Source organism: Paenibacillus sp. KACC 21273, assembly GCF_028736095.1.
Classification (GTDB): Bacteria; Bacillota; Bacilli; order Paenibacillales; family Paenibacillaceae; genus Saccharibacillus; species Saccharibacillus kyungheensis.
Map to the genome: position 1 here is coordinate 5,287,501 of NZ_CP117876.1, position 55,000 is coordinate 5,342,500.

Annotated in this window: 53 protein-coding genes, 2 rRNA genes and 1 riboswitch (2 of these 56 running past the window's edge); of the genes, 3 read left to right on the plus strand and 52 right to left on the minus strand. The window is 40.1% G+C overall.

Annotation, left to right across the window (positions count from 1 at the left end; genetic code table 11):
- The 29 genes from lysS to pth all read right to left on the minus strand — a co-directional run.
- A protein-coding gene (gene lysS / locus PQ460_RS23180) for a lysine--tRNA ligase (protein ID WP_273614341.1) crosses the window boundary here: on the minus strand, positions 1 to 86 show its beginning. The gene continues 1,447 nt to the left of window position 1, outside the view; the window shows 86 of its 1,533 coding nt (coding positions 1-86); its start codon is at positions 84 to 86; the stop codon falls past the left edge of the window.
- Positions 87 to 367: 281 nt separating this feature from the next.
- The gene (gene greA / locus PQ460_RS23185) at positions 368 to 847 is read right to left on the minus strand and encodes a transcription elongation factor GreA (protein WP_204827326.1); all 480 of its coding nucleotides are present in this window, start codon (positions 845 to 847) and stop codon (positions 368 to 370) included.
- A 239-nt stretch (positions 848 to 1,086) separates the two neighbouring features.
- Positions 1,087 to 2,118, minus strand: coding sequence for a tRNA dihydrouridine synthase DusB (gene dusB, locus PQ460_RS23190; RefSeq protein ID WP_204827325.1), 1,032 nt, complete (start codon positions 2,116 to 2,118; stop codon positions 1,087 to 1,089).
- 108 nt (positions 2,119 to 2,226) lie between these two features.
- Complete coding sequence (gene folK, locus PQ460_RS23195) at positions 2,227 to 2,757, minus strand: 2-amino-4-hydroxy-6-hydroxymethyldihydropteridine diphosphokinase (protein WP_273614340.1); 531 nt, start codon at positions 2,755 to 2,757, stop codon at positions 2,227 to 2,229.
- Positions 2,758 to 2,766: 9 nt separating this feature from the next.
- On the minus strand, positions 2,767 to 3,129 hold the full coding sequence (folB, locus tag PQ460_RS23200) for a dihydroneopterin aldolase (protein ID WP_274171313.1): 363 nt from the start codon (positions 3,127 to 3,129) through the stop codon (positions 2,767 to 2,769).
- A 38-nt stretch (positions 3,130 to 3,167) separates the two neighbouring features.
- Positions 3,168 to 4,025, minus strand: a complete 858-nt coding sequence (gene folP / locus PQ460_RS23205) for a dihydropteroate synthase (RefSeq protein ID WP_443147183.1) — start codon at positions 4,023 to 4,025, stop codon at positions 3,168 to 3,170.
- Positions 4,022 to 4,924, minus strand: a complete 903-nt coding sequence (pabC, locus tag PQ460_RS23210; RefSeq protein WP_274171314.1) for an aminodeoxychorismate lyase — start codon at positions 4,922 to 4,924, stop codon at positions 4,022 to 4,024. The genes folP and pabC overlap by 4 nt, the downstream gene beginning before the upstream one ends.
- Positions 4,921 to 5,508 (minus strand): aminodeoxychorismate/anthranilate synthase component II, encoded by a 588-nt coding sequence (gene pabA, locus PQ460_RS23215; protein WP_273614337.1) that lies wholly within the window; start codon positions 5,506 to 5,508, stop codon positions 4,921 to 4,923. Before pabA ends, pabC begins: the two co-directional genes overlap by 4 nt.
- Complete coding sequence (locus PQ460_RS23220) at positions 5,505 to 7,109, minus strand: anthranilate synthase component I family protein (protein WP_274171315.1); 1,605 nt, start codon at positions 7,107 to 7,109, stop codon at positions 5,505 to 5,507. The genes pabA and PQ460_RS23220 overlap by 4 nt, the downstream gene beginning before the upstream one ends.
- A gap of 236 nt (positions 7,110 to 7,345) precedes the next feature.
- Positions 7,346 to 8,284, minus strand: a complete 939-nt coding sequence (gene cysK / locus PQ460_RS23225; RefSeq protein WP_204827319.1) for a cysteine synthase A — start codon at positions 8,282 to 8,284, stop codon at positions 7,346 to 7,348.
- A gap of 188 nt (positions 8,285 to 8,472) precedes the next feature.
- Positions 8,473 to 9,381: a peptidylprolyl isomerase gene (locus PQ460_RS23230; RefSeq protein WP_274171316.1), complete on the minus strand. Its 909-nt coding sequence runs from the start codon at positions 9,379 to 9,381 to the stop codon at positions 8,473 to 8,475.
- 14 nt (positions 9,382 to 9,395) lie between these two features.
- Positions 9,396 to 10,292: an Hsp33 family molecular chaperone HslO gene (gene hslO, locus PQ460_RS23235; RefSeq protein WP_273614333.1), complete on the minus strand. Its 897-nt coding sequence runs from the start codon at positions 10,290 to 10,292 to the stop codon at positions 9,396 to 9,398.
- A gap of 59 nt (positions 10,293 to 10,351) precedes the next feature.
- Positions 10,352 to 11,164: a type III pantothenate kinase gene (locus PQ460_RS23240; RefSeq protein ID WP_273614332.1), complete on the minus strand. Its 813-nt coding sequence runs from the start codon at positions 11,162 to 11,164 to the stop codon at positions 10,352 to 10,354.
- A gap of 6 nt (positions 11,165 to 11,170) precedes the next feature.
- Positions 11,171 to 12,037 (minus strand): carboxylating nicotinate-nucleotide diphosphorylase, encoded by an 867-nt coding sequence (nadC, locus tag PQ460_RS23245; protein WP_274171317.1) that lies wholly within the window; start codon positions 12,035 to 12,037, stop codon positions 11,171 to 11,173.
- The gene (gene nadB, locus PQ460_RS23250) at positions 12,027 to 13,670 is read right to left on the minus strand and encodes an L-aspartate oxidase (protein ID WP_274171318.1); all 1,644 of its coding nucleotides are present in this window, start codon (positions 13,668 to 13,670) and stop codon (positions 12,027 to 12,029) included. Before nadB ends, nadC begins: the two co-directional genes overlap by 11 nt.
- A 20-nt stretch (positions 13,671 to 13,690) precedes the next feature.
- A complete protein-coding gene (gene nadA, locus PQ460_RS23255) occupies positions 13,691 to 14,635 on the minus strand; it encodes a quinolinate synthase NadA (protein WP_273614329.1) in 945 nt (314 codons plus the stop codon).
- Positions 14,636 to 14,917: 282 nt separating this feature from the next.
- Positions 14,918 to 16,972 carry an ATP-dependent zinc metalloprotease FtsH gene (ftsH, locus tag PQ460_RS23260; RefSeq protein WP_273614328.1) on the minus strand — a complete coding sequence of 685 codons (2,055 nt, stop codon included), beginning with the start codon at positions 16,970 to 16,972 and terminating at the stop codon, positions 14,918 to 14,920.
- Positions 16,973 to 17,115: 143 nt separating this feature from the next.
- A complete protein-coding gene (hpt, locus tag PQ460_RS23265) occupies positions 17,116 to 17,655 on the minus strand; it encodes a hypoxanthine phosphoribosyltransferase (RefSeq protein ID WP_273614327.1) in 540 nt (179 codons plus the stop codon).
- Positions 17,656 to 17,703: 48 nt separating this feature from the next.
- A complete protein-coding gene (gene tilS / locus PQ460_RS23270; RefSeq protein ID WP_274171319.1) occupies positions 17,704 to 19,146 on the minus strand; it encodes a tRNA lysidine(34) synthetase TilS in 1,443 nt (480 codons plus the stop codon).
- Positions 19,147 to 19,175: 29 nt separating this feature from the next.
- Complete coding sequence (locus PQ460_RS23275) at positions 19,176 to 20,126, minus strand: protein kinase domain-containing protein (protein ID WP_274171320.1); 951 nt, start codon at positions 20,124 to 20,126, stop codon at positions 19,176 to 19,178.
- Positions 20,127 to 20,247: 121 nt separating this feature from the next.
- Positions 20,248 to 20,775 carry a S1 domain-containing RNA-binding protein gene (locus PQ460_RS23280; protein ID WP_204827308.1) on the minus strand — a complete coding sequence of 176 codons (528 nt, stop codon included), beginning with the start codon at positions 20,773 to 20,775 and terminating at the stop codon, positions 20,248 to 20,250.
- Between the two features lie 138 nt (positions 20,776 to 20,913).
- Positions 20,914 to 21,273, minus strand: a complete 360-nt coding sequence (locus tag PQ460_RS23285; protein ID WP_273614324.1) for an FtsB family cell division protein — start codon at positions 21,271 to 21,273, stop codon at positions 20,914 to 20,916.
- A gap of 199 nt (positions 21,274 to 21,472) precedes the next feature.
- Entirely contained in the window at positions 21,473 to 21,757 is a 285-nt protein-coding gene (locus PQ460_RS23290) for an RNA-binding S4 domain-containing protein (RefSeq protein ID WP_274171321.1), read from the minus strand.
- Positions 21,757 to 22,029, minus strand: coding sequence for an HU family DNA-binding protein (locus PQ460_RS23295; RefSeq protein WP_204827305.1), 273 nt, complete (start codon positions 22,027 to 22,029; stop codon positions 21,757 to 21,759). Before PQ460_RS23295 ends, PQ460_RS23290 begins: the two co-directional genes overlap by 1 nt.
- Positions 22,030 to 22,283: 254 nt before the next feature.
- A complete protein-coding gene (gene mazG / locus PQ460_RS23300; RefSeq protein WP_274171322.1) occupies positions 22,284 to 23,771 on the minus strand; it encodes a bifunctional methyltransferase/pyrophosphohydrolase YabN in 1,488 nt (495 codons plus the stop codon).
- Positions 23,772 to 23,810: 39 nt separating this feature from the next.
- The gene (locus PQ460_RS23305; RefSeq protein WP_274171323.1) at positions 23,811 to 25,445 is read right to left on the minus strand and encodes a putative polysaccharide biosynthesis protein; all 1,635 of its coding nucleotides are present in this window, start codon (positions 25,443 to 25,445) and stop codon (positions 23,811 to 23,813) included.
- Between the two features lie 140 nt (positions 25,446 to 25,585).
- On the minus strand, positions 25,586 to 26,710 hold the full coding sequence (locus PQ460_RS23310) for a peptidylprolyl isomerase (RefSeq protein WP_274171324.1): 1,125 nt from the start codon (positions 26,708 to 26,710) through the stop codon (positions 25,586 to 25,588).
- Positions 26,697 to 30,221: a transcription-repair coupling factor gene (mfd, locus tag PQ460_RS23315; RefSeq protein ID WP_274171325.1), complete on the minus strand. Its 3,525-nt coding sequence runs from the start codon at positions 30,219 to 30,221 to the stop codon at positions 26,697 to 26,699. The genes PQ460_RS23310 and mfd overlap by 14 nt, the downstream gene beginning before the upstream one ends.
- Before the next feature lie 185 nt (positions 30,222 to 30,406).
- Entirely contained in the window at positions 30,407 to 30,967 is a 561-nt protein-coding gene (gene pth / locus PQ460_RS23320; RefSeq protein ID WP_273614317.1) for an aminoacyl-tRNA hydrolase, read from the minus strand.
- 181 nt (positions 30,968 to 31,148) lie between these two features.
- Here pth and PQ460_RS23325 point away from each other — a divergent pair, with 181 nt between their 5' ends.
- The gene (locus PQ460_RS23325) at positions 31,149 to 31,349 is read left to right on the plus strand and encodes a hypothetical protein (protein ID WP_069326071.1); all 201 of its coding nucleotides are present in this window, start codon (positions 31,149 to 31,151) and stop codon (positions 31,347 to 31,349) included.
- A gap of 64 nt (positions 31,350 to 31,413) precedes the next feature.
- On the opposite strand, the gene PQ460_RS23330 is transcribed toward PQ460_RS23325, so the two are convergent.
- From PQ460_RS23330 to PQ460_RS23380, 11 genes are all read right to left on the minus strand, one after another.
- Positions 31,414 to 32,367, minus strand: coding sequence for a ribose-phosphate diphosphokinase (locus tag PQ460_RS23330; RefSeq protein WP_069326070.1), 954 nt, complete (start codon positions 32,365 to 32,367; stop codon positions 31,414 to 31,416).
- A gap of 199 nt (positions 32,368 to 32,566) precedes the next feature.
- Complete coding sequence (gene glmU / locus PQ460_RS23335) at positions 32,567 to 33,952, minus strand: bifunctional UDP-N-acetylglucosamine diphosphorylase/glucosamine-1-phosphate N-acetyltransferase GlmU (RefSeq protein WP_274173001.1); 1,386 nt, start codon at positions 33,950 to 33,952, stop codon at positions 32,567 to 32,569.
- Positions 33,953 to 34,129: 177 nt separating this feature from the next.
- Positions 34,130 to 34,417, minus strand: coding sequence for a septation regulator SpoVG (gene spoVG, locus PQ460_RS23340; RefSeq protein WP_204827298.1), 288 nt, complete (start codon positions 34,415 to 34,417; stop codon positions 34,130 to 34,132).
- A 195-nt stretch (positions 34,418 to 34,612) separates the two neighbouring features.
- A complete protein-coding gene (gene purR / locus PQ460_RS23345; protein ID WP_204827297.1) occupies positions 34,613 to 35,449 on the minus strand; it encodes a pur operon repressor in 837 nt (278 codons plus the stop codon).
- Positions 35,450 to 35,619: 170 nt separating this feature from the next.
- On the minus strand, positions 35,620 to 36,474 hold the full coding sequence (gene ispE / locus PQ460_RS23350) for a 4-(cytidine 5'-diphospho)-2-C-methyl-D-erythritol kinase (protein ID WP_273614316.1): 855 nt from the start codon (positions 36,472 to 36,474) through the stop codon (positions 35,620 to 35,622).
- A gap of 220 nt (positions 36,475 to 36,694) precedes the next feature.
- Positions 36,695 to 36,970 carry a biofilm formation stimulator Veg gene (gene veg / locus PQ460_RS23355; protein ID WP_069326066.1) on the minus strand — a complete coding sequence of 92 codons (276 nt, stop codon included), beginning with the start codon at positions 36,968 to 36,970 and terminating at the stop codon, positions 36,695 to 36,697.
- Between the two features lie 106 nt (positions 36,971 to 37,076).
- The gene (gene rsmA / locus PQ460_RS23360) at positions 37,077 to 37,961 is read right to left on the minus strand and encodes a 16S rRNA (adenine(1518)-N(6)/adenine(1519)-N(6))-dimethyltransferase RsmA (RefSeq protein ID WP_204827295.1); all 885 of its coding nucleotides are present in this window, start codon (positions 37,959 to 37,961) and stop codon (positions 37,077 to 37,079) included.
- Between the two features lies 1 nt (position 37,962).
- Positions 37,963 to 38,511 carry a ribonuclease M5 gene (rnmV, locus tag PQ460_RS23365; RefSeq protein WP_273614315.1) on the minus strand — a complete coding sequence of 183 codons (549 nt, stop codon included), beginning with the start codon at positions 38,509 to 38,511 and terminating at the stop codon, positions 37,963 to 37,965.
- Between the two features lie 197 nt (positions 38,512 to 38,708).
- Positions 38,709 to 39,827 carry a resuscitation-promoting factor gene (locus PQ460_RS23370; protein WP_373462010.1) on the minus strand — a complete coding sequence of 373 codons (1,119 nt, stop codon included), beginning with the start codon at positions 39,825 to 39,827 and terminating at the stop codon, positions 38,709 to 38,711.
- 323 nt (positions 39,828 to 40,150) lie between these two features.
- Positions 40,151 to 40,374, minus strand: a riboswitch (cyclic di-AMP (ydaO/yuaA leader).
- 195 nt (positions 40,375 to 40,569) lie between these two features.
- On the minus strand, positions 40,570 to 41,337 hold the full coding sequence (locus PQ460_RS23375; RefSeq protein WP_273614314.1) for a TatD family hydrolase: 768 nt from the start codon (positions 41,335 to 41,337) through the stop codon (positions 40,570 to 40,572).
- A 47-nt stretch (positions 41,338 to 41,384) separates the two neighbouring features.
- On the minus strand, positions 41,385 to 42,707 hold the full coding sequence (locus PQ460_RS23380) for an HD domain-containing protein (protein ID WP_273614313.1): 1,323 nt from the start codon (positions 42,705 to 42,707) through the stop codon (positions 41,385 to 41,387).
- 332 nt (positions 42,708 to 43,039) lie between these two features.
- Here PQ460_RS23380 and PQ460_RS23385 point away from each other — a divergent pair, with 332 nt between their 5' ends.
- On the plus strand, positions 43,040 to 43,294 hold the full coding sequence (locus PQ460_RS23385; protein WP_017815545.1) for an AbrB/MazE/SpoVT family DNA-binding domain-containing protein: 255 nt from the start codon (positions 43,040 to 43,042) through the stop codon (positions 43,292 to 43,294).
- Between the two features lie 326 nt (positions 43,295 to 43,620).
- Here the strand turns inward: PQ460_RS23385 and rsmI are convergent, their stop codons facing one another.
- From rsmI to PQ460_RS23430, 9 genes are all read right to left on the minus strand, one after another.
- Complete coding sequence (gene rsmI / locus PQ460_RS23390; protein ID WP_273614312.1) at positions 43,621 to 44,532, minus strand: 16S rRNA (cytidine(1402)-2'-O)-methyltransferase; 912 nt, start codon at positions 44,530 to 44,532, stop codon at positions 43,621 to 43,623.
- A complete protein-coding gene (locus PQ460_RS23395) occupies positions 44,529 to 45,281 on the minus strand; it encodes a tRNA1(Val) (adenine(37)-N6)-methyltransferase (protein ID WP_274171326.1) in 753 nt (250 codons plus the stop codon). The genes rsmI and PQ460_RS23395 overlap by 4 nt, the downstream gene beginning before the upstream one ends.
- Positions 45,282 to 45,387: 106 nt before the next feature.
- Positions 45,388 to 45,759 carry a DNA replication initiation control protein YabA gene (gene yabA, locus PQ460_RS23400; RefSeq protein ID WP_204827289.1) on the minus strand — a complete coding sequence of 124 codons (372 nt, stop codon included), beginning with the start codon at positions 45,757 to 45,759 and terminating at the stop codon, positions 45,388 to 45,390.
- 31 nt (positions 45,760 to 45,790) lie between these two features.
- Positions 45,791 to 46,591, minus strand: a complete 801-nt coding sequence (locus tag PQ460_RS23405) for a PSP1 domain-containing protein (protein WP_069326058.1) — start codon at positions 46,589 to 46,591, stop codon at positions 45,791 to 45,793.
- Positions 46,592 to 46,762: 171 nt separating this feature from the next.
- Positions 46,763 to 47,737, minus strand: a complete 975-nt coding sequence (gene holB, locus PQ460_RS23410; protein ID WP_273614310.1) for a DNA polymerase III subunit delta' — start codon at positions 47,735 to 47,737, stop codon at positions 46,763 to 46,765.
- A gap of 48 nt (positions 47,738 to 47,785) precedes the next feature.
- Positions 47,786 to 48,229 carry a YaaR family protein gene (locus PQ460_RS23415; protein WP_273614309.1) on the minus strand — a complete coding sequence of 148 codons (444 nt, stop codon included), beginning with the start codon at positions 48,227 to 48,229 and terminating at the stop codon, positions 47,786 to 47,788.
- A gap of 346 nt (positions 48,230 to 48,575) precedes the next feature.
- Positions 48,576 to 48,905 (minus strand): cyclic-di-AMP receptor, encoded by a 330-nt coding sequence (locus PQ460_RS23420; RefSeq protein ID WP_069326055.1) that lies wholly within the window; start codon positions 48,903 to 48,905, stop codon positions 48,576 to 48,578.
- A gap of 154 nt (positions 48,906 to 49,059) precedes the next feature.
- Entirely contained in the window at positions 49,060 to 49,698 is a 639-nt protein-coding gene (tmk, locus tag PQ460_RS23425) for a dTMP kinase (protein ID WP_274171327.1), read from the minus strand.
- A gap of 40 nt (positions 49,699 to 49,738) precedes the next feature.
- Positions 49,739 to 51,325, minus strand: a complete 1,587-nt coding sequence (locus PQ460_RS23430) for an aminotransferase class I/II-fold pyridoxal phosphate-dependent enzyme (protein ID WP_274171328.1) — start codon at positions 51,323 to 51,325, stop codon at positions 49,739 to 49,741.
- 263 nt (positions 51,326 to 51,588) lie between these two features.
- On the opposite strand from PQ460_RS23430, the gene PQ460_RS23435 reads away from it, so the two are divergent.
- Positions 51,589 to 52,113: a hypothetical protein gene (locus PQ460_RS23435; protein ID WP_273614306.1), complete on the plus strand. Its 525-nt coding sequence runs from the start codon at positions 51,589 to 51,591 to the stop codon at positions 52,111 to 52,113.
- Between the two features lie 514 nt (positions 52,114 to 52,627).
- Here the strand turns inward: PQ460_RS23435 and PQ460_RS23440 are convergent.
- From PQ460_RS23440 to PQ460_RS23450, 3 genes are all read right to left on the minus strand, one after another.
- Complete coding sequence (locus tag PQ460_RS23440; protein WP_273614305.1) at positions 52,628 to 53,056, minus strand: hypothetical protein; 429 nt, start codon at positions 53,054 to 53,056, stop codon at positions 52,628 to 52,630.
- Positions 53,057 to 54,170: 1,114 nt separating this feature from the next.
- Positions 54,171 to 54,287 (minus strand): 5S ribosomal RNA (gene rrf, locus PQ460_RS23445).
- A 64-nt stretch (positions 54,288 to 54,351) separates the two neighbouring features.
- Positions 54,352 to 55,000: ribosomal RNA gene (locus PQ460_RS23450) — 23S ribosomal RNA — on the minus strand; it runs 2,275 nt beyond the window's last position.

Consider the following 55,000-nt stretch of genomic DNA (forward strand, 5'->3'; position numbering starts at 1 on the left):
TTGTCTCTACGTATTTGTAGTAACTCGCTTATTTCGTTTTCATTATCCATCTCTTCTGGATTGGGGTTTACATTTTCTTCAGACATTGCTGAACTTCAACTCCTTCAAAGTAGTACCTGTTTGCTATATTTCATATCTTTCGTTCATCTTACATACATGCTATGAAATATACACTATGACTATAGTGTACCTGATTTGACAGTATTCATAAATCTATAAAACGATTTTACATGATAATATCTGCGCAACATTTGCGAAATGTCCATATATTATGTGTTCATTTCAAGAAAAAAGCTTCCCAAAGGAAGCTTTTTCATAGGATATAACATAAATACGATCTACTTATCTCAACATACATAAGGCAATCTTATTTTTTGATTTCAAGAATTTTGTACTGGATTACACCGCCAGCAGGAACGCTAACATCAACGGTTGTTCCTTTTTGCTTACCAAGAATAGCTTTACCTACAGGACTTTCATTCGAAATCTTATTCTGTGAAGGATTCGATTCAGCACTACCTACAATGGTATATTCCATTGTATCGCCAAATTCCATATCTTCTACGATTACAGTAGCACCAATACTTACGATATCCGTAACAATCTCATCGCTATTGATAATACGAGCGTTGCGTAGCAACTTTTCAAGTGTAATAATGCGTCCTTCGATAAATGCTTGTTCATTCTTAGCATCTTCATATTCGGAGTTCTCACTAATATCACCGTACCCGATAGCAACTTTAATTCGCTCTGCTACTTCACGTCGTTTTACAGATTTAAGCATTTCTAGCTCGTCTTCCAGCTTCTTCAGACCGTCCTGTGTTAAAATGACTTCTTTGTCGCTCATCTCAACCGATTCTCCTGTCATGTGAATAATTTTCGCTCATCGCGCTTCGGGGTTTCTTGTCGAAATGATGATTGGATTAGGGATTCCCCAAAGAGGCTTAATTACTGTATCTAAACCTTTAGTTCAGGCAAATTTATACTGAAAAAGTATATGGGAATGATTACGAAATGTCAATAAAAAGGCAGGAACAGTATCAAACCCTGTATCCTGCCTTAATTATTGCTATACATTGCGTAGATTTAGATACTGCAAACTTGCTCTACTTCTTCTAATTCGTTTCCCGGAGAACTTAGTTCGCCTTGAGGTAATCCTTCTAGGAAATTGTGCAAAATCTGTACCATTTCATCACGTTTAACTTCTTCCATGATTGAGTCTTTGATTTTAGCTGATCCTTTTATTCCTTTTAGATACCAGGAAAGGTGTTTACGCATTTCTCGAACTGCCACATGCTCGCCTTTGAGATTAATCAAACGATCCATATGCAAAATAGCTATTCTGATTTTCTCTTCTGCTGTAGGCTCGGATAGCAATTGTCCTGTTTTTAAAAATTCAATCGTACGATATAACATCCATGGATTGCCTAATGCTCCGCGTCCAATCATAACTCCATCGCAACCGGTTGTATCCAGCATACGCTTCGCATCTTCAGGAGTAACAACATCCCCATTCCCGATAACAGGAATAGAGACTGCCTCTTTGGCTTGTTTGATATAAGACCAGTCTGCTTGCCCTGTATATAGCTGCTGACGTGTACGACCATGAACGCTGACTGCTTTACCACCTGCGTCTGCTACAGCTTTGACATTATCGACCACAAAAATATGATCGCTATCCCAACCGATACGCATTTTCACTGTAACAGGCTTGCTTACATTAGCTACGACAGCGGCTACCATTTCATTGATCTTGTTCGGATCAAGTAACCATTTCGCTCCTGCATCGCTTTTATTAATTTTAGGCGCAGGGCAACCCATATTGATATCTATAATGTCTGCATTAGTATCTTGATCGACCACTTTGGCTGCGGCAACTAGCGATTCACGATCTCCACCAAAAATTTGCAAACTTAACGGCTTCTCACGCTCGTCGACAAATAACATTTCGTGTGTACGCTTGTTACCGTTCAAAATAGCTTTATCACTGACCATCTCAGCACAGACTAGACCTGTACCAAATTCTTTGGCTATCAAACGAAAAGCAGGGTTACATACTCCAGCCATAGGTGCGAGTACGACCTGATTTTTCATTTCTATATCACCGATCTTTAACATTCGGGTTCACTCCTTGTATCTCTATCCATGGTTTACGATCAAAACAAGCGACTGATTCCCTTTATCAAAAAGCAGATTATATGATCTGCGGTTTATTTTAATTTTGAACTATAAGGGCATCGTAAAAGCTTTGACATAATGAATCCCTTGTTGTTCGGCTTCAATATCACTTAATGATTGCTGAATCGACTGAAATAACTCGGGATGGTGATCAGACGATACTAATTCTGCTAACGGAACCAGTACAAAAGCTCGTTCATGCATTCGTGGATGAGGTAATTCTAAACGTTCGGTATGCAGTTGTTGATTGTCCATCCATAACAAATCCAGATCCACTGTACGTGGTCCCCAGCGAATATCTCGTACCCGACCTAACTTATTTTCTACATCTAACATGCTCATTAATAATGATTCCGGTTCTAATGTTGTACGTAACATCAATACCATATTGAGAAAAGAAGGTTGATCGATATATCCGACAGGAGCAGTCTCGTACAGACCTGAACAATGAACAATCTCTATATCGGAATGATCATTCAGCATCTGTATAGCTTCTGTTAAGGTCTGCTCACGATCGCCCAAATTAGCGCCTAAAGCAATATAAGCCTCTGAGTATTCAGAGGGAACAGATGACTTCATGACAAATTCTCACTTTCGTGTACGCCGCAATTCCACAGTAACGCCTTGAAAATGAATATCAAATGGTGGATGAGGCTTGGTTACTCTTACCGTTAGTGCATGTACATCAGTATAAGCGTCCAATAAAGAGGATGCAATACATTCTGCTAGAGCTTCAATCAATTTAAATGATTGCTGTTCTACTACCTGTTTTACTTTTTCATGAATTTCAGCATAGTTGATTGTAGTGCTAAGATCATCGGTCTGACCTGCTGTTGATAGATCCATTTCTAATTCTAAGTCGACATAGAAACGTTGACCTAATTTACGTTCTTCTTCAAAAACACCATGATACCCATAATACTCCATACGTGTCAGAATCATTTTATCCATAACGGCATACTCCTTCTATATATAAATTATATAAATTGTTAGTTCTTATGATGTCGAGTAGACTGTACCATCGCGTCACACATTACTGCCATTCGTTTATTCTGCTTAATATCATGCACACGAATAATCTGACAGCCTTGAGCAATTCCAAAAGCAGTCGTAGCTGTTGTTCCTTCTACTACATCATGAGCAGGTAGATCCAGAACAGTTCGAATAAACTTTTTGCGTGAAGTTCCTAATAATAACGGATACCCTAGTGAAGATAACTGATCAAGCTCCATCATTAGCTGTAAATTATGATCTGCTGTTTTGGCAAATCCAATACCTGGATCTAAAATAATATGCTCTGCTTGTATGCCTGCTTGTAGCGCTTGATTGATACAGTATTGAAGATCATGACGTACATCTGCAACAAAATTCGTATAATCCATATTATTTCGATTGTGCATCAAAATAATCGGGCACTGCGCAGAAGCTGCTACTTGTAACATTAAAGGATCGGCTTGTCCGCCCCATACATCGTTAATGATATGAGCACCTGCTTGTAATGCTTGCCTGGCGACTTCTGCTTTGTACGTATCAATTGATAACGGAATATGAGAAGCTTCCCGGTGCAAAGCTTCAATAATCGGAAGTACACGTTCTAATTCTTGCTCAGCAGATACCGGATCATGCCCCGGACGAGTAGATTCTCCGCCAATATCAATCAGATCTGCTCCATCTTGCATCATTTGCAAAGCGTGTTCAACAGCACGATCGATTAATGTATATTGTCCACCATCGGAAAAAGAATCCGGCGTAACATTCAAAATGCCCATCATTAATGTTGAATCTCCAAGTGTTACAGTAGCGGAACCCATATTGTATGTTCTTGTGTAGCGAATAGGCTGTTTCACTGCTGATAAGCCTCCTTCTGGTAAGCATAAGCTAATTGAAAAGTCATAGAGTTGGAAAGAAGCTCAGGAAGCGGATATGTTGCTGTATGTGCTAACAATTGCTTAACAGGTACTATTTCTTGAATAGAATTCGTTAAAAACACTTCATCTGCTTCTAGTAACTGCTTCCATGTATAAAAACCTTCATGCACTGTTATTCCAGCAGACTCTGCTAATTGAATCACAAAAGCACGCGTAATACCCGGTAATATCCCTGTATCTATAGCAGGTGTGTATAATTGTTGATTTTTCACAAAAAAAACATTACTCACAATGCCTTCTGCTATATATTGTTCTTTAGTCAGCATCAATCCTTCTACAGCAGTAGTAGGGTGATCTTGATACTGTATTAATTCGCGCTTACCCAAAATGCTATTCATATAATGGAGTGATTTGAGACGAATATCGCCTTCTGGTGTGTTCCGTAAGGTGTGTAAGCGACGCAATGACTTGCTATGCGCATATAAATGATCTGCAAGCGAAATAGAATCAAGGCGAGCTGGAGGTAGCGACTTGGCATAGATCACGATAGTAGGCTGTTCATATTCTGCTGAAGGCAGACCTAATATATCGGTTCCTGCTGTAACCGTATAACGAATATAAGCATCTGATAATTGGTTAGCGATCATTAATTGCTGAATCTGTTCAGATATATCGTTGACTGAATCATTCCAGATGATTCCTAAGGACTGGCAACTTGTCGATAATCTTAATAGATGTTGTTCTAATAAAAACGGCTGGCCATTATACGTACGAAACGTCTCAAACAATCCCATTCCATACAAAAAGCCGTGATCCATGACAGAGACCACGGCTTGATCTGTAGCAGTAATGTGCCCATTTAAACATACATAGTTCATACGGTTGGTGCTTTGTCTACTTTACGACTCAAAAAGCTACGCAACATCTCATGTCCATGATCCGTTACAATCGATTCTGGATGGAATTGAACACCTTCCACTGCATACTCTTTGTGACGCAGACCCATAATCTCGCCTTCAGCCGTCTCAGCCGTAATTTCTAGACAATCAGGTAAACTTTCACGCTCAACAATCAACGAATGATAACGGGTCGCTGTAAATGGAGAAGGTAAATTTTCAAAAACAGATGCTTTGTCATGCAGGATAGGCGAAGTCTTCCCATGCATTAATCGCTCGGCACGAATCACATTACCACCAAATGCTTGACCGATCGCTTGATGACCGAGACAAACACCAAAGATCGGAATATCGCCTTTGAAATTTTCAATAACGTCTAACGTAATACCAGCTTCTGTTGGTGTACATGGACCCGGGGATAATAAAATATGATCTGGTGCCATTGCACGAATACCTGCCATATCAATCTCATCATTACGACGAACGACTACCTCTTCACCCAATTCGCCTAAATATTGTACAAGGTTATACGTAAATGAATCGTAGTTATCTATTACAAGTATCATAATATCCTCCCTTTCTCTGCTTGCACTTGATCATGTTGTTCACTTAACATCACTGCTCTAGCGATCGCTCTAGACTTGTTAAAACATTCGCGATATTCACGATAAGGTTCAGAATCGATCACTACACCAGCTCCTGCTTGCATATAAGCTATATTGTCTTTGACCGTTAATGTTCTAATAATAATATTTAATTCCATATTACCATTATAGTCAATCCAGCCCATCGAACCGGTATATGCACCACGACGTGTCTGTTCTAACTCTTCGATGATTTCCATCGTACGCACTTTCGGTGCACCTGTAATCGTTCCACCGGGAAATACAGCGGCTATTACATCATATACATCTTTGGAATTCGCTAATTCTCCTTCAACTCCAGATACTAAATGCATCACATGCGAATACCGTTCGACCGTCATCAATTCAGGCACACGTACTGTTCCATATTTGGCGATTCGTCCTAGATCATTACGTTGAAGATCGACGAGCATAATATGTTCTGCACGTTCTTTCTCATTAGATAAAAGATCATCTTCCATCGCTTGATCTTCGATATCTGTTGTTCCTCTACGCCTTGTACCCGCTATCGGTCGTGCAGACACTTTGCCATCTACTACACGCACTAACAGTTCAGGCGAAGCAGATACTAAATGAAAATCAGGGGTACGCAACAATCCCATATATGGCGAAGGATTGGTTAAACGTAGCCATTCGTATACCGATTCAGGTGTTGAAGTTAACGGTCGCTGACTGCGTAACGATAAATTGACTTGAAATACATCACCCTGACGGATATACTCCTGAATCGTCTGTACTGCTTTTTCAAATTGAACTTGAGCAAATTCTGTCTCAAATCCATACCCATCTGTACGTGAATTGGTTAATGCTATAGGATGTTCAGCCAAAAATTGCTTGCGTGCTAATGTAGAGGATAGCTGTGACTGCTGGATGATCTGTTGCCACTCCTCAGCCATTTGCATCGCGCATGTAGCCGCATGGTCGTAATCTTGTTGATGATCTGTATGTTCATTTATCGATGTATGCACACAGCAGTATAATTGCTTTTCCAAATGATCGATTATCCATACTTGATTGAACTTCATCCATAAATAATCTGGCATTCCAAGATCATTGCTCAAATGATCTGGTAATTTTTCTAAAGAACGAGCTACATCATAGCTAAGAAAGCCAACGCATCCGCCTGTAAAAGGTGGTACTTCTGCTAATCTAGGGGCACGATCGGTAGACATCCATTTTCGTAGTATATCTAAAGGCTTGCCTGTATACGATGCACCAGCGATATATTCAGGCTGTGCTTGTTGCCACGATAATATAGGAGTGGTGCTTGTTGCATTTCGAATATGCGCTTGTCCATCTTGACCACTAAGAATAGAGATAGGAGAAAGTCCAAGATAACTGTATCTACCGCTTTTTCCATTTTCCAATATAAATGAATATGGCATCTGTTCTTGCCATAATTGTTCCCAACTATCAGGTAATAGCTGATCTTGCAAAGGAATCTGCACGATATAAGGCAACTGTGTATATCCTGCTGCTTGCCAGTCTGTCCATTGTTGAAATGATGTATATACTTTGGTCAATCGATCTTCCTCCAACCTCATGATCTATTCGTTGTCGTTAGTATACTAAAGCGTAGATCGAATGAGAAGATGCGAGAAATAAAAAAGCTTCTATCCCTATGCCATATAGACAAGGGTAGAAGCTTTTATTACATATTGATTGAGCCTATAACATAATGATCAATAGATCACTTAATTCCAATACGGAAACATCAGTACATCTAGCAACACTATTTTATATCATGATGTTATTAGGATTAAGATTCAAAGTTGTATAATGGCGTACTAAGATAACGCTCACCATTACTTGCAATGATCACAACGACACGTTTACCTGTACCTAATTCTTTTGCTACTTGTAGAGCGGCTTTGATCGCTGCACCTGAAGAAATACCTGTAAGAATTCCTTCTTCTTTGGCTACACGACGAGCCCATTCAAATGCTTCTTCATTTTCAACATGAATAATCTCATCGTAAATATTTTGGTTCAAAATCTCAGGAATAAAGTTAGCACCGATCCCTTGAATTTTGTGAGGACCTGGTTGTCCACCTGCCAAAATAGGAGAAGCCGCAGGTTCTACAGCATAAATTTTGATCTCTGGGAAAGATTGTTTTAACACTTCACCTGCTCCAGAAATAGTACCGCCTGTACCGATACCTGCTACAAAAGCATCTAAAGTTCCACCGATAGAACCGATTGCTTCTACAATTTCAGGACCTGTTGTTTCGCGGTGAATTTTAACGTTTGCTTTATTTTTAAATTGCTCTGCAATAAAGTAATCTGGATTTTCACTCAAAATCGTTTCTGCTTTTTTGACAGCTCCATTCATACCTTCTGATCCTGGAGTAAGAACCAATTCCGCTCCATATGCACGAAGCAAATTACGACGTTCAATACTCATTGTCTCAGGCATTACAATTACACATTTATATCCTTTAGCAGCAGCAACCATAGCCAGACCAATCCCTGTGTTACCACTGGTTGCTTCAACGATCGTACCACCAGGTTTGAGTAAACCTTGTTTTTCCGCTTCTTCTACGATGCTGATTGCAATTCGATCTTTGACACTGGAACCCGGATTCTGATATTCAAGCTTCAGATAAATATCTGCGCTTCCTTCAGGAACGATACTATTCAACTTAACTAGTGGTGTTCCTCCGATAAGTTCTGTAATGTTATTGACGACTTTTGCCATGCCTATAGCCCTCCTTCAAATGATTGAACGTAGCCGCGAATATAAACTCTATTCTATATGTCTAATCTACGCTATTCCGAGTAAAATAGTAGGTTTTAATATACTTTTATATTATCAATCTGTCACAGCGTTGTCAATCTAGCATTTCGCAAAAATCACATGAAATAGATCAGATAGAGCAAATATTTTTACTCTGCTACAGATAAAATATACGCATTGTATTTTTCTCTTAATTGTTGCTCGATTTCTGTTAGCGGTTTGGCTTGTCCAAGTGCAATTTTGCGTCTTGCTGTTTCCCGGCTTAACGTCTGCTCGGACGAAGGCGCAGGACGAATATCGGTGACTTGTACAATTGCATAATGACCTGTACTCAGCGCAATCGGCCCGACAATATCACCTGCTTGCATATCTTGAATCGCTTTTAACAATTCAGGCGGTTGAAAAGGATCATCTTGATCTATCCATCCAAGTGCTCCACCTTGTGGAGCTGAAAATGTATCTACAGACATCGACTGTGCTACTGCCGAAAATACTTCCCCTTGATCGATACGTTCAATCGCCTGTTGCGCAGACGATTCATTGTCTAATTCAATCCATGACAAATCAAATTGATGTTTGGTCATCGATTGCTTGTATTGCTTCAAGTACGCATCTACTTCTGCATCAGTAATGTTGATATCTGCTGTAGCGATCTTTTCCAATTCAATCTGATATTCCGATTCTTGTCTCAGATCATCTGCACTCAATCCAAATTGAGTATTCATTTCCTGATAAAAGTCTGCTGGTGAAGAATATCCGCTAATACGCTCTGCTAGATCATTTTGAATCTCTTCTTCACTGACTGCAATATGGCGTGCTTGTACTTCTAGCTTAACCGCTTGATGATTAAGCATTTGTGTCAAAATTTCTTTGCCATATCTTCTTTTTAATTCATTTACCCATTCTTGTTCACTAATTGACTCATTACCTACCATCGCTACTGTCGAAGAGCTAGAATGTTGAACTGCCCGGATGACCCAAAAGGCACCGAGCAGCATAATAATTACAGATAATAAGACCAAGACGGCTGTCCATACAGGTGATCTGCCTCTAGTCATATATTTAAAATTCCTTAACTTTTAGCTTCAGCAAGAATAGATTCCAGATCTTGACGATTGAATAAATGCTTTTCACCACAGAAATGACATACCACTTCTGCTTGTCCATCTTCTTCAATCAATTGTGTTAATTCATATTCACCCAGACTCATCAATGTCTGTTCTACACGTTTGCGAGAACAAGGGCAATAGAAGCGTACATCCGATGTTTCCATTACTTCTGCATCAGGTACAACGCGGCGTAACAGTTCTTCCAGTTCTAATCCTTCTGCTAAAAGAGTCGTTACCGGTGGCAATGAACCTATCGACTGTTCGATTTGATCAATCTCAGCATCAGTAAGACCTGGCAACAATTGAATAATAAATCCACCTGCTACAATTACAGAATTGTCGGTATCGACCAATACGCCTATTCCTACAGCAGAAGGAGTCTGTTCAGACTTAGCGAAATAGTACGTAAAATCTTCGCCCAGTTCTCCTGAAATAATCGGCACGCTTCCGCGGTACGGATCTTTAAGCCCTAAATCTTTGATCACATATACAAATCCTTCTGTACCTACCGCACCAGCTACATCTAATTTACCCATTGCATTACTTGGCAAATGTACATGTGGATTATCGACATATCCGCGCACTTCGCCTTTAGCATTAGCATCCGCTACGATCTGTCCAAGTGGTCCGTCGCCTTTTACTTGTAGCGTTAATTTTTCTTCTCCTTTAAGCATTGCACCCATCATTGCTGCTGTTGTTAGGGTACGACCCATAGCTGCTGTTGCTGTAGGCCATGTATCATGACGTTGACGCGCTTCTTCGACTAAATGAGTAGAACGAATAGCAAATGCACGTACTTTGCCACCTAATGCTATACCACGGACCAAAAGATCCGGTTTTGTGTGATTTTGATTTTCCATTTGTAATGGCTCCCCTCGTTGCTCTTGCTGTATATTCCAATGAGCATGTTCTTCTATTTTTATTTAGACGCTTTAGGCGTACCAAAAGTTTTGTCTATATTGGTTGTAACTATATTACGTTCATAAATCAAACGCAATCCTTCAAGAGTAAGCATCGGATTCACTTCATCTACCGTTTCGGTTTCACTGGAAATGAGTTCTGCCAAACCACCAGTCGCAATAACTTTACCGATAACGCCCATTTCTGCATGAATTCGTTTGACGATACCATCCACTTGACCTGCGTATCCATATATAATACCAGATTGCATCGCATGAACGGTATTGCGTCCTATCACTTTTTTAGGTTTTTCGAGTTCAATATTAGGTAATTTAGAAGCACGTTGATATAAAGCTTCTGTTGAAATACCAATTCCAGGTACAATCGCTCCACCTAAATAGTCGCCTTTACTATCTATACAATCAAATGTTGTCGCTGTGCCAAAATCAACTACAATCACCGGTCCACCGTATTTGGCAACGGCTGCTACTGCATTCACTATCCGATCTGCTCCTACTTCGCGCGGGTTCTCATAACGCAAGTTCAGACCGGTGCGTATGCCCGGTCCGACAATCATAGGAGTATGATGTAAATATTTTCTGCACATTTCTTCTAACGTGTTCATGATCGGAGGAACCACAGAAGAAATAATAATACCTTTAATATGATCTATTGCAATTTTAGACATTTGAAAAAGATTATGCACCATCACACCATACTCATCTGGTGTTGCTTGTCGATTCGTATTGATGCGGAAATGATGAAGCAATTGCTCTCCTTCATACACGCCTAGAACGATATTCGTATTCCCTATATCGATCACCACTATCAAAGTGCGTCACTCCCCTTTCTTCGCACCCAAATCCAGACTAATATCCAGATTTTCAAAAGAATACGTCAATCTCCCTACTGATATAATATCAACACCTGTGGCTGCCAAGTTATAAATAGTCTCTAACGATACATTGCCTGATGCTTCGATCTTAACATGTGGGGCTTGCTGACGAATCATACGCACAGCTTCTTGCATACGTTCGGTCGGCATATTATCAAGCATAATGATATCTGCGCCCACAGTCAAAGCTTCTTGCACTTGCTCTATAGTTTCAGTCTCCACTTCGATTGTCATCGTATGTGGAATCTGCTGACGTGCAGAAGTCACAGCTTCTGTAATCCCGCCTGCTGCTTTGATATGATTGTCTTTAATCATAACCGCATCATATAATCCAAAACGATGATTATGCCCTCCACCAACACGTACTGCATATTTTTCAAGCACCCGATGTCCTGGTGTTGTTTTGCGTGTATCGACTAATCGTACCGGTAATTCTTGAATCGCATCTACATATTCACGAGTGCGGGTAGCGATCCCCGACATACGTTGTAATAGATTTAGCGCTAATCGCTCGCCTGTGAGTAGATGATGCGTGCTGCCTTCTACTTCTGCAATGATATCACCTTTGTGTAGCTTTTGTCCTTCTTGAGCAATAGGTTGAAAGGTTAGATCAGGATGAACGGTATGAAATACTAACTCTGCAATCGCCAGTCCAGCAAGTATACCGTCTTGCTTGGCATGAATAACAGCACGACTGATATGTCCTTGCGGAACGGTAGTCGCTGTGGTGATATCGCCAGCGCCTACATCTTCTTTGAGCCATAACTTGATCCATTCGATAAGATTTTCCTGATAACCATTAAACATCATCATTACTCTCCTTTGTTAGCTCTTGATCGATTTGTTGTAGAATATGTTGTTGCCACTGATCATCGTTACGTTCTGGAAAATCTTCTCGATAATGTCCGCCACGACTTTCTTCCCGGTAAAGAGCAGAACGCATAACGAGTAGCGCACAAGTTAGCATATTAGCCAGTTCTAGCGCTTCGCGAGTATTGAGAGGATATTCGAAAATGACAGCTAATGCTTCAAGCTTATCAATCCCTTGTTGAAGAGACGATGCTGTGCGACGAAGCCCTGCATGTTGCCCCATAATTCCCTGTAATTCTAAGCGCCAGCTAATCCACTGCTCAGTAGAGTTTGTGAATTCAGGTACATTCTTATCATAAAAAAGATTCGTTTTTGGAAAAACACAATCTGTGTTTGATATATCTATTGGATTTAGTTGCAGAATTTGCTGTACCACTCTTTTGCCAAACACAATCGCTTCAGATAATGAATTACTAGCTAATCGATTCGCTCCATGAATACCTGTAGAAGATACTTCACCACAAGCAAACAAGCGCTGCACACTGGTCGCTCCTTGCAGATCTGTTTTGATCCCACCCATCATATAATGAGCAGCTGGTGCTACGGGTATCCAATCTTGAGCAAGCTGTAGACCATAACTCATACAGGTCTCATAAATCGTTGGAAAACGGTGTTTTAATACTTCTTCTGTCTCATGTGTAATATCCAGATATACAAAAGCACTATCTTCTTTTTCCATTTCACTAATAATCGCTCTAGCTACAATATCGCGTGGCGCTAATTCTAGTAATGGATGATAATTTTTCATAAAAGCTTCGCCTTTGCGATTCCGTAAAATCGCCCCTTCTCCGCGCAACGCTTCTGAAATTAGAAACCGTGGTGCACCAGGATAACACAAAGCTGTCGGATGAAATTGAATAAATTCCATATCTCGCACCTGTGCTCCTGCACGATAGGCCATCGCTACTCCATCACCTGTAGCCACATCTGGGTTCGTTGTATATTGATATAATTGTCCGCTACCACCTGAACAAATCACTGTTGCTTCTGCTTGTACGTAGATCAGACTACCATCCGGTTGTTTGACGATAACGCCTTTACATTCATTGTGCTCTGTTATGAAATCAATAGCGAAATGTTCATCCCAGACTTCAATTCGAGGATGTTCAGCTACATGTTGAGATAGCGCTCGAACAATCTCATACCCTGTAGAATCACCATTGGCATGTAAAATACGACGATGACTATGCGCACCTTCTCTGGTCAACTCTAACTGCCCATCAATCGTATCAAATAAAGTTCCCAACCTTATCAGTTCTTGTACCCCTGCTGGCCCTTCTTGTACAAGCACATCTACGGCAGATGAAGAACAAAGCCCTGCTCCTGCCAGCAATGTATCTTGACGATGATATAGAGGAGAATCATCAGTGGATATTACTGCCGCAATCCCGCCTTGTGCATAACGGGTATTGCTTTCTAACAGCGATTTCTTAGTGATCATAAGAACGTGCTTATATTCACTTGCCAAAATAGCAGCAAATAACCCTGCAATTCCTGAACCTATAATAATAACATCTACTTGTTTGTGAATATATTCACTCAAATGATAATCGATCAGGCGATTTGGGATCATTATGGTTTCCTCTCAATCGTTCAAGATGAAGATACTTGTAGCATCCGTTCTAACGAAACACGAGCTTGATCAGCAACAACAGGCGGTACATAAATTTGTGGTTTCATATGTTCAAGACAATTCACTAATTTTTTTAAATTGTTCACTTTCATATTCGGGCATACTAAATATTTACTAGCAAAACGAAATGTTTTATCTGGACTATCTTTACGAAGCTGATAACCTGTACCGTCTTCTGTACCTACAATAAACTCCTGACAAGGCGATTCTTTGCAATATTTAATAATCGCTGTTGTACTGCCCACAAAGTCTCCTAAAGCTACCACATCTGGGCGACATTCAGGATGAACTACAAATTCAGACTGAGGGTATTTGGCTTTCATCTCCATCACGTCTTTGACTGTTAACATATCATGAGTATTACAGTAGCCTTCCCAGATAATCATTTTTTTGTCTGTATGCTGTTGTACATAATGCCCTAAGTTTTTATCAGGTACCCAGATAATTTCATCGGAATCTACAGATTGAATTACTTTAACAGCATTAGCAGAAGTACAGCAGATATCGGTTTCGGCTTTAATTTCAGCAGACGAATTGATATACGTTACTACTTTGGCATTGGGATGCTTTTCCTTTAAGCGACGCAATCCATCGACATTGACCATATCCGCCATCGGACAACCTGCACGTTCATCAGGAATAATCACTGTTTTGTTAGGTGCTAGAATCTTAGCACTTTCACCCATAAAATGAACTCCACAAAATACAATCGTATCGGCTTCAGTCTGAGCCGCTTTTTGCGCTAGCAAAAAAGAATCACCACGGAAATCAGCTACTTCTTGAATCTCATCTCGTTGATAATAATGAGCCAAAATAATTGCATTACGTTCTTTTTTTAATTGTAAAAGACGTTCCCTGAGCTCTGCATCCCGTTCTGCTTTCTTTTCTAGTGCTAACGCTTCCATCGTAATCGCTCCTTTTCATTGTTTGAGATTCATTTCACAATGTTAGACAGACAAGTAGGTTCTAGGTCAGTAGAAGATTGCTACTTAGAGAGTTTGTGAAAAATATCCCGTACTACAGTATAAGTTGTGTCTAATTTGTGATCAATGTTCAACCAATAATGTACACAATCCTATAGTCACTTGTCAATCAGTGAATTAGAGCAGGGATTTCATGACACACAAAAAAGCCCGAAGATCATTATGATCTTCGGGCTTTGATATTTGTTGCATCTGTCGTATTGATTAAGAAGTAGGTGTGCTTCCACCTGTTCCATTTGGTCCACGATCTTCGCCAGGACCATTGGTAGGGCTGTTCGGAATATCTCCGTCTTTACCTAATCCAGGTGTAGATGGAGTGTTGTCTTTTTCCAAACTTAAAGAACCGCCGATTGTATCTACAGTAGGTTCGCCACCTTCTGGTGTTTCCCCTGAACCGCTTGTGTTACCATCACCATTTGTATCACTTAAAGATCCAGTTTCAATCAATTCTTTGATTTGTTCTAGATCCAATGTTTCTACTTCAAGCAATGTTTGAGCGATCAAATGCATTTCTCTTGAATGTTTTTGCAATAATTCGCGACAACGTTCGTAAGATTCCGTAATAAAACGGTGCATTTCTTGATCGATCTCATAAGCGATTTTATCACTATAGTTTTGCTCGTGTCCGATATCACGACCCAAGAATACTTGACCTTGAGCAGTACCGAATTGCATCGGTCCAAGCTTCTCACTCATACCATATTCAACGATCATGCTACGTACGATACTTGTTGCTTGTTGGAAATCACTATATGCTCCAGTACCAATCTCGCCGATAAATAATTCTTCAGCAACACGTCCACCAAGCAATCCAGTAACTTTATCCAACAATTCTTGTTTCGTTACAAGCATACGGTCTTCTTTAGGAAGCATAATAACATACCCGCCAGCACGTCCACGCGGTACGATTGTTACTTTGTGTACCATATCCGCATGCTCCAAGAAATAACCGACAATCGTATGACCCGCTTCATGATAAGCAACGATGCGTTTTTCACGATCACTAATAACACGACTACGTTTTTCTGTACCTACGATGATACGGTCAATCGCTTCATCAACCTCAGTCATCGAAATATCACGACGATTACGACGTGCAGCAAGCAATGCTGCTTCGTTCATCAAGTTCTCCAGATCTGCACCTGTAAAACCTGTTGTACGTTTCGCAATTGTATCCAATCTTACGTTAGACGTAAGTGGTTTGTTACGTGAGTGAACTTTCAGTACTGCTTCGCGACCTTTCACGTCTGGACGATCAACCGTAATTTGACGGTCAAAACGACCTGGACGTAACAATGCAGGGTCCAAAATATCCGGACGGTTAGTTGCAGCTACGATAATAATACCTTCGTTCGCTCCAAAACCATCCATTTCAACAAGGAGTTGGTTCAACGTTTGTTCACGTTCGTCATGACCGCCACCAAGACCTGCGCCCCGTTGACGACCGACTGCATCAATCTCATCAATGAAAATAATACATGGTGCATTTTTCTTCGCATTTTCAAACAAATCACGTACACGCGACGCACCGACACCGACAAACATTTCCACGAAATCAGAACCGGAAATGCTGAAGAACGGAACGCCTGCTTCTCCTGCTACTGCACGAGCAAGCAATGTTTTACCTGTACCCGGAGGACCTACAAGAAGTACACCTTTAGGAATACGAGCTCCAACTGCGTTAAACTTACGTGGATCTTTAAGGAAATCAACAACTTCGACGAGTTCTTGTTTCTCTTCGTCAGCCCCTGCTACATCCTCAAATGTAATTTTTTTCTTCTCTTCGTTATACAAGCGAGCACGACTCTTACCAAAGTTCATCACTTTGCCGCCGCCACCCTGAGCTTGATTGAAAAGGAAGAAGAATAGAATAAACATGATCACAAGCGGTATCATCGAAGTGATAAATGACAACCAAATACTGTCGCCTTCCATCGGCTTGATGGTTACTTGTGTACCCCCATTGTCACTAGCTGTTTCGATCTCGTTGATCGCCGCATCAGTGGCAGGGATGTAAGAAGAAAACGCATTAGATTTAGCATCTGCTGGTTTATTTTTGTATTCACCTGTAACCAAATAGGCATAGTTATCAAACTGAACCGTAACAGAGGAGACATTACCAGCAGCAAGTGCTGCTTTAAGCTGATCATATCTTGGATTATCGGTAGCTTCACTTCCGTCACTAACGTAACGAACAATGCCCACCACGACTAAAAAAAGAATTAAATAGAAACCCGAATTCCGGATGAACCGATTCATCCCCTACCTCCTCTCGAGACACTTAAATTATTTTACCATAGCAAGACTTACGTTCTCAATAGAGCTCGAAGTCAAATAACAGATATTACGGTGTCGGACAATATATCGACACTTGGATATGCCTGTTATCAGAGCATAGGTAATTAGTTTGAATAAATTGCCGGCTTTAAAATCCCAATGTAGGGTAGATTCCGGTATTTCTCAGCATAGTCTAGACCGTATCCAACGATAAAAGCATCCGGAATAACAAACCCGGTATAATCTGCTTCTAAGTCGACCGTTCTGCCTGCTGGCTTATCGAAAAGAGTAACTACACGTACGCTACTAGCACTACGACCGCGCAATACCTCCATAAGGTAACTAAGCGTGAGTCCACTGTCAATAATGTCTTCTACAATCAGTACGTCTCGACCTTCTACAGAAACGTCTAGATCTTTAATGATTTTGACAACACCGGATGATTTGGTAGATGCTCCATAACTGGATACCGCCATAAAATCAATCTCAAGCGGTACATCGATCCGCTTAACCAGATCCGCCATAAATACAAAAGCACCTTTTAATACACAAATCACAAGCGGGTTGCGACCCTTGTAATCTTCACTTAGCTTATTGCCAAGTTCTAAAATCTTCTGTTGAATCTCTTCTTCACTGATGAGTACTTCTTCAATGTCATTGCGCAACTTGGTTGAACCTCCTACATTATACTTATCAAGCCGAATCGACGATAATCAAACATTTTCTTCAGTTTTTATTCGCCTCATATGTACTACACAAGAAGTACCCGGGTGTATCAAGGCTGATCCCGAACGTCGAATTCCTGGAATCCATAGCACTTGACCGTGCACATCAGCCACTAAAGGCAAAGTATTACGCTGAGATAATGGTATTTTCTCATCGATAAAAAGATTTTTAACTTTCTTGGTACCGCCTTTTTCGTTCAGTTTGAACACATCACCTGGACGGCGAGAACGCAAACAAAGCGGAAAAGTCAGTAAATCCGCATCAAACCATGCTTCTTCCAAAGAAAGTTCCATCTGATCTGAATCATTCCTACTCCATGGTAATAATCGGATATCTAATTGCTCTTTGGCAAAAGGAATAGATATCACTTCATCAGTACGCAAAATCGGAATACAATATGGTTCATAAAGCTTTGGTGTACCTCGTGTCAACTGGATATGCTGATACTCGCGGCGACAAATAACTTTATCTCCAATATCCAGACTCCAAGTCGTGAGGTCACTTTGCATAATCTGCCCCCGAACCATCTCAATTTTGGAAAAATCAAATTGTTCGTAAGATGGTGACAGATAACTCAATATTAGTTTAATCAACCTCCGTTGTAAAGCGACATGCACTTCGACGAAAGAAGCAACTTCAAATGAAAACGATCCTTCTTCTTCTTTAACCAATTCCGCGTATAACGTCCCTGTTTCCTCTTGAATATAATCATTTTCAGTTCCGACAATTTCAGCAAGCCTTCCCAGAGAAGGTACAAGCTGCTCATTAAATTGCTCTAAAAATGGTAAAACATCCAATCGAATACGGTTACGCGTATACTTGCGGTGAAGATTACTGCTATCTGTAATATACCCAAAATGGCATTCTTCACAGGCATGAATCAAGGTCGTCTTGTATATACGTAAGAACGGACGTATAAGTTCCACATTTTTTTCAGTTCTTCGCATTTTTATTCCGCTTAATCCTTCTGCCCCTGCTCCGCGCAATATTCGCATCAATACCGTCTCCGCTTGATCATCCAAATGATGAGCCAGTGCGATAGAATGTGCTGACCATTTGGTAGCGATTCGATGCAAAAAATCATATCGTAATGTACGGGCTGCTTCTTGTGGCCCTTGACCGGTTTGCTCTATATACGCAGGAGTACTCACTTCCTCCAACTCAAAAGCAATCCCTAGATTAGAAGCAATCTGCTGAACCACCTGCGCTTCTTGAGCAGACTCTTCGGGTCGAAATCCATGATTCAGGTGAGCACAGATGAGCGTCCACTGATATTCATCGGATAAAGCATGTAAAACATGAAGTAGCACCACAGAATCAGGGCCGCCTGAAACAGCGACAACTATCGTATCGCCTCTAGACCAGAGCTTCTGTTCATGTACAAGTGTTCTGACATGCTCTAGCAACGATTGCCATGTCTGTCCACTCATCGTCACTCTCTCCGTTTCTTGATCGTTTTTTACTTTTTAAAAAATAAAGCAATAAATAACGCAATACTCAAAATGATAATAGACCAGATAAACGCATTTTTTAAACGTCGGGTCACCGGATCACCATCAGTGGATTTACTACCCAAAAAGCGTGAGCCACCGACTGCTTTCCACATATGATAAGCTTCGCCGGTACTTTTAAATTCTCCACGCAAAGCGCGTTTTAACCAATCTGCATATAATGTCAATCCAGGTGTCCGATCGATCAGCGACACAAGATCAGCAACACTTCGTATTTGTGGCAATTGAGTAGCTATGATTTGTTGTAATCCCGGCTCGTTAAATAACTTGATACACATCACAGCAAAAGCAAATAGATCATACGCGTAATCCCCTGTGCGATTGCCTGCTTTCCAGAATTTGCGATCATACCATTCTGTAAATTGATGCAAACTTCGTCCTGCTTGTATCGCCCCACCATAATCGATAAGTTCTACCTGTCCTTCGTCTGTAATAATGACGTGCTCGGCTTTTAAGTCACCAAATACCCAATTGGCTTCATGCAATTCACGTAAAATATCAAGCACACCTAAGCCTGCTTTACCGAGATTTTCACTGCCTTTTGCGCGAAGGAAGTTAGTTAATGTCTGACCTTTTACATATTTCATCACATAAAAAGGAATAATTAATCCGTCTTCTTCATAATCATCCGCATCATACAGATAACGATTCACCTGATTTTTTCCTGTTTCTTTCCAATGCTTATGTAAAGAAAAAAGAAGTTTGATCTCGGATTGTAACGTACGATTGTAAGTGCCCATTTTCAAAGCGTACAGATTGCCGTTCACTATAGCAGACACTAAATAAACGGTTCCATTGGTTCCGTTGCCCAGTACGCGTTGCACCATATACTGTTGTCCTCTAGTTCTTCCGCTAATCATAGTACCTGGCGGCAATTCCGAATTAGTTGATATTGACACCGGGCTTCTCCTTCTCCTCTGAGGGCAGTCTAGATTTAGTGTACCATACCTATAGCAAAAAAACCGCAGATGCCAGGGCACCTACGGTCATTATTGATATGTTCTATATGCAAGGTAAGGATTAACTACGCTTGGCACCACGGCCTCCACGCTTGGATTCCGTATTTTTTTTGAGTGAAGAAATGCGTTCCTCACTATCTTTCATGAAGCGTGTCAATTTATCATCAAACGAAGGCTTGCCAACTGCTGGCTTGTTGAAAGAACGACCTCCACGATCACCGCCACCGCCGCGATTAAATCCGCCGCCGCCTCCAGAACGCTCTCCGCCATCTCTACCGCCGCCACCGCTGTTGCGTTGCTCAAAGCTACGCTCTGGACGAGGTGGTCTAGAAGATGGTGCTGGTTCTGCTGGTTTGTCAACTGCTTGTTTGATCGAAAGTCCGATTTTACCGTCTTTGTCTACATTGATGACTTTAACAGTAACGACGTCGCCCATTTTAAGATGGTCATTAACGTCTTTTACATAGTTGTCGGCAATTTCCGAGATGTGAACAAGACCAGTGACACCTCCCGACAAATCTACAAATGCTCCAAAGTGTGTTATTCCTGTCACTTTGCCTTCTAACTTGGTGCCCACTTCAATTGCCATAGAGTAAAATAATCCTCCCTTAAAATATACAGTAAAATCCCTTACGGATTACAATCTGCGTTGATTAAATTATAACGGAAGCCGAAAATAAGGTCAACTCACTAATACTCAGTTTTACGACTTATTTCACTTCATTATTCATTTACTGTCTGTTGCCTCTGTTGCCCAAATCGGTGTTTCGCCTGGTAAATACATACCATATTGCTTACGAGCGACTTGTCCGATATATTCCGGGTCTTCCAATCGCTTCACTTCACTTTGCGATTGAGCAAATGCTGCATCTGCTTGTTGCTTCTGAACTTGATGCTGAGTCAGTTCTTCTTTTTTCTCCGCTAAATGTATAGATTGCATAATGAACGTATACATCGCCCAGCCTAGGAATAACACCATGAAAAGCATCCAAATCCGTAGCCGTCTGCGCGCCCCATTGTTTCCCTGAGATGACTGATTATTTGTTTTGTAGTTACCGCTTCGAATCGGCGTAGGTTTTGAGTTCATTGGGTTGCCTCCTTGATGGTCTGTCGTCATTATATCGCTAACATTACATTTTAATTAACATTACCACAAAATAACGATTTGTAACACTTTGTCGACAAATTAAAAGAAAAAACAAAAAAGGCTGTCTTCAAGTCCGCAGACGTGAAGACAACCTTTTTCAATAACAAGCAACCCGTGTATGATTGGATATTCACCAACATTAATCTCTAGAAAAAATATCATCCTGTCTTACGATAGGCTCTTCTTTGAGCAATGTATACATCGTTGCTGCTTCTTCTTTGCGCGTACTATCCGCCAAACGTTCTACTTGTACAGTGACTAGCTTTTGTCCAAACTGAACGGTAATCTCGTCACCGACTTTAAGCGTAGCACTAGGCTTGGCTTCACGTCCATTCAACAGGACTCGTCCCTGCTCGGACACATCTTTTGCCACAGTACGGCGCTTGATCAGTCTCGATACTTTCAGGAATTTGTCCAGACGCATTAGTTTACCGCTTCTTTAAGCTTGTTACCTGCTTTGAATGCAGGAACATTGGATTCCGCAATGTTGATTTCTTCACCTGTTTGCGGGTTGCGTCCGGTACGAGCTGCACGTTTGCGAGTTTCAAACGTACCAAAACCGATCAATTGAACTTTATCGCCTTTTGTTAATGCATCTGTGATTTCACCAAGGAAACCGTTCAATACTGTTTCAACGTCTCTTTTTGTCAATCCGCTGCTTGTGGAAATGTTGTTAATCAAGTCTGTTTTATTCATTATTCAAAGCCTCCCAAATATTCAAAGAAATATAGCTGCGTTATTCAGATTGTCGATTGATGCACAATATGTTTACGCAAAGTTGCTTGCCTACAGTATATTACATTCTTCATGACATCCCAAATTCCTCTATGTTTACTGGAGTAATTGGTGCCATAAGCATCATAGCATACCGTAAGCGTGTGCTTCAACGCTGCTAGAAAGATCATAACATAAGAACGTATGCTCTGCTTATTTTTTTCGAAATAATTGAATTACTGTTTATTTTGTAATTTGGCTTCATCCCATAGCTGATCGAGTTCTACCAAAGACATAGATAGAATATCTTTACCCTGCGTGTGTAATGCCTGTTCAATATATTGAAATCTGTGTTTGAATTTGCGATTAACCAGTGCTAGCGATTGCTCAGGATCGGCATTGATAAAGCGAGCAATATTGACTGCACAGAAAAGCACATCGCCTAACTCCAATTGCTGATCCAATGCATCATGACCTTCACGTACAGCTTCTTTCAGCTCTAGCAATTCTTCATCCATTTTGGCAAAAGCGCCTTCGATGTTTTCCCAATCAAAGCCTACTTTTGCTGCTTTTTTCTGAATTTTGTAAGCTGTCAGTAGTGCAGGCAGGTCCCGTGGAACACCGTCTAAAAGAGAAGCTGTAGCATCTAACGTACCTTTAAGTTTTTTCTCTTCGGCTTTCATAGCATCCCAATTTTGGAGAGCAGTCTGTGCGTCATTGGCTTCGCGATCACCAAATACATGCGGATGACGGAAGATCAGCTTTTGATTCAGACTTTCAATCACATCATAGACTGTAAAAGCTCCTGTTTCTTCTTCGATTTGAGCATGTAGCATAATTTGCAACAATACATCGCCCAATTCTTCTTGCATATGTTCTGGATCATCATCGTCTATCGTTTCTAACACTTCATACGTTTCTTCGATAAAATTCTGACGAAGCGATTGGTGTGTCTGCTCTTGATCCCACGGACATCCACCCGGACTACGCAAAATTCCTACAATCTCATGCAGACGAGCAAATGTACGATTACGAATCTGTTCATCTTCTGTACGAGGTACATAGATCAGCGATAAATTGCCATAATTTTCAGTACGATCTAATTCGTATACAGGTGTGCGTTCGATGATTTCTTTGCCTTGCACTCCTAGATAATGACACACGATCACTTCAAAATCATCTGGATACAGCTCCATCAAGCTTAATTTCACATCGGAAGCTGTAAACGTATCATAGACTTGCCCAATTACGGTATGAAGCTGAGGTTGAAGCAATTGAGCATTAAGCTGAGCCGCATCGAGCAACTGAAACCCTTCGATAGGATCAAATCCTAGACGGGTAAATGCTTCATCCAAAAAGCTTTCCCCACCTAGTACATTTACAGTGATATTCAGTGCTTGTCCTTGTTCACGCAAAATCTGAACTGTTTTCTCAGCGACCATCGGATGACCGGGTACAGCATAGATAATTTCTTCTGTATCTAGCCCTTCCACTGCTGCTTGTAACAATCGATTAGCAATCTCTGCATACACTTCTGGAAATGAATTTTTCGATTCATATACCTCATCAAATGTTACAAAATCAGCTTCTAAAGCTTCTAATGCTGGATGATCTTTGGTACGAACAAATAGCTTTTCAGCTTGTTCCAATTTACGAAAAATACCGACTGTTAATTGATCTACATCTCCTGAACCGAGTCCTACTATTGTAATTTGTGCACTCATATTTGTCCTCCTAACCATTGGTATATCAACTGTATGTTGTTATGAAATTAATTTGAATTTTTGCAGTAATTTAGCTAATTTCTTACCTATTTTCGGCAAAGCAATAATCTCTGCGGTAGTCATAATTTTCAATTGGAATATACCACCTGCAAATACAATTGCACCGATAACTACTCCGCCTAATGTGATCAGAGACGCTTGAATACGTCCATCCAGTCCCCAGCGATCGAATACATATTCAGCCCCGAACATCCATGCAATAACAGCGCCAGACATTACCATAACCAAAAATAAAGGCTTGAACAAATCTTGCTTCCATGTCACTTGTAGACGGGTTAATCGTATCAATAACCATGTATTTAAAACAGCAGCTACCGCATAACCAATAATGCCCGCAAATGCAGCACCTGTAATACCGAAATAAGGAACCAGTACAATATTAAGCACTGCTTTGACGACAGTGGCAAGTAACAAATGTACTGCTGGAGCTTTGACAGAACCCATTCCTTGTAATAACGCTGCTGTTACGATCGACACAGTAGCTCCTACGCCTGTAAAAGCTAACCAGCGCATCGCTTCACTACCTGCATCGTCTTGATACAACATAATATCTAGTGGAACGGCTAGTACCGCTACACCAGCTGAAGCGGCAAGCCCAAGCAACCAAAACCAGCTTAATGCCTGTCGACTCTGTGATTGCACCAGATCCATGCGGTCACGTACTCTGGCATCTGCCAGTGCAGGAATAAACAATACAGATAAGGATGTAGCTAACATCGACATCAACTGTACTAATGGCATTCCTCGATTGTATATCCCGAATTGTACCATAGCCTCTGCTTCACTCCAGCCAATTCCTTTTAATAGACGTGGAACTGTAAATGTATCTACCAGACTAATTAAAGGCGCCGATAATGATCCCAAGCAGATCGGTAGTGCATAGAGTGATAATGCTTTGAGCAAAGGAAGTACAGGCTCATGAACACTATTTGGTATCGAAGATGGCGATAACCTCACCGCTGATTTTTGACGATAAATCCACCAGTAGATCAACATCACCAATAAACCAGCAGCTCCACCTGCGGCAGAACCAAATGTAGCACCCGCCGCAATCCAATCGTCTGCGGCTCCATTGCGGTCTAACATCAGCAGTAAAATAACCATCGCAGCTACACGAATCGTCTGCTCAGCGACCTGAGAGACGGCTGTAGGGATCATATTATGCATTCCCTGAAAATATCCTCTTAACCCCGCCATAATCGGCACTAGCGGCAAAGCTAGCGCTGAACTACGTATAGCGGCTTCCGTATGACGATTATCGATCCAGTCTGCCAGTAAAGGTGCTCCTATGTACATCAGAATGCCGCCTACTACGCCTAGAACAATCAGCATCACAGATGAGATTGTTAAAACACGCCTTGCTCCTTCTTCATTACCAGCTGCAATCCGTTCAGCTACAAATTTGGAAACAGCTGCTGGAAATCCAGCGGTAGCGACAAGCAGAACTAGCGTATAAAAAGGATACACCGCATTATAAATACCGAATACTCCATCTCCTCCGATATTCTGCAACGGTATTTTTTGGATCGTACCGATTAATTTAGATAACACAGCTGCCAATGCTAATATAAATGCTCCTTTAAGCATACGCGAAGATGGAGAGGATTCTTTCATATGCACGGTGCTCCTTTCTAGCCAGTAGTGGCATTCTTTTTTTCGGAATAAATTACACAAAAATAGCGCGGAGACTCCGCGCTATTTGTTTTACCCATTCAATCTACTTTTTGCTATAGAAGCCAATCAGTCATCAAATATTATTTACTGCTCTCTGCTGGTGCTTCTGTAGAAGAACCTTCTGTTGCAGGTGCAGTTGTTGTTGGAGCTGTTGTTCCCTCTGTAGCTGGTGCTGTTGGAGCCGTTGTACCTTCTGTCGGCGCTGTAGCAGCTGGAGCTGTTTCAGATTTAGGTAGATTTTTCTTCGTAATCATACCTGGTACTTCTTTAGACATATATTCACTGAATTTTTGAGAAGCAATTTGAGATTTGATTGTTTCTTTTTCTTCAGCTGTTAGATCAGCAAATGCTTTTTCTGTACGAGCTTCTACTTTAATAACATGGTAACCGTAATCTGTTTTCACTGGATCACCGATCACACCGATTTTTTGTTCCAATACTGCATTTTTGAAGCCTTCAACCCAATTTCCGACTTTCTCATTTTCGTAAAGACCACCTTTGTCTTTAGAACCTGCATCATCAGAATATTTTTTAGCGATTGTTGCAAAGTCTGCTCCGCCATCTAATTTAGCTTTCACTTCTTTAGCTATTTTCAATGCTTGAGCATCTGTACGAGTTTTACCATCAGCAGTTTGTAGTCCGATCAATACGTGACGTACAGAAGCTGTTGTGTAATCTTTTTTGTTGTCATTGTAGTATTTCTCTACATCTGCATCCGTAACTTTTTCTTTCATTACTTCAGAAGCAGTCAATACACGTGTCATATAGTCTTTAACATCTTGCTCTGTCAAATTAGCTTCTTTGAGCATAGTAGCAAGTTGTTCAGGATCTACACTTGTTTTGAATTGAGCTAGTTGTTCTTCACCTTGTTTAGCACCGGCAGTTTTTGCTGCTTCGCTTGCACTGTCATCAAGAGATTTGTAAGCTATCTCTTGCTCTAGCAAAATTTCTTTATATTCGTCCATATCAAACATTTGAGCATATTGAGGAGAGAAGAATTTCATCATACTTACTTCATGATTAAATTCATTTTCAGTGATTGTACCGCCTTTATACTCGGCAACCACCGGACTTGTATCTTTCGTTTCATCATTCTTTGTTTCCGCGGTTGTTCCTTTGTTACAAGCTGCTAACAGACTGATGCACAGAATAGCAACTACTGCTAACATCGTCGTTTTCCGCGCAGCTTTTTTAATTGGCCACATCCTGTAGTTCCCCCTTTAGTTTGAATGATTCCATGATAGCCTCGAGGAATTGGCAAAGCAGTTCAAGCAGCTCGCCATCCGTTAGTCCTTTACCTTTGACTTGAATAACCATATTGGAACCCTGATTAAATTGTACACGTCTTTCGAAGCGATTGCCAACTTGGGACAGTTTGCTCAAATTGAACGCTTTTTCTTGCCCTGTATGGAACTTCAGCAACACATCGTCTCCGCGGCGCGAAATATTTTCGATACCGTAGCGTTTGCCGTACAGCTTGAGTCTTGCCACTTGTAACAACTGTAATACCGCTTCAGGCAATTCGCCAAAACGATCTAACAGTTCATCTTCAAGCTCGCTAATATCATCAAAAGCAGATAATACAGCAACTTTTTTGTAAATTTCTATTTTTTGGATACTGTCATAAATATAATCAGCTGGTAGATACGCGTCAATAGACAGATCAATAACAGTATTCCAATCGTTCGCTTTGGTATCTTCTTCGCCTAGCATTGTCACTTTACGTTTCTGAATTTCTTCAGCTAGCATTTGTGAATACAGGTCGAACCCGACCGAAGCGATAAAGCCTGATTGTTCAGCCCCTAGAAGATTACCTGCTCCACGAATCGATAGATCACGCATCGCAATTTTGAAGCCTGAACCCAGTTCTGTGAATTCTTTAATCGATTGCAGACGTTTCTCTGCTACTTCAGTTAAGACTTTATCCCGTTGGTACGTAAAATAAGCATACGCGATTCGGTTCGAACGTCCAACCCGTCCACGCAACTGATACAACTGAGAAAGCCCCATTTTATCAGCGTCATGTACAATAAGCGTATTCACGTTTGGAATATCTACGCCTGTCTCAATAATACTGGTACTTACGAGTACATCGAATTCGCCATCTAAGAAATCAAGAATTGTTTTTTCCAATTCTTGTTCAGACATTTGACCGTGCCCGACAGCGACTCTTGCATCTGGAACCAGTTCAGAGATTTGAGCTGCCATTTCGTGAATCCCTTGAACTTTGTTGTAAAGGTAATAAATCTGACCACCGCGAATCAATTCGCGCTCTACAGCTTCACGAACCAATGTATAACTATGTTCAACCACATAAGTCTGAACAGGGAAACGATTCTCTGGTGGCGTCTCAATAACAGAGAGGTCACGCACACCTAGCATCGACATATGAAGCGTACGCGGAATTGGCGTCGCTGTCAGCGTCAGAACGTCTACATTGGTTTTGAGACGTTTTAACTTTTCTTTATGTGATACACCGAATCGTTGTTCTTCATCGACAATCAATAGACCGAGGTCTTTAAAAATAATATCTTGAGACAACAGACGATGAGTACCAATCACAATATCGACTGTACCTTGCTTGATGCCTTTAATCGTATCATTCTGCTCTTTACGCGTACGGAATCGACTCAATACACTAATATTAAAAGGATATTCGGCAAACCGCTCTCGGAATGTCTCATAATGCTGTTGTGCCAAAATCGTAGTCGGTACCAGAATAGCCACTTGCTTGCCTTCAATAGCAGACTTAAATGCTGCACGAATAGCCACTTCTGTTTTCCCGTATCCGACATCACCGCAAAGCAAACGATCCATCGGACGCGTTTTTTCCATATCTTTTTTGATTTCATCAATCGCACGTAATTGATCACGAGTCTCATCATAAGGGAAAATATCTTCGAACTCTTGCTGTTCCGCCGTATCTTTTTCAAATCCATATCCAGAAGCTTCTTGACGCTCTGCATATAATTTGATGAGATCATCTGCAATATCTTGAACAGAAGAACGAACTTTACTTTTCACTCTAGTCCACTCATTACCACCAAGCTTGTAGACTTTAGGTTCTTTTTCTTCAGAGCCTACATACTTCTGGATCAGATCGATCTGTTCGATCGGTACAGACAGCTTATCGCCACCTGCATACATAATATGCATGTAATCTTTGTGAATACCAGCGACTTCAAGTGTACCGATTCCCATATATTTACCGATACCATGATTTTGGTGAACAACATAGTCGCCTACTTTAAGCTCGGTATAACTACGAATCCGTTCTGCATTATCTACATTTTTGCTAACTTTGCGTACTTTACGTTGCTTTTTGGAGAACATTTCGCCTTCGGTAATAACCGCCAAATTAATCGATGGTAATTCAAATCCTGTTTGCAGACTGCCATCAATCATAATAGGAGTCTCGATATCGTAATCGTCAAGAACCCGGCGCACACGCTCCATCCGTTCTTCACCATTAGCGACCATCAATACTTGAATCCCTGCTTTTTTCCAGCGTTCCATCTCAGACTTGAGCACGTTCATTTGCCCATGGAAATCCTGCATCGTACGACTGACAAAATTAACGATATTGCCTGGAAGCACATGTGGAACCTGACGTAAAAAGATCGATGTCCAGATCGTCTGGAAGCCACTGCGATACATAATATCATCTGTATCTCCAGCAAGTTCAAGTGAAGGCAAGTTTTTGCCGTTTTGCAATAAATGCATATTCCATTCTGATTCATCCCGCTCTAATTGCTTGGCTGTTTCGAGCAATCGTGCAGGTTCTTCCATAATCAGAATCGTATCTTCGGGCATGTAATTATACAAAGTGACCTGCTCTGGATAGAGCAAGCTAATATATTTATAGATTTCCGGGAAATAGATATGTTGACGCATCAATTCAATCTCGCGACCAATTTCTTCGCGCAGACGAATTTTTGCCTGACGATCTGTCATTTTTTCGATTTGCATTTCAAGGCGAGCTGAAGCCTGATCTGCGGCTTGATTCATACGATTACGGTCTGCAATAATTTCGCGGCAAGGTGTAATCGTGATAGATTTCACTTTATCGATAGAACGCTGATCATCAGGATCGAAAGTACGAATCGAATCGATATCTTCATCAAATAATTCAATTCGATACGCCAAACTTGCTGTTGCAGGATAAAAGTCAATAATCCCACCACGTACACTCATTTCACCGCGTGATTCTACACGTTCTACGCGTTCATAGCCAAGTTCAATCATACGGGTTAAAAACGTATCTAGAATCAGTGTACCGCCTTCTTGTAATTCAATTTCAGCACCTGCTAATGATTCTGGAGCAGGCACAAAGCGCCGAATACCGGAAAAAGGCACAACAACAACGCCTCTGAATCCAGCAGCACATTTCATCAATACATCAATGCGTTGTGCTAATGTCTCAGGGCTTGATATTGCTGATTCTGCGGCTACCAATTCATTAGCTGGATATAACAAAACCTGCTCAGGTGTTAGCGCTTCCTGTAAATCTTCAGCAAGCTTATGAGCAGCAAACATATTATGAGTGACGACCAATAATGGTCTTTGGACTTCTGTGAACAGACTAGCCATCATGATCTGGCGTGAAGAACCGGATAAACCGGAGATGAGTTGTTCTTTCATCCCGGACACAATACCAGATGTAACAGAACCAAAATCCTTGTCTTTGGCAAATGCTTGTATCAGAGTTTCTAACAAAACGGCACCTCACTTATCCTTAGGTAAAAACGGTAAAACGACAAATCGGATTCATCTCGATTTGCCTACAAACAACCGCCTTCTTATCTAACCTGTGTTACAGATCAGCATCAAAGGCGGTACTTATGAATTTGGGACAGTTGTCAATGTCTGTAATTGCTTATGAATTAAGGCTTATTATAGCATCAACCATTAAATTTAGCCATCGTCTGCTCAAAGGTATGTTTTAAGCTATATTCCATCGCATTACAAGCATTTTCGATCATTTCGTCTAGCAATTCTTTTTCTTTTTTGGCAAAAGGAGAAAGTACATAATCGACAATTGCATATCCAGGTGCTGGTCTTGAAATTCCCATACGAATACGATTAAATGTCTGTGTACCTGTATGTTGAATAATCGACTTAATCCCATTATGTCCGCCTGCACTACCTTGATAACGCAGACGAATCTTGCCTGTTTCGGTATCCATATCATCATAGACGACAATAAGATCTTCCAGCGGTACTTTATAATAATCCATATATCCTCTGATCGCTTCGCCCGACAAATTCATATAGGTCATAGGTTTAATTAAAACGACTTTGACCCCATCAATATGTCCTTCACCGATCAGTGATTTACTTTTAGCTTGATTAATAGCAATCCCGTGACGATCTGCTAAGCGATCCAATGCCATAAAACCAACATTATGACGGGTTTTGGCATACTCAGATCCGGGATTGCCCAAACCTACAATCCATTTCATTGGTACATATCCTCTTTTCTTTGAAAATATACAATCATCCAAAATGTAAAGGTTGCTATATTATCGTGCAGTCACTAACATTTTTTGCTAAAATCAAATTATTGAATACGTATCATACTTTTGATACTTATCTGCAAATGATCAACTTCACGACTAACCAGTATAGAGAGGGGGATTCAGCATGTACACCTTTGGGCAGCAATTGCTGAAAAACCGTCATTTTTATGATCATTTTAAGCAGGAAGTGCCTGTGCAGATTTATCGTCGTGATATTCCTGTCGATATCGGAATGATTACGGCGTATGATCACCAGTTTATCGAGGTGAATCGTGTATTGTATCATCGGCAACGTCATGTGTTTCTTTCAAGACCCGGGTATTAATAGATACGCCGATAAGGGTTACTCGCCTCATATGGGGCAAGTAACCCTTTTATTACATCAACGCTTATTCAATTTCAAATAGTTTACTGATCGATAGCTCTTCATGAACACGAATAATCGCTTCGCCCATAAGAGGTGCTACCGACAATACTTTTAATTTACTTGTAGGATTAGGATGCGTGATTGGAATTGTATCTGTTACAATCACTTCTTTAAGCGGCGAATTTTCCAGACGATCCATAGCTGGACCAGACAATACTGGATGTGTACAACAAGCATACACTTCTTTTACTCCACCTTCGATCAAAGCATTTGCACCCAAAACGATTGTACCCGCTGTATCAATAATATCATCAACCAAAATGGCTGTTTTACCTTCGATATTACCGATAATGTTCATCACTTCACTCACATTCGGTTCAGGGCGACGCTTATCAATAATTGCAAGCGGAGCACTTAGTAGATCAGCAAGCTTACGCGCGCGCACTACACCACCGTGGTCAGGAGAAACGACAACAGGATTTTCAATTTTTTTGGAACGGAAATATTGAGCCAAAATAGGCACTCCAAGTAGATGATCTACAGGAATATCGAAGAATCCTTGAATCTGCATAGCATGTAAATCCATAGCGATAACGCGATGAGCGCCTGCTTTTTCAATCAGATTCGCTACCAATTTAGCTGTAATTGGATCACGTGAACGTGCTTTACGGTCTTGACGTGCATAGCCATAATATGGAATAACCACATTAATACTTTTAGCAGAAGCACGTTTTAATGCATCTACCATAACTAGCAGTTCCATCAGATTATCATTGACAGGTGCACAAGTAGATTGGATTACATAGACATGGCAACCACGAACACTTTCAGACAACTTCACCTGAATCTCTCCGTCACTAAATCCAGTCGTACGAGATTCACCCATAGGAATACCAATATAGTCAGCAATCTGTCCCGCCAACTTAGGGTTAGAATTACAAGTGAAAATTTTTAATTTAGAATCACAATAAGTCATAATGGTTAAAACCCTCCGTGGTGGTTCATTGGAATGCTTATCAACTCGGCGTTCATTTCTCTTTAGATCCGTCAAATCATACAACAAGCATTATATATTTCATATTATATAATAATTCTTTAGCGAATAGTGGCATTTTGTTGGTAAGAATAGATAATAATTTTAGTTCTAGCGCATTATTTTCTGCTATAACTGTTAATTATTTCTTTTTTTCATGAATTGCTTTCGCTTTTGCACGAATTTTCTCAGCATATCCTGATTTGTTTTCTTGACGTTGACGAGCGATAGCCATATCGTTTGCTTCTACATCTTGTGTAATCGTAGAACCAGCTACCACATACGCACCATCACCTACACGTACAGGAGCAATCAAGTTAGAATTACTACCAATAAATACATTATCACCAATTTCAGTGATTGATTTGTTAAGTCCATCATAGTTAGCTGTAATGGCTCCACAACCAATATTAACGCCTGAACCTACAACAGCATCCCCTACATAGCTTAGATGAGGAATTTTGGAACCTTGGCCTACTGTTACATTTTTGAGTTCTACAAAGTCGCCGACTTTCACTTGATCGCTTAACTTTGTACCCGGGCGCAAGTATGCGAATGGACCGATATTACCTTCAGCCCCTACTTCTGCTCCAGAAAGAATCGATTGACGTACAGTTGAACCATTTCCAATAGTTGAATCTTCTATCTCTGTATTCGGGCCAATTATACAATCTTCACCGATAACAGTATGACCATTTAGAATCGTTCCTGGATAAAGTACAGTATCGGAACCGATCACAACATCTGCTCCAATATAAGTAGCGGACGGATCGATAATCGTTACACCGTTTAGCATATGTTTTTTGGCAAGACGTGCACGCATAAAACCTTCTGCTTCAGACAATGCTAGACGATCATTAACACCGATCGATTCTGCTAGATCAAATGTTTCGTAGGCAGCTACCATTTCGCCTTGTTCACGCAAAATTTTGATGCAATCAGTCAAATAATATTCCTGTTGTGCATTATCGTTAGTAATCTGAGAAAGCGCCTGGAACAATTTACTGTTATCAAAACAATACGTACCTGTATTGATTTCTTGAACAGCTAATTCTTCAGGTGTACCTTCTTTTTGCTCAACAATCTTCTGTACACTACCATCTGCTCCACGAATAATACGACCGTATCCTGTCGGATCTATCATCGAAGCTGTTAAAATAGTTACTGCTGCTCCCTGACTTTCATGGTTAGCAATAATGTTTTCTAACGTTTCAGGAGTAACAAGCGGTGTATCTCCGCAAATAATGATTGTCGTTCCTTGTTCGGTACCAAGCAATGATTCAGCTTGTTGAATCGCATGACCTGTTCCTAATTGCTCACTTTGTAGTGCATATTCAGCACGATCTCCCAAATAAGCTTGTACTGCTTCAGCGCCATGCCCTACAATAACGACACTTCGTTCACACTGTACTTGTTGTACAGCATCTAGTACATGACCGACCATCGGCTTACCGCATACCGGATGGAGTACTTTGTACAATTTGGATTTCATGCGTTTGCCTTTACCTGCTGCAAGTATAATTGCCATTCTTTTCGAATCCAACACTACAGACCTCCTTGTAAAACTCATATATTTACATCATTTTTTATTAGATATGTTGTTAAAACTCCTTAATGAATATATCTTATTCCAGACAAAAAGAAAAGGGAGCCACAATGTAGCTCCCTGTGGCTCCCTTTTCTTTCAAACCCCAATAAGTAAACGTTAAGCACCTTCTTCGATCACTTCTTCTTCTTCCACTCCTGCACGTTCGTACTCAGCCAATACAGCTAACTGAATCTTCTCGCGAGTTCCAGAAGAAATAGGATGCGCTATGTCGCGAAACTCACCATCCGGTGTCCGTTTGCTTGGCATTGCAACAAACATTCCATTGTTACCATCAATTACACGAATGTCATGAACGACAAATTCGCTATCAATTGTGATGGATGCGATTGCTTTCATTCGGCCTTCGGAATTCACTCGGCGGAGTCTTACATCCGTTATTTCCATATGTGTTCACCACCTTTGTCTATAAAGACTTAGATTGTGTAATTCCACACATAGAAGCCAAATTCCTTCTTTTTTCTCCAAAATAATTGTGTATTTTTTTATTTTATTTATTTTTAGGCTCGATTTCTACCGATTTCACATGATTTTAATGATATTCGTTCTCATTACTAAAATGAAAATCATTGGCAAAAAAGCTTAATTAGAATCATTTTCAAAGTAGTTGCCAGGTTGTACCGTAATTTTTTTGTTTTTAGGATCGATATCAGTTACTTTCGCAAGTGACACATAATCTGCCCACAAACGATCATCCGTGTCGACAGAACCTGATTCCAATAGTACCCCTACACCCGCAACCGTTGCATTGAACTCTCCCAAAAGATCAACCATTCCTTGAATCGTACCGCCAGCTTTCATAAAATCATCAATAATCAATACGCGAGATTTTTCTTTTAGCGCGCGACGCGACAACGTCATCGTGTGCAAGCTCTTATGAGAACCGGATACATAGTTAATACTTACTGCTGATCCTTCTGTCATCTGATGATCACGTCTTACTAATACCACTGGCAAATTCAATTGCGTACCTGTAGCATGAGCTAGCGGAATCCCTTTTGTTTCTACCGTCATAATCACATCGATCGGCGTATCTGCAAATGCAGAAGCAAAAATCTTACCCACTTCATTCAAAATAGCAGGTTGCCCTAGCAAATCAGACATATAAATATAATTACCTGGAAGCAGACGATCAGGTTGTCCCAATTGACCGCATAATTCTTCCATAAAAGAAAATGCTTTTTCTTTGGCAAGCTTCGGAATATACTTCACTCCACCTGCTGCTCCTGCAAGTGTCAACAACTCTCCTGTGCCATCTTCTTCAAAAACTTCTTTGATAATGGTCAGATCCTCACTAATCGATGATTTGGCCGCTCCGTATCGATCAGCGAAAGTGGTTAATGGAATTAGCGTATGTGGTCGCGAAGTTAAATATTGAGTTAACTCCACTAACCGCGCGCTTCTCTTTAATTTTTTCACCGTAACGCCTCGCTATCTACAAAATATTGACATTTTATACCCTAAACCCGAATAATTAAAGTGAATATAACATTTTTGTACGTGTTTGTAAAAGAAAATCGCAATCTTTTTCTCTTATGGCTTATCATCGAGCACCATATCGAGTAAAAAAGACTGCGATTTGAAATCAGTTAAGTTAGTATTCGTACAGCATATACTTCTTTACAAAATCCTCTTAACCCGTTGTAGACACGAGCTACTTTAGATTCTTTTGAAATCAATCCAAATACCGTAGGGCCGCTGCCTGACATTAATACGCCATCAGCTCCAAGCTGGATCATCGCCTGCTTCAACTGCTGTACTTGCGGATAGTGAGTCAGTGTCACATCTTCAAGCACATTGCCAAGCTGATCACAGATCTCATCAAATGATTTATTTTCTAACGCTTTCTGCATTTCGATAGCAGAAGGGTGTTTGGCTACTTTATCAGCGCGGAAACGTCCGTATACATCAGCAGTCGATACATTGATCGGTGGCTTCGCGAGAACGACCCAGCAATCCGGTGGACTGGTAAGTGGGGTTAAAAGCTCTCCACGTCCTGTTGCTAACGCTGTACCGCCTGTAATACAGAATGGCACATCAGAACCGATAGAAGCACCTAGCTCCATCATGTCGTCGTGAGGAATCTGGAGGTTCCAGAGACGATTCAATCCTCTAAGCGCTGCGGCAGCATCACTACTACCTCCAGCTAGACCTGCAGCAACTGGAATCTGCTTATCGATATGAATATGTACGCCCTGTTTGATATTATATTTTGCTTTGATTTTTTGAGCAGCTTGAAAAGCAAGATTTTTCTCATCCAAAGGAATATATCCGGCTTGACTGGAAATTTGGATCGTATCTCGAGACAATTCAGTGAGTGTCAGCCGATCTGCTAAATCGACCATCGTCATAATCATCTCGACCTCATGATAACCATCCGGTCGTTTATGTAACACATCCAGCATCAGGTTAATCTTCGCTGGTGCTTTTTCATATATCTTCATGCTGTTCCTCCACCCTCAACATTCCATCCGAACGATTTGATACGCTGCGTACGGGTTTCTGTGCTTATCATTGCGAATAATCCATATTATAAAAAAAATGAAGTATAAAGTCTATTAATATGGGTATCGGGTTCCGTTCATATCTATAAAATGTAGTCACAAAACAAAACAGTCTCTACCCCGAAAGGAGATAAAGACTGTCTTATGATAAAACAGTTATTCAATTCCCAACATATTCGATTCGTGTCTGACAATCGTCATCACAGACGGTGACTTCCACAGAATCTGTTAATATATCGGCATAGCTGTAAGACACACGTTCAAATGTCTGATGCTCTTCAGCGAGCTTGACAATAAAAACAGAAGGGTAGGTCTCTTCCAAAACTCCGGTTCGTTCGATGGTCTTCTTACGACCACCATTAGCACGTAACGTAATTTTGTGCCCTACATGAGCATCAAGACTACGTTTGATTTCCAAAAGCGCATTGTTAGCCATTGACTACAACCACCTCTTTCCCTCCTTATTATATCAAAGAAAAGATGGTTTGTCAAATGAACATTAAATTATAGCAGTATTAAATTTATCTTGTCAACGAATTTTTTTAGCGGATACCTGCTTTCAAAAATACACTGCTCAAAGTCGCATATTCTTGCAAACTAAGTGTTTCTCCGCGTCTAGAAGGTTCAATTCCTGCTTCTGCCAAAAGCTGTTCTAATTGCGTACGGTCTCCACCTTCAAAGTAGCGACTACGCAAGTTATTGGCAATCGTTTTACGACGTTGTACAAAACAAGATTGCATCAATTCAAAAAAGTAAGCTTCATCTTCGACTTCTACTGCCGGACGATCACGCAATTTTAAGCGAATCACAGCAGACTCTACATTAGGCTGTGGGATAAATACTGTTTTAGGCACAATACAGATCAATTCAGGCACGCAATAATATTGCACAGCAATACTTAGACTTCCGTAGTCTTTGCCTCCAGGAGGCGCTGCCATGCGCTGAGCGACTTCTTTTTGGATCATCACTACAATATTATCCAACGGAAGGCGTTCTTCCAACAGCTTCATAACGATCGGTGTCGTGACATAGTACGGTAAGTTAGCAACTACACTGACTTTTTCGACTTCACTAAAATCTTCGCGAAACAATTGATGCAAGTCGACTTTAAGCACATCATCATGACGTACTTTAGCATGTGGATAAGGTTCTAGCACTTCTTTCAAAATTGGAATTAAGCGACGGTCAATCTCAACCGCTGTCACTGCACCCGCTTCTTGTGCTAATCGTTCGGTCAATGCGCCTATCCCCGGTCCAATCTCTAAAGCTCCATTTTCAGGTGTTAACTCGGCAGCTTCTACAATTTTGTTCAAAATATTCGAATCGATCAAAAAGTTCTGACCCAGACTTTTTTTAAATGAAAATCCATACTTATTTATAATTTCTTTAGTGCGTTTGGGTGTCGCTATATCTAGTCTTTCATCCATATTATTGTTCTTCCTCCGCTTCCATTTGTGAAAGTGCTGCTGCAAATTCTTCACGGCTTATTCCAAAAATGCGCAAACGCTTATGGAACTGTTTTCCGTTGCCATACCCTATCCCTAACAAGTTGCCCATTTTCATTCTTCGCTCTGCTGCATCTGGCTGCATTACCAGTCCTGTCATGATCAAGTCTTCCCAATCGATCAAAATCTCTGCTTCTGGCATTTCCGAGTGTACACGTGCAAGTGCTTCACGAATCGCTTCAGGCGAAGCATTCTCAACACCGATATCACCTTTGAGCGTAGCTTCGCTTTCAGGAATAAAAGCATGTTTACAACCAGGTACTTTCTGCGCGACGATCTTACGTATCCGTTCACCAGCAAAATCAGGATCTGTTAATATGATCACACCGCGGCGTTCTTGAGCTAACTTCACCCGACGAATAACATGAGCTCCAATCGCTGAACCACCGGTTTCGATCGTATCCGCGTCTACAGCTCGTTTAATCGCTACTGTATCGTCTCTACCTTCCACCACAATCACTTCTTTAATCACGTTGATTGTACGCTTCCCTTCACTCTGTAAATAATGACCTCTATCTATTCACTATAAATTGATCTTAACAGAACAAAAAGAAGAGGAATATTCCTCTTCTTTTTGTTTTCCTTATTCACGCTCATGGTTAATATTATTTATATCATATAACAGATGACTGGGCTTAAGCAATGGCGTTATCCCAATCAACACCCTGACTAGGGTTTAACCGGACCAATTACATATACAGTGTAACCGGATTTACGTCCAAATGCTCTCGCTTGGCTCAAGCTGTCTATATATACGTCGATTTTATTACCGTTAATAGCACTACCGGTATCTTCAGCACGGCGGAAGCCAATGCCTTCAATGTATACCCACCATCCCATAGGAATGACACTCGTATCGACTGCAATCGTACGACCTTCTGTTACACGTGCTCCAGAAGCAGTCACTGTACCTAGACCAGGTTCTTGAGACGAATAAGCAGTAAGAGATACATTGTTCAGTACTTTCGCATAAGAAAAATCTACACCTGCTTTGGAAGTACTATTACTGGAACCTCCACTAGATGATGCAGCTGCAAGAAGCTTAGGCTCTTCTTTTTTGGTACCTATTGCTACAATCTTATCTTGCACTTTTGCGGTTGTTTTTTTATCAACCATACGTTTGGAGACGAATTCTCCATCTTCGTATACTTTCTCGATGTATTGAACCACTTTACCTGTTTGACCACTTTGTACTAACTTTGTTTTACCTTCAACCATAGAAGCATCGGTTTTTTTAACAGTTTGATAAGGAATCTTTACAACTTTTTTCGCTACAAACGATTTGGTGCGAACAATCTTGATATCCATATTGTCATGAACTGAAGATTCCATTGCTGGTGTAAGTTGATCTTGACCTGACAATGTTAATCCAGCTTGCTCCAATGTGTTACCAACTGTCTTAGAGGTGGTATAGATTTTCTTCGTGCCACCATCTGCCGTAATGTTTACTGCAACCGCATGGTTAATATAAACTTTATCGCCATCTTGAAGTGCGCCATTCATCGGCATTGACACTTTATCTTGTGGTGCCACTTTAATTTGATTTTCATCAAGCAGTTGAGAAAGCATCAATTTACGTGTTTCCACGGTTTGTGCTTTGCCGTCAATGACAACAGAAATATTTTTACCCGCTTGATTATAAAGTAGGGACAATAGCATCGCTGCAAGAGCGATAACCAATAATGCAGCCCACAATACATAGCGTAGATTTTGTTGCTTCCAACTCAGCGCATAAGACATGCTGGATGAGCGCGAACCATGGGTTTTTTCGAAAGGAGCAATTGCCACTTCTTCCGTCCTCCTTCATAGTCTCGCCGTCTAGCTGTGACGTAATTGTATATGACGCGACTATATAACAGAATTTTCACAGGCTGATCGTAAGCATAAGATTATCGAATCTGTGTGATAATCTTTCGTGATGTTCAAAAATGCCTGCGCCATGGTCAGTCTAAGGGACATACCTAATATCTGAAAGATCAAGCTTCAAATATCGTATCTCTATACCTTTTCCTTTTGCCCAAAACAAAAGAAGCCTCTGGAAAAGAGCAAGAGCAACTTTTCCTTGGCTCCCGACGTATTTGAATACAGTTCGGAAAACGTTAGAAAATACGAGGTTGCCTCTGCATCGCTTACGGGGTTAGCTGTCGGATTCGGACACATTGTATTGCTTGCCCTTTGAAGGCTCCTCCGCTCATGGCGCGAGTACCTCCAATTCACCCCATAGACCCTGTAAAAGGAATCATACATAATGACTTCGGTATTCTGATAATAATGGCTTGAAGACATATGTTGGTTCCCCCGTTTTCCTATGCAGGAAACTCAGCGAGACCGAATCATGGAATCTTGCGTGATAACAGCAAGATTAAATCACTGATGAAATAATATCCCGAACCCAACCCTCATGTAAAGCGACGAGCAAGCACGTTTTTCTGAATAAATGGTTAAAAAGTTGTCATATTCTTCGATTTTTTGATGATAATTTATTCATATATCCGTTTAACGATGTTTTTTGCGTGATTTACTCTGTTTTTCATCGAATGCCAAATCGTTCCAGTGCATTTTTAGTTGTAATTGTACTAATTTCTTCCAGTGATACCCCTTTTAGCGCCGCTGCCGCTTCTGCTACAAGTGTCACATAACCGGACTCATTTCGTTTTCCACGATAAGGATGTGGTGTCAAAAATGGGGAATCTGTTTCAAGTAAAAGACGGTCCATCGGAACCTTTTGTAACACCTCTTTAGGTTGCTTCGCATTTTTGAATGTAATCGGTCCTCCAAACGATAAATGGAAGCCCATATCAAGACACATTTTGGCTGTTTCCCAGCTACCTGAAAAAGAGTGCATCACTCCTCCGACTTCATGTGCATTTTCTTCACGTAAAATCTTTACAATATCTTCGTGTGCATCACGATTATGAATCACAATCGGCATATGAATGGAGCGTGCCAGACCAATTTGTTCACGTAATACTTTGTGTTGCACTTCTTTTGGAGAAGTATCCCAGTGATAATCAAGACCAATCTCACCGATAGCAACTACTTTCTCATGTTTGCATAACGATTCGATCCATTCGAGATCACCAGGTTGCATATGAATCGCATCTACAGGATGCCAACCTATCGCTGCATATATAAATTCGTAACTTTCTACCAATTCCATTGTGGTTGGAATCGTTTCGCGGTTGAAGCCAACATTGATCATACGTGTTACACCCTGTGCATAAGCACGTTCAATGACTTCTTTACGATCATCGGCAAATTCAATCGAATCCAAGTGAGTATGTGTATCAAATAACATATATTTTCCTCGCTCCTTCTCTGTTTTACACACTTTTTTCTTTTATTTTAGATTTCAAATTCCATTTGAGGTGGATTGATTTTATTTTCAAATATTGCTGCTACTTCTTCTGATAACTGATGAATGACTTTTTCCAATTTATCCTGCGGATAGTAGAGATGATATCGACCACGATGAATACCGCTGATTGAACGTACAATATCCGATACTTCTGAAATTTCTTGAATACGATTTTGACGATCTAATAGTAGAATTTGTTTTTCCTTTTTCGGATCGCCCGGACGAAATACATCATAAGGAAGATCAGTTGGAAAATCGATTTCCAGATCATATTGAGGATGCAATCCCACTCTAGCAAATTCATTTCGAATACTATCGATCGTTTCCAAATCAATTAAATCGGTCTCTACATATTTATACAGTCTACGTTGCATAAAGCGATGACACACATCTGCAAGAATTTCATCATCTTCTCGTGTCCACTGCATAAAAGCTGTCTGTACTAATGCTTCATCTAGCAATAAATAATCATGTACTTGAATATTTCCTTCAAATAAAGCAGGTAACGGGTACGGTAAAAATTTAAATGCAAATCCTTGATCGAACAATTCTTTAGCCCGGCGGAAAATCTGTCGCAAAACAATATCCGAACTTCGAGTTACAGGATGAAAGTACACTTGCCAGTACATTTGATAACGTGCCATCAAATAATCTTCAATCGCATGCATCCCAGATTCTTTAACCACTACTCTACCATTATGAGGACGAAGCATCCGCAAAATACGATCCACATCAATCGTTCCATAATTCACGCCTGTAAAATAAGCATCACGTAACAAATAGTCCATACGATCAGCATCCAGCGGACTAGACACCAAATTGACAACAATCGGTTTTTCATAATCTTTGCGAATAACAGAAGCGACTCGTTCAGCTAGACCTGTTTCTGCTTCTTCCAATACACGGTTTACTTCTGTATCGCCAAGCAGAATACGACAGGTCCATTCTTCATGATCCATATCAAATGCTTCTTCTATAGAATGTGAAAAAGGCCCATGACCTAGATCATGCAATAAAGCTGCACACAAAGCCACTAGACTTTCTTCTCGCGGCCAATCTTCATAACCACCACGTTCAAATTGAGAAATAATACGACGTGTAATTTCATACACACCTAATGAATGAGAAAATCGACTATGCTCTGCTCCATGAAAAGTTAAATAAGAAGTTCCCAATTGTCTGATACGACGTAATCTTTGAAATTCAGGTGTATTAATCAATGTCCAGATTAAACGATCTTGCACGTGGATATAATTATGTACAGGATCTTTAAATACTTTTTCTTCTCCTAAAGGTTGTACAGGCTTCAAAACAAACTCCTCCTTCTATCTCTAAAACACAACTATTTAAAATTAAAAATAAATTCTTCGATGATAATGTCGAATGATGTCGGTATATACAAGTTACGAATTTCCAAATCGACAAAATAATTTTAAGCCCATAATACCTTATAATACCGCTATATAAAAATATTTTTTCAAAAAAAACAGAAAAAAACTCTATTTTTCTCAATTTATAGGTTGACTGATTTGGGAAACGTTGGTATTATGAATATCATAAAACATAGAAATTTGTCGAATGATAGCACATCAAACAAACCAATAACAACTAATATATTTAAATTTGAGAGGATTGATCAGTAATGATGAAATCAACTGGTATTGTAAGAAAAGTAGACGAATTGGGCCGCGTAGTAATTCCTATCGAACTTCGCCGTACACTAGGTATCGGAGAAAAAGACGCTTTGGAAATCTACGTTGATGGCGAACGCATCATGCTTAAAAAATACGAGCCTGCTTGTATTTTCTGCGGTAATGCTGAAAATGTAACTTATTTTAAAGGAAAAATCGTTTGTAATGAATGTATTTCCGAAATTCCTGTCCCTGTGACAAAATAAATAAAATAGGTTATACTAGAATTATCAACTTATTAATTCTAACCTTTTTAATATCTCCTTGGGCCTTTACTCAGCATTTTGTCTGGGTAAAGGTATTTTTTTGCTTTCTTTTGGTTTTCAAAAAAAGGCTTGGCGTTTATTATACTTCCTTTTGCATAGTACTTCCAATTTACACATCAAAAAGGAATCTTAAACAATTTAAGATTCCTACATTATGTTACCTATTTGAATATTCATTTTTGTGAAAAAATAATAGATATAACGAGTTTCTTCTATTATAAATATAGACTCTAAAATCAGTTATTGAGAAAGCATTTTTAGACGGTTTACTCTTGTTCATCTAAAAGAACTTGATACACATCACGTTTAGAGATTTCGCGGTCTTTTGCTGTTTTTTTCATAGCATCTTTACGTGAAATGTTTTCTTTATTTTCGTAGTGCATCACATGTTCTTCGATACTCATCTGTTGCCACCATTCACTTGCTTCTGCTTTGGCTTCAGTTAACGATTGCCCTTCAATAACAACGCAATATTCGCCGATAGGTGGATGAGTTTCTAACCATTCTAATGCTTCTTCAACACTGCCTCGTGTCCACTCTTCATGACGCTTCGTTAGCTCGCGTGCTAATACGATATTACGATTTCCAAGATGATGTGCAATCGCCAGTAACGTTTTGATAATGCGATGGGGAGATTCATATAATAGTAATGTACCTGCTCCATGCTTAACACTACCTAGTACTTCTTCTTGACCTTTGCTGTCTCTTGGCAAAAATCCTACAAATGTAAACCGATCTGTCGATAATCCAGAAGCAATCAAAGCAGATAAAGCCGCATTTGCCCCAGGAATAGGCACAACCGCAATTTGCTGTTCTAATGCCAGCTTCACCAATTCTTGCCCGGGATCCGAAATAGCAGGCAATCCTGCATCGCTTACAAGTGCAAGACTACTTCCTTCTATAATAAGGCGGATTAATTCAGGGCCGCTCGCTTTTTTATTGTGCTCATGATAACTAAGTAATTTGCCTGGTGTAATATCAAAATGAGTCAATAATTTACGTGTCTGCCTTGTATCTTCAGCAGCAACGATATCGCATTCTTGCAGTGTGCGTACAGCACGATAAGTCATATCTTCCAAGTTACCAATCGGAGTAGCAACAAGATATAACGTACCTGCTCCTTCGTGCAGAACAGCAGACTCCCCTTTGGCAAAGCTTTTTTGAATCTGTATGCTCATAGTGACTCCTTTAACCCGTAATAGACTGCTTTGAGATCTGTAGTGTATTGCTCCTGTTCATCATATACGATAAGTGGCGGTAACATACGCATTTCAGGCTTTCCTCCACGTAATCCTTCAATCAATACCATATTGGCTTCCATATGTTGACGAGGATGTACAAATCGAATACGTTTTGGCTCTACTCCATATTGTCGCATCAAAATAATAATATCTGCTAAGCGATGAGGACGGTGAACCATTGACAGTTTACCACCGTTACGAAGCAGTTTGGAAGATGTACGAATCACATCTTCCAGCGTACATCCAATCTCATGTCTTGCCATAGCATGATGGATATTTAATTTCATATCACTTCCTGTTACAGGCGCATAAGGTGGATTTACTGTTACCGCATCATACGCTTCTCGTTCACCGACAAGTGGCATATCTTTAAGATCTTGTACTCGAATTTTGACTTGTTCTTCTAAGCCATTCATCGTCACACTACGCATTGCCATATCTGCCAGGCGTTCTTGTATTTCTACCCCTTCAATACTAGCATGGGTACGTGTCGACAACAAAATAGGAATGACTCCATTGCCTGTACATAGATCAATCACTTTACCACGCTTAGGAATACTTGCAAATCGTGCTAACAATACCGCATCCATCGAAAAGCTAAATACTTCTCGACTTTGAATAATTTTAAGATTGTACGTGAGCAGATCATCAATACGCTCATCTGCCAGAAGTGGTTGTTCGTTCATGGTATTTCCTTTCTGATCTTGCTTTCTTTAGAAATGATCCTGCGCTTTTACATCGATACTATATAAAAACCGCGGCATGTTGCTGTCCGCGGTTTGGATAATGATACTATTCAGATTTATTCAAAAAAGAAAGGCAGAACAAGCAATCGCCTTCTGTACGCAAATGTCCATAATACACATTACAGATATGGAAGCCTTCGTGATAAATACGTGCCAGATTATCATAACCTTCTCCAACTACTTCTAGATCAGGTAAGTCTGAATACAATTTAGAAGAGTACGTTCCTACCGATTTAGGTTCAATAACAGGAACTTCTTTTTTCAGAACACGACGCAATTGTTCATTTTCAGTACTTAGACGTTGATTTTCTTCTAACAGCTCTTTCACAGCTTGCTTCATTTTACCCATATCGCCATGCATATGATCCATCTTTGTTTCCAATTCGTGAATGTGTGTAAAAAGATTTTTCTTCTCCAAGTTCCCACCTCAAAAGCAGCCTTGATCGGGTTTACTTCACGACCACGTCATCCAATGGCAGTTCTTTGACTTTACTGATATCAAAGATCTGAACATGTACAGTACGCGAACCGGCATTGATACCGACCACTTTACCATCGCCTAGCGAAGTGACGACAAATTTACCGATAGCCGGAAGTTCTTCCTTCACGCTCTCATAATTATCATGCTCGAATTTAAGACAACACATTAGACGTCCACACAATCCAGAAATCTTGGTCGGATTCAAGGACAAGCTTTGATCTTTAGCCATTTTGATTGATACTGGCTCAAAATCACCTAACCAGGAAGAACAGCATAGAATACGTCCACAAGGACCTATACCGCCTAGCATTTTAGCTTCATCACGCACACCGATTTGACGCAATTCGATACGTGTACGGAAAATGCTTGCTAAATCTTTAACCAGTTCTCGAAAATCGACTCGACCTTCTGCTGTAAAATAGAAAATGATTTTATTGCGATCAAATGTAAATTCTACATCGACAAGTTTCATTTTCAGCTCATGCTCTCTGATTTTGTTTAAACAGGTCGTAAAAGCATTTTTAGCTGCGATCCGATTTTCTTCTACCACTTGAGCATCATGATCTTCTGCAATCCGAATCACTTTTTTCAAAGGAAGAACGACATCCGACTCATTTACCTCTTTTTTGCCAATCACTACTTTACCATATTCAATCCCACGTGCAGTTTCTACAATAACGTGTTGTTCACTTTCGACTGGAAAGTCTAACGGATCGAAATAATATATTTTACCCGCTTTTTTAAAGCGGACTCCTACTACACTATACAAAAGATAAGCCCCCTCATTTGCCAATACCGTTTTTCAACTCTACGGCAAAAATTCCGATCTGAAGAATTACTTCTTGTGTTCACCTGACATGACGTATTCAAAAAGTGTGCGTTGTTAAGCTTGTGCGCTCCGCATGATGTTATACACCGTCCGGTCTGTGATGAAGCTCCTTCAACCGCTAACGCCTATAAGAAATTGCTCCATGCATAACTGTGGATTCACATGAGAACGAAGCATTTTCTTACACTCTGCAGCAAGCGACATACAAGATATCCAATGCTGCATATCACGAGTGGTAGCCACTTTGGAGAGAGACTCTAACTGATCTATAAAAACGATACTCTCGTGCCTTCCAATCTGGATATGAATCATATCCTTAAACCATAAGTGGAAAAGATCAAATACAGGCTCAATATGATCTCCAAGTCCGCCTTTAAACAGCTTTTGCTGAGCAGTAATAAGGCTCATACTCCCTCTACCTGCGGATTCCTTCCCTAATTGTAACATTACGTTTCTGATTTCTGCAAACCAATTCTCTGCTAGCAATTCTCGGCATTCATCTAGATCAGACGCAATATGAACAACACATCGTACTAAAGGCATTGGAAATCCTTCATCTCCTAAGATTTGAGCCATTTTCTGAGGATCAGGTGGCGTAAATACTATAGGTTGTGTACGAGAACGAATCGTAGGTAATACTGACTGTGCATTTTCTGTTAAAAGGATAGCTACCGCTGGTGCTGGTGGTTCTTCTAGAAATTTTAACAGACTATTAGACGCTTGTATCGTCATTTTATCTGCATCTTTAATAATATATATTTTACGGTTTCCCGATTCTGAACGATACGAAAAAATCCGCTGAATATCGCGGATTTGCTCAATTTTAATCGAAGCACCATCCGGCTCGATCACATGAAAATCAGGATGATTTCCATTTTTCATTTTACGACATTGTATACATTCTCCACAGGCTTCATCACCTTTATGAATACATACCAAAGCTTGAGCAAAGCTGTTAGCCATTTTCATTTGTCCGCTACCTGCTGGGCCGCTAAACAAATACGCATGAGAAATCTTTTGACTACGCAGACCGTTCTGTAACATCTGCTTGGCAATATCTTGCCCGATAATTTCTTGAAAAGACATGGTGCCTCCTTACTGAACCACACACTTCAACACATCTATTTTACTTTCTTAATATAGAAAATTAATCAGCATACCGCGAATTTCGCCCATCCGCTGCAATAATTCTATTCTTCCTTCTTCACTTTGAAGCAATTCTTCAGCCATACTTAGCAACATGGAATCGACTTCATCTAACAATTTATACTTTTTGCCCCGACCCCGACGATCAAAGCTTTGTGTTTCTTTTACTTTAACACCGCGACGAACCGTATCTTCCAAAAAGCGTTTTACTAACATTTGATACGATTTGAGTTCGCGTAGTGTCATTGATTTCGCAAGCCGGTCACCCTGCATTTGAATTTCTTTAAATTGACGTTGGATATCATCATGTGTTGCTTGAGCACCATGATTATGAAGAACATCTGAAAAGTTCCGTTGTTGTACAACTTTATTAGGAGTATCCGATACGATAGGATTACTTTTTAATGGAGGATAACCGGGGTTGATTTTCATTATTCTCTTCCTTTCTTTGCTGGCATTAGACTTCTAGCTGTAAAGTCCAGACTTCCTTTATACATGCTTGGTTTTGTATATATCAATTAGCAGTTGCTAAACAGAGTCGTTATTAATTAGTATCGTTCAAATGTTACGATTTGCGAATAGTAAAATGAAAAAACTTCAATTTTTACGTATTAGCTTGTCGAACGATAACCGATTGGTAGCAGATAATAAAGACGGACCGGTTCTCAATAACGTAACCGATCCTCTGTTTATTTCTTAATTATACTCTTTATTATTCTATTATGTTTGAAGATGTAACGATTTTTGCGTATTTTTTGAAATAAAATCAAAAACTTTTTTAGAAATGCTCAAAGCGTTCAACAGGCATAACGAATACAGTAGCGCCACCCACCTGTACTTCTACTGGCAATGGAAGATACGAATCGGTTGTACCGCTCATCGGAGTTACCGGTGTAACCAGTTGCTCACGAATTTTACAACTATTACGAATGACTTCCATAACAGCTTCGATCTGGCTATCATCAACACCAATCATAAATGTTGTATTTCCAGCACGTAGAAATCCACCCGTACTCGCTAGTTTGGTAGCCCGAAAATTAGCTTTTACCAATTCGCCTGATAGACGGTTACTATCTTTATCTTGCACGATCGCAATAATCAGTTTCATTATAATAGCCCTCCTTTTACAGATCTGTAAGGCACCTAGCCCTGTTTAGTTTATTCGACATCTATACGAATAATACCTCTATTTACTCTTTATTCATATTGTAACCGACTGCCCCAAATCAGAAGCATATTCCTTATTGTTATACACGGTAAGCTTAAATCAACTGATCCAATACCTGCTTAATATCGCCAAAAACACTGTGTTCATCCTGTTCACCATTGATCATTACAAACTGCTCTGCATGTTGCTCGGACAGTTCCATATATCCTTTATGTACCCGATGATGAAATTCCAGCGTCTCCAGATCAAGCCGGTTGACTTCACGTTCACCTGATTTGGACATAATGCGTTCTAATCCTACTTCTGGCTTCACATCGATGTAGATATTCATATCCGCCCAATACTGCTGACCATCTACATTAATAGCCAATTGATTAATATCCATTACAGCTTTACCTAGTTCACGTCCATATCCTTGATAAGCCAAAGAAGACATCACATACCGATCACAGATAACGATTCGTCCATCATTTAGAGCAGGAATCACTTTCTGAATTAAATGTTCTCTTCTAGCACTAGCGTATAGCAGACACTCGGTTAGACCACTCATATCATTATCTACATTCAAAATCACTTCACGAATCTGTTCAGAAACAGAGATTCCTCCCGGTTCACGAGTTGATAAAAAATCTATCCCTTGTTCGTTCAAGTAACGTTTAATATGCTCAAGCTGACTTGTTTTGCCACTACCATCCATACCTTCTAACACAATAAATAAACCTTTTGACTTCATTCTTATTCCTGCTTTCTGTAGACTACTTCGCGGTAGACCTCTATTGATAGACACGCAATGTATTTAATGTAGCATCAGCAGTGCCTTGTATTTTATGACCATGTGTTCGTAACGTTAATAGTCTAGTATATACAGATGAATGGATTGTTTCTCCTGCATACAAAATCGGAATGCCTGGAGGGTAAGGAATCACCATTTCTGCACATATTCGTCCTTCTGCCTGTTCTAGAGCAATAACTTCTATTTTGTCTTCATCAATCGGTGTCATTGTAAATAAGATAGGCTCAGATATAGTCGATAAATTGGAATCTATATACACTTTCTGTTCTCTCTGCTCTGCATCATTATCATTTGCGACCTCAGAACAGTCTGTAAGCTCTAATAAGGTAGAAATAGTATCTTGCTCTATATCATTTGTATCACCTATCACAATAGATTGCAGGGGTTCTTGAGCAATCTTTGCCAGAGCTTCTAACAGACAATAACTATCGTCTAACGTCGAACCCATACTAAATACCAATACAACATATCGATCATCACTCATCTCAGGCACACATCCATAATACTCTAACCGTTCTTGCAAGACTTCGCCAGATAAATAACCGTCCCGATCGTAGATCACCACTTTAAAAGGATCTTGTGTATAATATTCTTCGGAGCACAATAAATAACCAAATCTTTGATGACGAGCTAATTCATCAATAAAAGTATCTCTAGCTTGTAACCCTGTAGCAAAGACTTGTTCTCCATAACAATCTAATATATAACGACTCAGGTCTAAAGAAGCCATCAACGGATACGAGGGGCTTGAACTCTGAATCATAGTTAACCGCTGCTTTAATAAAGAACGAGTAAGCAAATCACCCTGCACATGTAACATAGCACTCATCGTCATCGACGATAACATTTTGTGAGTGGATTGCACCACACCATCTGCACCGGCAGTGAGTGCACTATTAGGAAAACGCTGATGATGACCATAATGTGCTCCATGCGCTTCATCTACCAATAGTGGTATCTCATACCGATAACAAGTAGCAGCAATATCACTCAAGTCTTTCCCCATGCCATAATAATTAGGCGACGAAAGAAAAACAGCTCTAGCTGTAGGATATTGTGTAAGAGCTGCTTCTATATTTTCAATACTAGGAATTACAGCCAAACCACTTGTTTGATCTATCTCTGGCGTTAAAAAGACTGCTTTCGCTCCTGCCATCATCAATCCGTTTAGAACAGATTTATGGACATTACGCTGTACAATAATGATATCACCAGGATGACTACATACTGTTAAAATAAGAGCTAAGTTACCAACTGTACTTCCACCTATAAGAAAATGACTTTCTTCAGCTCCAAAACATTGTGCTGCTAACTGTTGGGCTTCTTGAATAACTCCTTCAGGATGATGAAGGTCATCTGTACCACTAATTTCAGTAACATCCCATTGCAATACAGAATGGAATAAATCTGCCCCGGTCATTTGGTTGAGTACATCAGTATAGATCATACCATTTTTGTGTCCTGGCACATGGAAGCTTTTCTGAGTAGAAGAAGCATAACGAGATAAAGCATCGTATAGAGGAGCTTTGCATTGTTTCGTTGTAGAAGGTATCCATTTATTATTCATATTGTCATTCCTATAATATTTATTGTGTATTGTTCCCTATTCTTATTATAATCAAAATAACAGATATCGTCTCAACTTCGCTTCGATCTACAAAAAGACTTATAATTTAAGCTCGTGTATTTCAAAAGGTACATATTTGACCGATATAATGATAACAACCAGTCACTTCAATAAATAACGCTTATTACTAATGCTATCAAAAATAAACATTTCTATATTGTAATCTTAGTAGCAAATCATCACTAAAAGGAGGGGCGCATTGAATGGTAACAGAAGCTCAACAAAATGCAACATTTTATCAATACCAACTTATTAAAAAATGGCCAGTCACTAGAATGTGGAACTGGATTTATTTATTAGTACCTATTGTCACGTTAATGATTGAGCTTTATTACTTCTCATGGTCTAGTATTGGATTTTGGCTACTTTCTTTTCCTTTAGTGTTATGGATTCAATATGTGATTTCTCGCTCTGTATTGATCATGACCGTTAATCACTTACGTAAACGTTGGAAATTTCAAATCCAATTTCCATGGATCGGTTATTTACCAGATCAATTTATGGGCTATTCTACATTCCGCAGAGTGTTATTACATACAACGTGGATCGGATTTTGCTTTGCCGCTATTTTGTGTATGTGGCTTCCACTCGACTTCTCAATCTCTTTAGTCATGTGGCATATTTGGTTCTGCTTACCTCGTTTGATTATCTTACTTCGTTTATTCCGTAAACGTAAAGATGGCATTATTAAATTGACAAAAGAAGAAGTATCTTATTATATTCAATAGCTTCAGCACTATACTCATTCTTTATTTATAGTACGTAGTCATGCTCAAAATAATCAATCGTGCTCAACAGTTCTCAACAATTATATTAGTTAAAGCTATAAGTAAAATGTTCCAGCCAAATATTCAATAAGCTAATACAGTATTAAGATTCGATTGCTGTAGCGATAGTGCATGAATAATAAAATCAAACTATTCTCTATTATAGTAGTTAGCATTATAGTCATTAGCTACCCACCATTATAGTAATTAGTAAGCATTGCTCTCTTTTTAACAACTAAGCTGTCTGCTATCTATATGGGGAAACCTAACTGGATTCATCTCCAGTTACTCACACTATTCCCAGCATTCATAGCTTAAAGGTCAGTAACAATGCTTAAAGATCAATAACAATTACACAGAATAAACATCAAAAAACGGTATCTTTTAACAAAGAGATACCGTTTTTTTGATGTTACTTTTTTATTTGTATTTTATAGCTTAGATAAAGCATACTCACTCTATTCATTTCGCCATATTACGGGTTAATAGTAGCTTCAGCAATAGGTGCTCTTGAACTTTTATCAGGTACAATGACAGTTAAGTAATTTTTCTGCAATACCAATTGTAACGTGCGATCCCCTTGAATAAATACAAAATTGGTATTACTTTCACCTATACTTTCCTGTTGTTGCTTCCAGCCCCAGTTTTTAATTTCTTGCATATATGCTTCTGGTAAAGTAGAAGATTCGATACCTGGTAACTCATAACGTACATAATTCATTTTACTATTATTAATAATGGTATCCATCTCTTTCACTTCTTCTGGAATAGGAAAGCTAGACTCTACAAAAGCACCTTGATAATGAGTCCAAGAAATATTAGATTGAGAACAACCTGCTAATATCCCTAAAAAAACGCCTACCCATAATACATTCCATATTCGATGTTTGCTTTTCCCCCACATCACATCGTCCCCCTAACTAAAACAATCATCCAGTATTATTGAAGTTATTTTTTACTCCATTAGACATTAATGAATATCTTCATTGGCAAGATGTATAATTATACATTATACATCTTTATGCAGTACGCAATTACGTCTTAATTATTTTTTAGATATTTTTAAATAATATATTAAAATAACTTTTTTCCGCTATCATGACCTTAGACCTATTTATTACTTGTCTCTATTATAACTGTTGTTTCAACAACTTCTGTAACAAAACAGTTACACTTCCACGAAATGAAGATACAAAATCTTATATATTCTCTCTATTGTTGAGTAAATATTTGAGCGAAAGATGTATCTAAACATGTTTCTTAAGCCTACAATCAGGGCTAGTTTAAGATATGTAACACTCTATCGAAGCATTATTAAAGCTCTTATGAAGCTATAGCATAGCCTTTTAGAATCATTCATCCTGTGTTCTAACTCTTGCAATCGATTTATATTGACTGATCTAATCAAACTGAAAGCTTCTTAGTACGTACTTATATAGCCGTACCAATCAACCGTTTCAAATACTGTACAAAATATGTATTAAAACTCAGTGTATTCTCCCCCAACAACAGGAAGCGAATAAAAGTAAAGAGCATGAGAAAATGCAGAGCAAAAGATATCTAATGAAAGATACTCCACAAACCTAAAGCAAAAGACCAGACTACTTTACAATCTATGTACTATCAGGAGATCAAAAACGGCACTAGGGGAAGAGAAGGACAGCATTAGGCAGAGCCGATTAGTAGAGAGAAAAGAGCATCAAAAGTACATAGAAATGAAGGAAAGTGAGAATGAGTAGGAGAAACGTTACGTTAGAGAGACAAAGGTATAAAGGGATAGACTACTAGAACACTACTCGAAGAAAGTTAGAAAGGTTCGCACAACAAGTCTATTATAAAATAATCCCCAGACATTGCATATTCCTCGCCTACAACAGCAGCAGTAAACCATCTATCCCTACACCTGTCCCTCCACCCTGTTCACCAGACTTATTACCACACCATGATTTCCATCCTTTTATATACAAAAAAAGAGCGAATCCTTCAATCAGGAATCACTCTTTTCGGTCTTGCGCGTTGCTTGGCAACGTCCTACTCTCCCAGGACCCTGCGGTCCAAGTACCATCGGCGCTGGAGGGCTTAACGGTCGTGTTCGGGATGGGTACGTGTGGAACCCCTCCGCCATCATTACCAAACAGGCAGGTGTGTTGCTCCCTGAAAACTGAATCCGAAAACGAAAACCATCGCGTGTTAGCTTATTTGGATAAGCCCTCGACCGATTAGTATTGGTCAGCTCCATGCCTTACGGCACTTCCACCCCCAACCTATTGACCTCGTCGTCTACAAGGGGTCTTACATACTGGGAAATCTCATCTTGAGGGGGGCTTCACGCTTAGATGCTTTCAGCGCTTATCCCTTCCGCACGTAGCTACCCAGCGATGCTCCTGGCGGAACAACTGGTACACCAGCGGTGCGTCCATCCCGGTCCTCTCGTACTAAGGACAGCTCCTCTCAAATTTCCTACGCCCACGACAGATAGGGACCGAACTGTCTCACGACGTTCTGAACCCAGCTCGCGTACCGCTTTAATGGGCGAACAGCCCAACCCTTGGGACCTACTTCAGCCCCAGGATGCGATGAGCCGACATCGAGGTGCCAAACCTCCCCGTCGATGTGGACTCTTGGGGGAGATAAGCCTGTTATCCCCAGGGTAGCTTTTATCCGTTGAGCGATGGCCCTTCCATGCGGTACCACCGGATCACTAAGCCCGACTTTCGTCCCTGCTCGACGTGTCTGTCTCGCAGTCAAGCTCCCTTATGCCTTTACACTCTTCGAATGATTTCCAACCATTCTGAGGGAACCTTAGGGCGCCTCCGTTACACTTTAGGAGGCGACCGCCCCAGTCAAA

What these genes read in the sequence shown, in the direction of transcription:
- greA (WP_204827326.1), bottom strand. Translation starts at nt 847, where the DNA reads ATGAGCGACAAAGAAGTCATTTTAACACAGGACGGTCTGAAGAAGCTG.
- dusB (WP_204827325.1), bottom strand. Translation starts at nt 2,118, where the DNA reads ATGTTAAAGATCGGTGATATAGAAATGAAAAATCAGGTCGTACTCGCA.
- folK (WP_273614340.1), bottom strand. Translation starts at nt 2,757, where the DNA reads ATGAAGTCATCTGTTCCCTCTGAATACTCAGAGGCTTATATTGCTTTA.
- folB (WP_274171313.1), bottom strand. Translation starts at nt 3,129, where the DNA reads ATGGATAAAATGATTCTGACACGTATGGAGTATTATGGGTATCATGGT.
- pabC (WP_274171314.1), bottom strand. Translation starts at nt 4,924, where the DNA reads ATGAACTATGTATGTTTAAATGGGCACATTACTGCTACAGATCAAGCC.
- pabA (WP_273614337.1), bottom strand. Translation starts at nt 5,508, where the DNA reads ATGATACTTGTAATAGATAACTACGATTCATTTACGTATAACCTTGTA.
- cysK (WP_204827319.1), bottom strand. Translation starts at nt 8,284, where the DNA reads ATGGCAAAAGTCGTCAATAACATTACAGAACTTATCGGAGGAACACCA.
- PQ460_RS23230 (WP_274171316.1), bottom strand. Translation starts at nt 9,381, where the DNA reads ATGACTAGAGGCAGATCACCTGTATGGACAGCCGTCTTGGTCTTATTA.
- hslO (WP_273614333.1), bottom strand. Translation starts at nt 10,292, where the DNA reads ATGGAAAATCAAAATCACACAAAACCGGATCTTTTGGTCCGTGGTATA.
- nadC (WP_274171317.1), bottom strand. Translation starts at nt 12,037, where the DNA reads ATGATGTTTAATGGTTATCAGGAAAATCTTATCGAATGGATCAAGTTA.
- nadB (WP_274171318.1), bottom strand. Translation starts at nt 13,670, where the DNA reads ATGATCCCAAATCGCCTGATCGATTATCATTTGAGTGAATATATTCAC.
- nadA (WP_273614329.1), bottom strand. Translation starts at nt 14,635, where the DNA reads ATGGAAGCGTTAGCACTAGAAAAGAAAGCAGAACGGGATGCAGAGCTC.
- ftsH (WP_273614328.1), bottom strand. Translation starts at nt 16,972, where the DNA reads ATGAATCGGTTCATCCGGAATTCGGGTTTCTATTTAATTCTTTTTTTA.
- tilS (WP_274171319.1), bottom strand. Translation starts at nt 19,146, where the DNA reads ATGAGTGGACAGACATGGCAATCGTTGCTAGAGCATGTCAGAACACTT.
- PQ460_RS23280 (WP_204827308.1), bottom strand. Translation starts at nt 20,775, where the DNA reads ATGGCAATTGAAGTGGGCACCAAGTTAGAAGGCAAAGTGACAGGAATA.
- PQ460_RS23285 (WP_273614324.1), bottom strand. Translation starts at nt 21,273, where the DNA reads ATGAACTCAAAACCTACGCCGATTCGAAGCGGTAACTACAAAACAAAT.
- PQ460_RS23290 (WP_274171321.1), bottom strand. Translation starts at nt 21,757, where the DNA reads ATGCGTCTGGACAAATTCCTGAAAGTATCGAGACTGATCAAGCGCCGT.
- PQ460_RS23295 (WP_204827305.1), bottom strand. Translation starts at nt 22,029, where the DNA reads ATGAATAAAACAGACTTGATTAACAACATTTCCACAAGCAGCGGATTG.
- mazG (WP_274171322.1), bottom strand. Translation starts at nt 23,771, where the DNA reads ATGAGTGCACAAATTACAATAGTAGGACTCGGTTCAGGAGATGTAGAT.
- PQ460_RS23305 (WP_274171323.1), bottom strand. Translation starts at nt 25,445, where the DNA reads ATGAAAGAATCCTCTCCATCTTCGCGTATGCTTAAAGGAGCATTTATA.
- PQ460_RS23310 (WP_274171324.1), bottom strand. Translation starts at nt 26,710, where the DNA reads ATGTGGCCAATTAAAAAAGCTGCGCGGAAAACGACGATGTTAGCAGTA.
- pth (WP_273614317.1), bottom strand. Translation starts at nt 30,967, where the DNA reads ATGAAATGGATTGTAGGTTTGGGCAATCCCGGATCTGAGTATGCCAAA.
- PQ460_RS23325 (WP_069326071.1), top strand. Translation starts at nt 31,149, where the DNA reads ATGTACACCTTTGGGCAGCAATTGCTGAAAAACCGTCATTTTTATGAT.
- PQ460_RS23330 (WP_069326070.1), bottom strand. Translation starts at nt 32,367, where the DNA reads ATGACTTATTGTGATTCTAAATTAAAAATTTTCACTTGTAATTCTAAC.
- glmU (WP_274173001.1), bottom strand. Translation starts at nt 33,952, where the DNA reads ATGGCAATTATACTTGCAGCAGGTAAAGGCAAACGCATGAAATCCAAA.
- spoVG (WP_204827298.1), bottom strand. Translation starts at nt 34,417, where the DNA reads ATGGAAATAACGGATGTAAGACTCCGCCGAGTGAATTCCGAAGGCCGA.
- ispE (WP_273614316.1), bottom strand. Translation starts at nt 36,474, where the DNA reads ATGAAGATATATGAAAAAGCACCAGCGAAGATTAACCTGATGCTGGAT.
- veg (WP_069326066.1), bottom strand. Translation starts at nt 36,970, where the DNA reads ATGGCTAACAATGCGCTTTTGGAAATCAAACGTAGTCTTGATGCTCAT.
- rsmA (WP_204827295.1), bottom strand. Translation starts at nt 37,961, where the DNA reads ATGGATGAAAGACTAGATATAGCGACACCCAAACGCACTAAAGAAATT.
- PQ460_RS23375 (WP_273614314.1), bottom strand. Translation starts at nt 41,337, where the DNA reads ATGTTATTTGATACACATACTCACTTGGATTCGATTGAATTTGCCGAT.
- PQ460_RS23385 (WP_017815545.1), top strand. Translation starts at nt 43,040, where the DNA reads ATGATGAAATCAACTGGTATTGTAAGAAAAGTAGACGAATTGGGCCGC.
- rsmI (WP_273614312.1), bottom strand. Translation starts at nt 44,532, where the DNA reads ATGAGCATACAGATTCAAAAAAGCTTTGCCAAAGGGGAGTCTGCTGTT.
- PQ460_RS23395 (WP_274171326.1), bottom strand. Translation starts at nt 45,281, where the DNA reads ATGAACGAACAACCACTTCTGGCAGATGAGCGTATTGATGATCTGCTC.
- holB (WP_273614310.1), bottom strand. Translation starts at nt 47,737, where the DNA reads ATGTCTTTTCAAGAAATTATCGGGCAAGATATTGCCAAGCAGATGTTA.
- PQ460_RS23415 (WP_273614309.1), bottom strand. Translation starts at nt 48,229, where the DNA reads ATGAAAATCAACCCCGGTTATCCTCCATTAAAAAGTAATCCTATCGTA.
- PQ460_RS23420 (WP_069326055.1), bottom strand. Translation starts at nt 48,905, where the DNA reads ATGAAACTGATTATTGCGATCGTGCAAGATAAAGATAGTAACCGTCTA.
- tmk (WP_274171327.1), bottom strand. Translation starts at nt 49,698, where the DNA reads ATGAAGTCAAAAGGTTTATTTATTGTGTTAGAAGGTATGGATGGTAGT.
- PQ460_RS23430 (WP_274171328.1), bottom strand. Translation starts at nt 51,325, where the DNA reads ATGAATAATAAATGGATACCTTCTACAACGAAACAATGCAAAGCTCCT.
- PQ460_RS23435 (WP_273614306.1), top strand. Translation starts at nt 51,589, where the DNA reads ATGGTAACAGAAGCTCAACAAAATGCAACATTTTATCAATACCAACTT.
- PQ460_RS23440 (WP_273614305.1), bottom strand. Translation starts at nt 53,056, where the DNA reads ATGTGGGGGAAAAGCAAACATCGAATATGGAATGTATTATGGGTAGGC.